General features: G+C 42.9%; 49 protein-coding genes, 1 tRNA gene and 1 pseudogene (1 of these 51 running past the window's edge). 23 read left to right on the forward strand and 28 right to left on the reverse strand.

The window, feature by feature from the left end; genetic code table 11:
• From DFP82_RS04570 to tatA, 5 genes are all read left to right on the forward strand, one after another.
• On the forward strand, window positions 1–213 hold a 213-nt coding region (locus tag DFP82_RS04570), incomplete at its 5' end, for a copper resistance protein B (protein ID WP_146221325.1).
• Between the two features lie 27 nt (window positions 214–240).
• Entirely contained in the window at window positions 241–726 is a 486-nt protein-coding gene (locus DFP82_RS04575; RefSeq protein ID WP_110922566.1) for a DUF305 domain-containing protein, read from the forward strand.
• Window positions 727–855: 129 nt separating this feature from the next.
• Window positions 856–1,035 carry a hypothetical protein gene (locus tag DFP82_RS04580; protein WP_110922567.1) on the forward strand — a complete coding sequence of 60 codons (180 nt, stop codon included), beginning with the start codon at window positions 856–858 and terminating at the stop codon, window positions 1,033–1,035.
• Between the two features lie 115 nt (window positions 1,036–1,150).
• On the forward strand, window positions 1,151–3,781 hold the full coding sequence (locus DFP82_RS04585) for a copper-transporting P-type ATPase (protein WP_110922568.1): 2,631 nt from the start codon (window positions 1,151–1,153) through the stop codon (window positions 3,779–3,781).
• A gap of 80 nt (window positions 3,782–3,861) precedes the next feature.
• Window positions 3,862–4,146 (forward strand): Sec-independent protein translocase subunit TatA, encoded by a 285-nt coding sequence (tatA, locus tag DFP82_RS04590; RefSeq protein WP_110922569.1) that lies wholly within the window; start codon window positions 3,862–3,864, stop codon window positions 4,144–4,146.
• A gap of 431 nt (window positions 4,147–4,577) precedes the next feature.
• On the opposite strand, the gene DFP82_RS04595 is transcribed toward tatA, so the two are convergent.
• Window positions 4,578–6,227 carry a BCCT family transporter gene (locus DFP82_RS04595; protein WP_110922570.1) on the reverse strand — a complete coding sequence of 550 codons (1,650 nt, stop codon included), beginning with the start codon at window positions 6,225–6,227 and terminating at the stop codon, window positions 4,578–4,580.
• 326 nt (window positions 6,228–6,553) lie between these two features.
• On the opposite strand from DFP82_RS04595, the gene DFP82_RS04600 reads away from it, so the two are divergent.
• The 6 genes from DFP82_RS04600 to DFP82_RS04625 all read left to right on the forward strand — a co-directional run bounded on the left by DFP82_RS04600 (window position 6,554) and on the right by DFP82_RS04625 (window position 13,477).
• Window positions 6,554–7,747 (forward strand): aromatic ring-hydroxylating oxygenase subunit alpha, encoded by a 1,194-nt coding sequence (locus DFP82_RS04600; RefSeq protein WP_110922571.1) that lies wholly within the window; start codon window positions 6,554–6,556, stop codon window positions 7,745–7,747.
• 1 nt (window position 7,748) lies between these two features.
• Complete coding sequence (locus tag DFP82_RS04605) at window positions 7,749–9,179, forward strand: aldehyde dehydrogenase family protein (protein ID WP_110922572.1); 1,431 nt, start codon at window positions 7,749–7,751, stop codon at window positions 9,177–9,179.
• Window positions 9,180–9,205: 26 nt separating this feature from the next.
• Window positions 9,206–10,561, forward strand: coding sequence for an FAD-dependent oxidoreductase (locus tag DFP82_RS04610; RefSeq protein WP_110922573.1), 1,356 nt, complete (start codon window positions 9,206–9,208; stop codon window positions 10,559–10,561).
• Between the two features lie 10 nt (window positions 10,562–10,571).
• Entirely contained in the window at window positions 10,572–11,888 is a 1,317-nt protein-coding gene (locus DFP82_RS04615) for an NAD(P)/FAD-dependent oxidoreductase (RefSeq protein ID WP_110922574.1), read from the forward strand.
• A 19-nt stretch (window positions 11,889–11,907) separates the two neighbouring features.
• On the forward strand, window positions 11,908–12,258 hold the full coding sequence (locus DFP82_RS04620) for a cupin domain-containing protein (protein ID WP_110922575.1): 351 nt from the start codon (window positions 11,908–11,910) through the stop codon (window positions 12,256–12,258).
• Between the two features lie 295 nt (window positions 12,259–12,553).
• Window positions 12,554–13,477 carry a LysR substrate-binding domain-containing protein gene (locus DFP82_RS04625; RefSeq protein ID WP_110922576.1) on the forward strand — a complete coding sequence of 308 codons (924 nt, stop codon included), beginning with the start codon at window positions 12,554–12,556 and terminating at the stop codon, window positions 13,475–13,477.
• Between the two features lie 96 nt (window positions 13,478–13,573).
• Here DFP82_RS04625 and DFP82_RS04630 read toward each other — a convergent pair whose 3' ends face one another.
• The 5 genes from DFP82_RS04630 to DFP82_RS14935 form a co-directional block, all read right to left on the reverse strand.
• The gene (locus DFP82_RS04630; RefSeq protein WP_181416242.1) at window positions 13,574–16,927 is read right to left on the reverse strand and encodes a tyrosine-type recombinase/integrase; all 3,354 of its coding nucleotides are present in this window, start codon (window positions 16,925–16,927) and stop codon (window positions 13,574–13,576) included.
• On the reverse strand, window positions 16,914–19,448 hold the full coding sequence (locus DFP82_RS04635) for a site-specific integrase (protein ID WP_110922578.1): 2,535 nt from the start codon (window positions 19,446–19,448) through the stop codon (window positions 16,914–16,916). The genes DFP82_RS04630 and DFP82_RS04635 overlap by 14 nt, the downstream gene beginning before the upstream one ends.
• Window positions 19,445–19,954: a hypothetical protein gene (locus DFP82_RS04640; protein ID WP_110922579.1), complete on the reverse strand. Its 510-nt coding sequence runs from the start codon at window positions 19,952–19,954 to the stop codon at window positions 19,445–19,447. Before DFP82_RS04640 ends, DFP82_RS04635 begins: the two co-directional genes overlap by 4 nt.
• A 959-nt stretch (window positions 19,955–20,913) precedes the next feature.
• Window positions 20,914–21,867 (reverse strand): IS3 family transposase, encoded by a 954-nt coding sequence (locus DFP82_RS04645; protein WP_425450589.1) that lies wholly within the window; start codon window positions 21,865–21,867, stop codon window positions 20,914–20,916.
• Window positions 21,792–22,103, reverse strand: a complete 312-nt coding sequence (locus tag DFP82_RS14935) for a transposase (protein ID WP_425450588.1) — start codon at window positions 22,101–22,103, stop codon at window positions 21,792–21,794. Before DFP82_RS14935 ends, DFP82_RS04645 begins: the two co-directional genes overlap by 76 nt.
• Before the next feature lie 172 nt (window positions 22,104–22,275).
• On the opposite strand from DFP82_RS14935, the pseudogene DFP82_RS14795 reads away from it, so the two are divergent.
• Window positions 22,276–22,449: pseudogene (locus DFP82_RS14795) on the forward strand (integrase core domain-containing protein); the annotation flags it as partial.
• A 365-nt stretch (window positions 22,450–22,814) separates the two neighbouring features.
• Here the strand turns inward: DFP82_RS14795 and DFP82_RS04660 are convergent.
• Genes DFP82_RS04660 through DFP82_RS04675 form a run of 4 tightly spaced genes read right to left on the reverse strand, consistent with a single transcriptional unit; the run spans window position 22,815 to window position 24,862 of the window.
• A complete protein-coding gene (locus DFP82_RS04660) occupies window positions 22,815–23,135 on the reverse strand; it encodes a hypothetical protein (protein WP_110922582.1) in 321 nt (106 codons plus the stop codon).
• 10 nt (window positions 23,136–23,145) lie between these two features.
• Window positions 23,146–23,436: a hypothetical protein gene (locus DFP82_RS04665; protein WP_110922583.1), complete on the reverse strand. Its 291-nt coding sequence runs from the start codon at window positions 23,434–23,436 to the stop codon at window positions 23,146–23,148.
• On the reverse strand, window positions 23,433–24,635 hold the full coding sequence (locus DFP82_RS04670) for a site-specific integrase (protein WP_110922584.1): 1,203 nt from the start codon (window positions 24,633–24,635) through the stop codon (window positions 23,433–23,435). The genes DFP82_RS04665 and DFP82_RS04670 overlap by 4 nt, the downstream gene beginning before the upstream one ends.
• A gap of 11 nt (window positions 24,636–24,646) precedes the next feature.
• The gene (locus tag DFP82_RS04675) at window positions 24,647–24,862 is read right to left on the reverse strand and encodes a hypothetical protein (protein WP_045447035.1); all 216 of its coding nucleotides are present in this window, start codon (window positions 24,860–24,862) and stop codon (window positions 24,647–24,649) included.
• 150 nt (window positions 24,863–25,012) lie between these two features.
• On the opposite strand from DFP82_RS04675, the gene DFP82_RS04680 reads away from it, so the two are divergent.
• Window positions 25,013–25,237, forward strand: a complete 225-nt coding sequence (locus tag DFP82_RS04680) for a helix-turn-helix domain-containing protein (RefSeq protein WP_110922585.1) — start codon at window positions 25,013–25,015, stop codon at window positions 25,235–25,237.
• Between the two features lie 241 nt (window positions 25,238–25,478).
• On the opposite strand, the gene DFP82_RS04685 is transcribed toward DFP82_RS04680, so the two are convergent.
• Window positions 25,479–25,555, reverse strand: a tRNA-Val gene (locus tag DFP82_RS04685).
• Between the two features lie 311 nt (window positions 25,556–25,866).
• Between DFP82_RS04685 and DFP82_RS04690 the strand changes: the two genes are divergently transcribed.
• Window positions 25,867–26,844 (forward strand): glutathione S-transferase family protein, encoded by a 978-nt coding sequence (locus tag DFP82_RS04690; protein WP_110922586.1) that lies wholly within the window; start codon window positions 25,867–25,869, stop codon window positions 26,842–26,844.
• 91 nt (window positions 26,845–26,935) lie between these two features.
• Here DFP82_RS04690 and hemB read toward each other — a convergent pair whose 3' ends face one another.
• From hemB to DFP82_RS04715, 5 genes are all read right to left on the reverse strand, one after another.
• Window positions 26,936–27,943, reverse strand: coding sequence for a porphobilinogen synthase (gene hemB, locus DFP82_RS04695; protein ID WP_110922587.1), 1,008 nt, complete (start codon window positions 27,941–27,943; stop codon window positions 26,936–26,938).
• Window positions 27,944–28,237: 294 nt separating this feature from the next.
• Window positions 28,238–30,052, reverse strand: a complete 1,815-nt coding sequence (locus DFP82_RS04700) for an efflux transporter outer membrane subunit (RefSeq protein ID WP_245905641.1) — start codon at window positions 30,050–30,052, stop codon at window positions 28,238–28,240.
• Window positions 30,049–33,297, reverse strand: coding sequence for an efflux RND transporter permease subunit (locus DFP82_RS04705; protein ID WP_110922588.1), 3,249 nt, complete (start codon window positions 33,295–33,297; stop codon window positions 30,049–30,051). The genes DFP82_RS04700 and DFP82_RS04705 overlap by 4 nt, the downstream gene beginning before the upstream one ends.
• 35 nt (window positions 33,298–33,332) lie before the next feature.
• Window positions 33,333–34,730 (reverse strand): efflux RND transporter periplasmic adaptor subunit, encoded by a 1,398-nt coding sequence (locus tag DFP82_RS04710; protein WP_110922589.1) that lies wholly within the window; start codon window positions 34,728–34,730, stop codon window positions 33,333–33,335.
• A gap of 746 nt (window positions 34,731–35,476) precedes the next feature.
• Window positions 35,477–36,502, reverse strand: coding sequence for a polyprenyl synthetase family protein (locus tag DFP82_RS04715; RefSeq protein WP_110922590.1), 1,026 nt, complete (start codon window positions 36,500–36,502; stop codon window positions 35,477–35,479).
• Between the two features lie 827 nt (window positions 36,503–37,329).
• Here DFP82_RS04715 and rplU point away from each other — a divergent pair.
• The 3 genes from rplU to lolA all read left to right on the forward strand — a co-directional run bounded on the left by rplU (window position 37,330) and on the right by lolA (window position 39,064).
• Window positions 37,330–37,641: a 50S ribosomal protein L21 gene (rplU, locus tag DFP82_RS04720; protein ID WP_110922591.1), complete on the forward strand. Its 312-nt coding sequence runs from the start codon at window positions 37,330–37,332 to the stop codon at window positions 37,639–37,641.
• Between the two features lie 91 nt (window positions 37,642–37,732).
• Window positions 37,733–37,990 carry a 50S ribosomal protein L27 gene (rpmA, locus tag DFP82_RS04725; protein ID WP_021813611.1) on the forward strand — a complete coding sequence of 86 codons (258 nt, stop codon included), beginning with the start codon at window positions 37,733–37,735 and terminating at the stop codon, window positions 37,988–37,990.
• 390 nt (window positions 37,991–38,380) lie between these two features.
• A complete protein-coding gene (lolA, locus tag DFP82_RS04730; RefSeq protein ID WP_110922592.1) occupies window positions 38,381–39,064 on the forward strand; it encodes an outer membrane lipoprotein periplasmic chaperone LolA in 684 nt (227 codons plus the stop codon).
• 138 nt (window positions 39,065–39,202) lie between these two features.
• On the opposite strand, the gene scpB is transcribed toward lolA, so the two are convergent.
• The 8 genes from scpB to mrdA all read right to left on the reverse strand — a co-directional run bounded on the left by scpB (window position 39,203) and on the right by mrdA (window position 47,535).
• Window positions 39,203–39,850 (reverse strand): SMC-Scp complex subunit ScpB, encoded by a 648-nt coding sequence (gene scpB / locus DFP82_RS04735; protein ID WP_110922593.1) that lies wholly within the window; start codon window positions 39,848–39,850, stop codon window positions 39,203–39,205.
• A 153-nt stretch (window positions 39,851–40,003) separates the two neighbouring features.
• Window positions 40,004–40,843 carry a segregation and condensation protein A gene (locus DFP82_RS04740; RefSeq protein ID WP_110922594.1) on the reverse strand — a complete coding sequence of 280 codons (840 nt, stop codon included), beginning with the start codon at window positions 40,841–40,843 and terminating at the stop codon, window positions 40,004–40,006.
• 28 nt (window positions 40,844–40,871) lie between these two features.
• Window positions 40,872–41,957, reverse strand: coding sequence for a tryptophan--tRNA ligase (locus DFP82_RS04745; RefSeq protein WP_110922595.1), 1,086 nt, complete (start codon window positions 41,955–41,957; stop codon window positions 40,872–40,874).
• 124 nt (window positions 41,958–42,081) lie between these two features.
• A complete protein-coding gene (locus DFP82_RS04750) occupies window positions 42,082–43,173 on the reverse strand; it encodes an LpxL/LpxP family acyltransferase (RefSeq protein ID WP_110922596.1) in 1,092 nt (363 codons plus the stop codon).
• Window positions 43,174–43,762: 589 nt separating this feature from the next.
• Window positions 43,763–44,149 (reverse strand): 30S ribosomal protein S9, encoded by a 387-nt coding sequence (rpsI, locus tag DFP82_RS04755; RefSeq protein WP_110922597.1) that lies wholly within the window; start codon window positions 44,147–44,149, stop codon window positions 43,763–43,765.
• A 10-nt stretch (window positions 44,150–44,159) separates the two neighbouring features.
• Complete coding sequence (rplM, locus tag DFP82_RS04760; RefSeq protein ID WP_010199223.1) at window positions 44,160–44,588, reverse strand: 50S ribosomal protein L13; 429 nt, start codon at window positions 44,586–44,588, stop codon at window positions 44,160–44,162.
• Window positions 44,589–44,841: 253 nt separating this feature from the next.
• A complete protein-coding gene (gene rsmD / locus DFP82_RS04765; protein ID WP_110922598.1) occupies window positions 44,842–45,531 on the reverse strand; it encodes a 16S rRNA (guanine(966)-N(2))-methyltransferase RsmD in 690 nt (229 codons plus the stop codon).
• A 24-nt stretch (window positions 45,532–45,555) separates the two neighbouring features.
• Window positions 45,556–47,535 (reverse strand): penicillin-binding protein 2, encoded by a 1,980-nt coding sequence (gene mrdA, locus DFP82_RS04770; protein ID WP_110922599.1) that lies wholly within the window; start codon window positions 47,533–47,535, stop codon window positions 45,556–45,558.
• Between the two features lie 480 nt (window positions 47,536–48,015).
• Between mrdA and DFP82_RS04775 the strand changes: the two genes are divergently transcribed.
• The 6 genes from DFP82_RS04775 (at window position 48,016) to adk (ending at window position 54,983) form a co-directional block, all read left to right on the forward strand.
• Window positions 48,016–49,347 carry a DUF445 domain-containing protein gene (locus DFP82_RS04775; RefSeq protein ID WP_110922600.1) on the forward strand — a complete coding sequence of 444 codons (1,332 nt, stop codon included), beginning with the start codon at window positions 48,016–48,018 and terminating at the stop codon, window positions 49,345–49,347.
• Window positions 49,348–49,580: 233 nt separating this feature from the next.
• Entirely contained in the window at window positions 49,581–51,611 is a 2,031-nt protein-coding gene (locus DFP82_RS04780; protein ID WP_110922601.1) for a heme lyase CcmF/NrfE family subunit, read from the forward strand.
• Window positions 51,611–52,270, forward strand: a complete 660-nt coding sequence (locus DFP82_RS04785) for a DsbE family thiol:disulfide interchange protein (protein ID WP_110922602.1) — start codon at window positions 51,611–51,613, stop codon at window positions 52,268–52,270. The genes DFP82_RS04780 and DFP82_RS04785 overlap by 1 nt, the downstream gene beginning before the upstream one ends.
• Window positions 52,271–52,335: 65 nt before the next feature.
• Complete coding sequence (locus DFP82_RS04790) at window positions 52,336–52,830, forward strand: cytochrome c-type biogenesis protein (protein WP_245905654.1); 495 nt, start codon at window positions 52,336–52,338, stop codon at window positions 52,828–52,830.
• Entirely contained in the window at window positions 52,827–54,107 is a 1,281-nt protein-coding gene (ccmI, locus tag DFP82_RS04795; RefSeq protein WP_110922604.1) for a c-type cytochrome biogenesis protein CcmI, read from the forward strand. The genes DFP82_RS04790 and ccmI overlap by 4 nt, the downstream gene beginning before the upstream one ends.
• A 219-nt stretch (window positions 54,108–54,326) precedes the next feature.
• A complete protein-coding gene (adk, locus tag DFP82_RS04800; RefSeq protein ID WP_110922605.1) occupies window positions 54,327–54,983 on the forward strand; it encodes an adenylate kinase in 657 nt (218 codons plus the stop codon).
• 234 nt (window positions 54,984–55,217) lie between these two features.
• Here adk and secB read toward each other — a convergent pair whose 3' ends face one another.
• The 4 genes from secB to rsgA form a co-directional block, all read right to left on the reverse strand.
• Window positions 55,218–55,670 (reverse strand): protein-export chaperone SecB, encoded by a 453-nt coding sequence (gene secB / locus DFP82_RS04805; protein ID WP_110922606.1) that lies wholly within the window; start codon window positions 55,668–55,670, stop codon window positions 55,218–55,220.
• Window positions 55,671–55,853: 183 nt separating this feature from the next.
• Window positions 55,854–56,117, reverse strand: a complete 264-nt coding sequence (gene grxC / locus DFP82_RS04810) for a glutaredoxin 3 (RefSeq protein WP_110922607.1) — start codon at window positions 56,115–56,117, stop codon at window positions 55,854–55,856.
• Window positions 56,118–56,390: 273 nt separating this feature from the next.
• Window positions 56,391–56,846, reverse strand: coding sequence for a rhodanese-like domain-containing protein (locus tag DFP82_RS04815; RefSeq protein WP_110922608.1), 456 nt, complete (start codon window positions 56,844–56,846; stop codon window positions 56,391–56,393).
• A 142-nt stretch (window positions 56,847–56,988) separates the two neighbouring features.
• Window positions 56,989–57,671 carry the 3' portion of a ribosome small subunit-dependent GTPase A gene (gene rsgA / locus DFP82_RS04820; protein WP_110922609.1) on the reverse strand. The gene runs 421 nt beyond the window's last position, so the window shows 683 of its 1,104 coding nt (coding positions 422–1,104); the start codon falls outside the window, past its right edge — the gene reads right to left on this strand; it ends in the stop codon at window positions 56,989–56,991.

Below are 57,671 nucleotides of genomic sequence, written 5' to 3' on the forward strand. Positions count from 1 at the left end.
AGTAAAGATGACCATGATAATGACATTACCAAAGGCTTTAATGAGATGGAAGCTGAGGTTAGGCTGACTTATGAGACGTTTAGTCGCCAGCTAGCACCTTATGTAGGCTTTAGTTATGAGACAGCGCTTGGCAAGGCTCGTGGTCAACGACGTCAAGAAGATGAATCGGTTGATAGCAGTAGTTTGACTGCGGGGGTCAAATTCTGGTTCTAATATTATTAAAATAATAGGAGATATACTATGAATACTTCAGATCAAAGCACCATGAATCATCAACAGGGCATGAACCCGTATGTAAAGTTCACCCTGATGATTGTGACGTCTACGATTGTGATGTACATCATGATGTATTTCAATACTTATGAATGGGATCATATTTATTTTAGTGAAACCCGAGCTTATATGGCGCTCTACATGGGTGCTGGTATGGCAGTGGTCATGTTGGCATTTATGACCAATATGTATAAGAAGACCAAGGTCAATTTGATGGTCTATGGTCTAAGCGTATTAATGTTTGCCGTCGGTATTTGGGGCGTTAGATCACAAGCAACTGTGGATCAGGTCGATTGGATGCAAGCGATGATACCGCATCACTCGATTGCTATTCTCACCAGTAGTCGTGCTGATATTGAAGATCCGCGTGTACAGCAGCTTGCTGACGATATTATAAAAGCACAAAAACGTGAAATTGATGAAATGAAACAGTTAATTGATGAGTTGGAATAAACAGTCACAAATTCTGAGCACTCTGTATTAGGTATCATTAAGTAAGTAGCCTATTGAAAGGTATATGTTCACACGCCAGTACTATATCATTACTTATACTAAGGAAATAACAAGTAAGGAGTACTCATCATGATTATTATGATGCACGGTATGATGAGCGGGCCTATGGATGGCCTCATGAATGGATCGATGATGCACGAGATGAGCTGGGGGATGATGGTTCTATGTTTAGTATTTGCCCTACTGTTTTTGGCCATATTGATATTAATTATTATGTCGCTACTCAAACACCTGCGTAAACCAGATTGAGTCTTATTCTTAGATAAGTTATTAAGCGTATAAAGTAAGAGTAGAGACAACGGCTATCAGCGGTTGATATGACTGAATCAGAATATTTACTTATGGTCTTCAAGGAGTAGTTTTTATGAAACATGTGGCCAAGCAAGCGCATATCAAAAGCGGTAAATACGACAAAGTGCCAGAGGGCTACAGCGGAACTGTTTATACCTGTCCGATGCATCCAGAGGTGAAAGACGTTACAGATAGCGGCTGTCCCATATGCAAAATGTCTCTTAAACCTGAAGACACTGTTGTCGAGATGGTAGCAATGAAAGATGACCATACAAGCTGTCATAGTCCGTCAAATACCGAGGCCCATCCTACTAAAGAAAGTAAGTACGACAAAGTACCGGAAAATTATAGCGGTACCGTTTATACCTGCCCTATGCATCCCGAAGTGAGAGATGTGGAAAAAAGCGATTGCCCAATATGCGGTATGTTTCTCAAACCTGAGGGCGAGGTTACTGATTCAAATGATAATGAAGACAGTCATGCACACCGTCATGGAAAGGATACTGACCGTACTAAGGTAAACTCTATAAAAGGCGGCAAGTACGATAAAGTGCCAGCTGGCTACAGCGGAACCGTTTATACCTGTCCCATGCATCCCGAAGTCAGAGATATTGAGAATAGTGGTTGTCCCATATGTGGTATGGCACTTGAATCAGAGACTGTTGCTATTGGTGAAGAGGATACCTCAGAGCTCGATGACATGACTCGGCGTTTTTGGATTTGTACCGTGCTGACCGTCCCTTTGTTTTTGTATGCAATGAGCGATATGGTAGGTATAAATTTAGACAGCTTCATTCAAGGCGGTCAGGGTGATATCGCTGGGCAGATTGCTCAGTGGATACAGTTGGCGCTTGCGGTACCAGTAGTATTATGGGGAGCAGCACCTTTCTTCGTGCGAGGTTGGCAATCCATAAAAAGTCGCAACCTAAATATGTTTACCCTAATTGCGATAGGTGTAGGCACAGCATTTGGTTTCAGTCTGATAGCAACCTTTATTCCGGGCATTTTCCCAGACAGTTTTAGGGATGCATCCGGTCGAGTCGGTGTTTATTATGAAGCAGCAGCAGTTGTCACGACGTTAGTACTACTAGGTCAGGTGCTAGAGCTTAAAGCCCGAAGCCAGACTTCTGGCGCAATTCGTGCTCTTCTTGAGTTGGCACCACCAAATGCAAGGCGGGTAGATGAGCAAGGCGTTGAGACAGAAGTCTCCCTTGACGAAGTTATCAGTGGCGACAAATTACGGGTTAAGCCAGGAGAGAAACTCCCTGTAGATGGTATTGTGCTTGAAGGCAGTAGCAGTATCGATGAGTCGATGGTAACGGGGGAACCTATTCCGGTTTCTAAAGCAAAAGGCGATACGGTTACTGGTGGCACGGTAAACGGCACGGGAACCCTACTGATTGAAGCGGTTGACGTGGGTGATGACACGGTACTGTCCAAGATCGTCAAAATGGTTGCTGAAGCCCAGCGCAGTCGCGCACCAATACAGAAACTGGTGGATAAAGTGGCTGGGTGGTTTGTGCCAACTGTCCTTATCTGCTCTATCATAACTTTTATCGTCTGGGCTATTTTCGGACCTGCGCCTGCCATGGCCTTTGCGCTGGTCAACGCTATTGCAGTGTTAATCATCGCTTGCCCTTGTGCGTTAGGACTCGCCACGCCTATGTCGATTATGGTCGGTACCGGAAAGGGTGCTCAGAATGGTGTGCTTATCAAAAACGCTGAAGCGTTAGAGAGCATGGAAAAAGTCGATACCATCGTTGTCGATAAAACGGGAACATTAACCGCAGGCAAACCAGAGCTCACTGCTATCGAAGCACTTGGTGGCTTAGATGAAAATGAACTGCTTATACTTGTCGCTGCGGTAGAGACTGCCAGCGAGCATCCTTTGGCAGAAGCTATCGTTAAAGCTGCGCAAGAAAAATCTCTTGATATTGCTAAAGCCAGTGATTTTAGCTCAACCACTGGCGAAGGCGCGCAGGCACTGGTCAATGGCAAGCAAGTCGCTGTAGGCAACTCAAAATTCATGCAACGTCTTGATAGCTTTGACAGTACGCTTTCAGAACGTGCTGATAAGCGGAGAAAAGACGGCGAAACGGTAATGTTTGTAGCAGTAAACGGCCAAGCTGCTGGTTTAATATCAGTCGCTGATCCGATCAAGCCGAGTACTAGCGAAGCGATATCTTTACTGCATCAGGCTGGACTAAAGGTGGTCATGCTAACAGGTGACAACGAAATAACTGCTAGAGCCGTTGCCAGTAAGTTAAATATTGATGAGGTACATGCTGACGTCTCTCCAGAAGACAAAAACCGTATTATCAAAGATCTACAAAATAGCGGCAAGGTCGTGGCTATGGCGGGTGACGGTATTAACGATGCTCCCGCTCTTGCACAGGCTAACGTTGGCATTGCCATGGGCACAGGAACAGATGTGGCTATGGAGAGTGCTGGCATCACGCTAGTGAAGGGTGATCTGATGGGAATTGTCAGAGCCCATAAACTGAGTCATTCTACGATGCAAAATATCAGACAAAACCTGTTTTTTGCGTTTATCTACAATGCGCTTGGTATACCGCTTGCGGCAGGCGTTCTGTATCCATTCTTTGGGCTGTTGCTCAGTCCAATGATAGCGGCCGCTGCGATGAGTCTGTCTTCAGTATCTGTTATTGGCAATGCGCTGAGATTGCGTCGCTTGAAACTGTAATTTTTGTACGGTAAAGAGGGTCTTAAAGCACACATACACATACTGGTCTTATCAAGACTTTAAAATATAAGGATCACGTTATGGGCAGTTTTTCTATTACACATTGGCTGATTTTATTAGTAGTGGTGGTGGTCGTATTTGGCACTACTAAGCTTAAAAATGCTGGCAAAGATTTAGGCGGTGCAGTAAAGGGTTTTAAAGAAGCAGTCAAAGATGAAGAAACTTCGCGTGCTCGCAATAATCGTTCACTTGACCATGAAAATAGTACACCAGTTTCAAACAATGGTTCAAATACACAGGTAGGGGCTCAGGCTGATGATACAGAAATCAGTCCTGTCACCACTGATGATCAGCAAAAAGTATAAAGGCTGCATCTTGTTCCCGTAACGGATTTTATGTTAAGTAGATTTTAGATAGAGAAGTCAGTTCTCACTGCTTTCATTTAGGTATGTTACAAAGGAACTAATCCATTGATTTGTCTGACACTTGGCATAGGTATAGAGTTAATGTTAATAACAGACAAAAAATCATCGATACCTTTTCTGGCACGAAAAATACCTACTTAACTGTTCTTAAACCACTGATAACCACTTGGAAAGATACGTCGCCATATGAGTTATGGCTAAAAGACTCTGATGATAATTCAATCGAAATATATGTATGTCTAACAGATACAAAGTTTTTAACAAACCCCATAAAATGAGCAGTCAAAGTGGTGGAGCATAGAACTATATAAGTTACTCGTCAAAAAATAGAAACTCCTAAGAGTTTCTATTTTAATAAGGTAAAGCAAATTTTATTGTGCGGCTTTTGGCAGATCTTGATCCACAGTTTTAACGTTTGAATTAAGAGCATTATAAGTCTCTATGCTGTCTGCTTCTTTGTTTAAGCTCTTATATAGAGTGATACACATAATGAAAAGAAAGATTGAAATCGGGAAGCCGGCAATAATAGAGGCTGTTTGCATGGCTTTTAGGCCGCCAGCATAGAGTAATCCACCAGCAATAATGGCGATTAATACCCCCCAAACAACCCGCATTTTTTTAGGGGAAGTCTGAGCCCCCTCTGCATCAAGAAAGCATAAAACGTAGGTTCCACTATCAGCGGAAGTGATTAGGAACGTGGCAAGTAAGATACAAGCTAGAATACTTAATACCTGTCCGATTGTGTCGCCACCCACGCTATCAAACATAGTAAATAAAGCAAAGGTGGTGTCTACCTGGACAGCTTCAACGATAGGTCCACCAGTAAAAGCTTCTTGAGCAGGTAGGCCTGATTCAACCAATGCTGCCGCTTGCGTTTCATAAACGTGGCGAGCATCTTGCTCAGCTTTTAGGGCAGAGCCACCTACGACTGACATCCAGATTGCTGTGATTAAAGTTGGTACGAGTAGTACGCCACCAATTAATTCACGAATAGTACGTCCCTTTGAGATGCGGGCGACAAACATACCAACAAAAGGTGCCCAGGTCATCCACCACGGCCAATAATAAGCCGTCCACCAGTTCTGCCAACCTGAGTCTTTTTGTGCATCACTCCATAAACTCATACCTATGATGTTTTGAGTATAGTTGCCAGTGGTTTCGAGCAGCGTATGTAGGATATAGCGAGTTGGGCCGATAACCATGAGGATGACAATCAAAGAGAGTGCTAATAGCATGTTTAGGTTAGATAAGTACTTCATTCCTTTGTTGACGCCTGTTACTGCAGAATAAGTCGCAATCGTACATAGCACACCCAATAGAAGAAGCTGATTAGATAGACTGTTGTCGATACCAAACACTTGGCTCAAGCCAGTATTGATTTGGAGAGCACTCATACCAAGAGATTGAGCAATACCAAATGCTGTAATGACGATAGTAAAAATATCAATCGTGTGTCCAATGGGTCCGTAAATACGGTCTCCAATGACTGGATAAAGTATGGAGCGTAAGCTGAAAGGTAATCCTTTTCGATAGCTAAAATAAGCCAATGCTAATGCTGTAATACAGAATATTGCCCACGGATGTAACCCCCAGTGAAAGAAGGTGAGCTGCATGGCCATACTCGCCGACTCATCACTCAAGTCGGCAGCAAAAGGATTACTCATATAGTGATAGATAGGTTCGGCCGCAGACCAAAAAACTAGACCAACCCCCATACCACCAGAAAACAGCATGGATATCCAACTGATAAAGCTGAACTCTGGTTTCTCATCGTCTTTACCTAAGCGTATATGCCCAAGACGGCTGAACATCACGAAAAAGAGAAAGCCGACAACACTCGTCATCAAAAAAACATAGAACCACTTAAAATTTTGCAATAACATGGTTGAAAAACTTTCAAATACCACACCTGCCTGTTCTGCTTGGAGCGCACAGAACAATACGAAAGCAATAACCAACACTTTTGAGACAACCGTTATGGTTGGATTTAATCCTTTAAAAATGCCTGATGTAGCTAGCATGATCACTCCTTGAATACGTTACGACAGCTAGATTTCCGTAGCCAGCTGCGTGTTTGGGTCATTCAGAGTAGTGCTATGTGCCCATACCTTTCAACCTATTTATTATCATAAATGCATGAGTTTTATTAATAGAAAACAATTGTAGGTATTAAATACAGAGCCTTTCTATAAAATACATGACAAAAACTCATGAATATCTAGCAGAAAAGTCGTTTGTCAAACTCCGCAATGTCTAGCAGAATCTTCATCAAGCAGTACACATTACTCATGAATGGCTACAGCCAACGCAAGGAAGTATGCGTCATTTTATTATATGGAGATTCAGCATGAACCAAACTAACCACAATCGCATCTCAATCCAACAAGTAGATAGTGTTTTGCACCCCATCACTGAAGCAAGTGGTATGCCTAATACTGCCTATGTCAGCGAAGAGTATTTCAATTTTGAGCGCGATAACATCTTAAGCAAAACTTGGGTATGTGTCGGGTTTGCCTCTGACCTTATTAAAAACGGCTACATCAAACCTGTCGGATTTATGGGATTGCCATTATTGATGATGCGTAATCGTGAAGGTAGGGTACAAGTGTTTCATAACGTTTGTAGTCATCGCGGTATGAAATTGGTTCATGAAGAAGGCGTGGTACAGGGTGTGATTCGCTGTCAGTATCATTCTTGGAGCTACGATTTAGACGGAAACTTAAAAGGAACGCCGCACGTAGGCGGTATAGGTAAACACAAAGATGAGCGTTTTAAATGCGAAGACCATGGTCTACGTGCATTACGTTCTAGTGTTTGGATGGATATGGTCTTTGTCAACATATCAGGGGATGCCGTACCGTTTGAAGATCATATCGCTCCTTTGTTAGAGCGTTGGAAGCCGTTTTGGGGAGAGAATGGTGTCGATCAAATCCACCGTGTGGATATGAGTGAAGGTTTAGAGATTGAGGTAGACAGTAACTGGAAGTTAACGGTCGAAAACTACTGTGAAGCCTATCATTTGCCTTGGGTGCATCCAGCGTTGAACACGTACTCAAAGCTAGAAGACCATTACAACATTATGTTTGAAGACCGTTTTGCAGGACAAGGTAGCTATAAATACAACTTGTCTGATACCCAAGGTACTCATTTACCTAAGTTTCCAAGCTGGCCAGAAGATAAGTTGCGTCATGCTGAATATGTGGCTCTGTTTCCAAACGTACTGTTGGGCATTCAGGCAGACCATGTATTTGCAATGATGATTGATCCTATCAGTGCCGAAAAAACAACTGAAAAGCTCCGCTTGTACTTTGTCAGTGATGAATCTGCTAAAGACATTTATGCAGCTTGTCGTACAGCGACGCTAGAGTCTTGGCGTGTGGTGTTTAGTGAAGACATTACGGCGGTCGAAGGTCTACAAAAGGGTCGTCATTCTCCAGGGTTTGGTGGCGGTGTGTTTTCACCCGAGATGGACTTACCAACACATTTCTTCCAAAAATGGCTAGCCACACAAGCTAAAGCTGCACTAGAAAAGGAGGTATAAGATGCAACATTACCTTAATTATATCAATGGTGAATGGAAAGACTCACACTGTCAACTGACTGTGATGAACCCCGCTACTGGTGCACCCTATGCCACTGTTGCTCAAGCAAGTATCGAGGATGCTGATCTAGCAATGGCTGGAGCAAGGCATTGTGTGAGCCAAGGGTTGCTTACCGATATACGCCCAGCGCAGCGTCTTACTTGGATGCTCAAGGCAGCTGAGGAAATTCGTAAAATTACGGAAGAGGCCGCTTTAGTACTGTGCTCAGAAAATGGTAAAAACTTGGATACGGCTCGTGATGAGTTCATCGAAGCAGCCCGTTACTTTGAGTATTACGCTGGCATCGCAGACAAAATTGAAGGGATATCTGTGCCATTGGGCAAAGACTACATCAATTTTACTCAATACGAGCCAATGGGTATATCAGTACAAATTGTCCCTTGGAATTTCCCTGTATCAATTTGCGCACGTTCTTTGGCACCAGCTTTAGCCGCTGGTAATGCAGTGGTTGTAAAATCTCCTGAGGTTTCGCCCATCGCTATGACATTGCTATTTGAAGCGATCGAAAAAGCTGGTTTTCCAAAAGGCGCGGTGAACTTACTTTGCGGCAAAGGCTCAGAGGTTGGCTCGCACTTAGTGAAGCATTCGGAAACCAATCAAATTGTATTTACAGGTTCAGTACCAACTGGGCAACGCATATTGATAGATGCTGCTGAACGCGCAACGCCTTCAGTGATGGAGCTGGGAGGAAAGTCTGCTGCCATCGCACTAGCAGATGTGGATCTAGACACGTTATTGAGCAGTGTAAAGGTCGGTATTTTCTATAACTCTGGGCAAGTATGCTCAGCGATGTCACGGCTACTGGTACATCGCAGCCGTTATGACGAAGTAAAAAATGCAGTCGTTGATTTGGCACAGAGCTTAAGTATCGGAGTAGGTGAAGATAACCCTGATCTAACGCCTGTAGTATCCAAGAATCAACAGCAGCAGATTCTAAAAATGATTGAGTCTGCTCGTAAAGAGGGCGCATGTATTTTGACAGGTGGTAGTGCACCTGACTTAGATGGTTATTTTGTATCGCCAACGATCATCGAAGCTAGCCATGAGATGAGTATCACGCAGCAAGAAGTCTTTGGACCTGTCTTAGTGATAATGCCATTTGATGAAGAAGAGCAAGCGATTGAAATGGCCAATGGGACAGAGTTTGGTTTAGTGGCTGGGGTGTTTGGCGAAGGGTTAAGTCAGACGTTACGGGTGGCAAACAAACTGGTTGCTGGGCAGATATTCATTAATGAGTGGTTTGCAGGCGGGGTTGAGACACCTTTTGGCGGCGTAGGATTATCAGGTTTTGGTCGAGAAAAAGGGCAGGAAGCCATCTATAGTTATGTTCAGACGCGCAATATTGGTATTCGTTTGAGACACAACAAGTAGTCACAGAGTAAAAGGGAGTAGGCACAATGAAAAAATGGTTATGTATTGTCTGTGGTTGGGTTTATGACGAGGCGAAAGGCTGGCCTGCTGACGGAATCGCACCTGGCACAAGATGGGAAGACATTCCAGAAGATTGGTTGTGCCCTGACTGCCAAGTGACAAAAGCTGATTTTGAGATGCTCGATATTACCGACGACGAAGAGGAAAGTATTGGCAACGCTATCGTTGATAATACTATTGAACCAGTCGTTATTATCGGAAGTGGTCATGCAGGCTACCAGTTGGCGTCAGCATTGCGTAGCCAGTCTCCAGATTTGTCTATTACCTTATTCACCGCCGATGATGGATCGGTATACAGTAAACCTGCATTATCTAATGCTCTCGCCCTAGGTAAAAGCTGTGATGATCTAGTGAGAGAATCTGCACTTAGCTGGGAGCGACGATTAGATATTCGTGTATACGCACACACTCGTATCAACAAAATTGATCGTTCACAAAAAAGACTCTACACCACAATAGGTGAATATATTTACGGACGCTTAGTATTAGCGACTGGCGCGACGCCAATCATCATTCCGGTAGAAGGTGAGCAGTCCGCTCTATTCAGTGTGAATGATCTAGCAGATTACAAACAGTTTCGTTCTAACTTAACCGATAAAAAGCATATCACTATTTTAGGTGATGGCTTGATTGGTTGTGAGTTTGCTAATGATCTGGCAGCACATGGTATGGCTGTCACAGTGGTAGGGTTGGGCAAATGGCCTATGGAGCGACTAATTCCGCAACAGTTGGGTAGTGGGTTGCAGCAAGCGTTGAGCGGAATTGGTGTGGAATGGAAGCTGGAGAATAGTATCCGCTCTGTTCAATCACTCGGTGATCGTTATCAGTTGGCGCTACAAGATGGGCAATGTATAGAGACAGACTTGGTACTCAGTGCAGTTGGCTTAAGACCAAATATTGCATTGGCTCAAACAGCAGGTTTGATAACAGGCCGAGGTATCCAGACTGATTTAAATCACCAGAGTAGTGACCCTGCAATATATGCATTAGGGGATTGCGCTGAGGTGGATGGTGAATGGGCACCTTATATTAACCCTATTAATCAGGCGCTACCTGCTTTGGTAAACAGCTTATTAGGGAAGCCGACACCAGCATCATTGAAAGCGACGCCCATTATCGTAAAGACACCTGTTTTACCGCTGAGTATATTGCCAGGGATTGGTGCTGGGGACTGGAGAGTTGAGCAGTATGGGCAAGATCTGGCTGCAGGTTTTTATGATAAGGCAGGTAATCTAACAGGCTTTGCACTGCTTGGTACGACATTGCAAAGCCAGCGCAATCAATGGCTTGAAAAAATCACGCTCAATAAAACGGCAGCTTGAGGAAATAATAATGGTTAATTTACCGAACGATGACAAAAGCTGTGGTTGGTATTCCGTATTACCCACGCCAGAACCTGCCAAAAAACTGGTTGGAACACAAAAAGCTGATTATGCGATTATTGGTGCAGGCTTTGCTGGCCTAGCAGCTGCAAGACGATTGGCTGAGCTGAAACCAGAGGCGCGTATTATATTGGTAGATGCGCAGCGTGTGGCAGAAGGGGCTTCAGGGCGTAACTCAGGCTTTGTGATAGATTTACCACATAAGTTTTCATTGGAACACCCGGATCCTGAGCTTAAGAAAAAGCTATTACACCTAAATAGAACCGCTATATCTCAGTTGCAAGGATTGGTCGAACAGCACAACATCGATTGTCAGTGGTCGGCGGTAGGTAAGTACCAAGGCGCAGTTGGCGAACGTGGTGAGGAGCACCTAAGTCATTTTGAGCATTTGATGAAAAATCTAGGGGAGCCTTATCACTGGGTAGAAAAAGCAGAGCTCAGTAGCGTTCTTGGAACCAATTATTATAGCCGTGCTATTTTTACGCCTGGCTCTTACCTCATGCAGCCTGCCGCTTTAGTACAAGGAATGGGTAACAATCTACCTGAGAATGTAGAACTGTTTGAAGAATCACCAATTACAGACATACAAAAATTAAATGGTAATTGGGTACTGACCAGTAATAAAGGAACAGTGATTACACCTAAGTTATTACTGGGCACCAGTATCTTTACACGAGAATTTGGCTATCTAAAAAATCGTTTATTACCCGTGATGACTTTTGCCAGTTGGACTCGTCCGTTAACTGATGAAGAAATGAAGATATACAAAGGTGACTTAAACTGGGGATTAACACCAGCTGACCATGCTGGCACGACATTACGCATGACTGCGGATCGCCGCATCCTTATTCGTAATACCTACAAACATGTACCAAAGTACGGCAAAAGCATCAGTGATGAGACACGCCAATGGGTTCAGACGGATCATCGAAAAGCATTCTTAGCCCGTTATCCTGAGCTGGCAGGTGTGCCTTTAACCCATACATGGGGAGGTGTTTATGCCATCTCACGTAATTTTACGAACTTCTTTGGTGAGTTAGAAGATGGCGTGTATGCCAGCGCGTGTGACAACGGTGTTGGCGCGGCGTGGGGAACCATTTCTGGAACGCTACTCGCAGATCTGGTGGTAGGAGCAGATTCCCAAGATTTGCGTGATATTCAATATGTGACTGATATGCCAAGCTTAAACCCACCAGAACCGTTTTTAGGACTGGGGGTCAAGTTTCGCATCAATCTTGCAAAATGGCAAAGTCGCAGTGAACTATAGCAACCACTAGGAGACGATCATGAGTGAAGTAAGATTAATTGACAGTAAGAACCTCGAATTTAGTGTACGTGGCGACTCTCCAGGCATGGCTTATGTGGCTAGGGCATTAACGCCTGATGTTTCTCAAAATATGGGAGTAGGTTTTGCTCGCTGGGAAGGTGCGGAGGTCTCATGGCAAGTACTCTACGATGAGATTGTCTTTGTGATAGAAGGCTGTTTTGAGTTAACGGCTAATGGTCAAAAGTACGAAGTGCGTCCAGGACAGATGCTTTGGATTCCTGAAGGAACAGAGCTTATATACGGTGGTCATGCCTTATTTGGCTATGTTGTGCATCCTGGTAACTGGAAAGAAATCCATGGATTGACATAAATATGATATTTAGGCATTAGACCCTTTAAGTCTTATGATTTAAAGGGTTTTCTGTTTTTACATATAATGGTAAATATTAGTTTTAAATATTATATAACACTGTCCGAATGGCAGTAGTCAAATTTCTTATACCTTGATTATCTATATTTTGAAACTGCTAAATTCCTCGATCATTTTTCCATGATTTCTAGTGATATACTCTAGCTTTCAATGATTTCAGTTTACTATCTAATCTAAGGACTAGGTTAGATAAAATAGCATCCGCTATTATGCAAATGACAAGCTAGGAGCGTCGATGAAAATCAAGCCATTACCACCGATGAATAGTCTCATCATGTTTGAAGTAGCTGCTCGCTACCAGAGCTTTACCCTAGCTGCTGATGAGCTAAACGTCACGCAAGGAGCGGTCAGTCGTCAGATACGTCAGTTAGAAGAGTATCTTGGCAAAGAGTTGTTTATTCGAGCAAATCGTAAGATCTCTTTATCGCCTACTGGATTGCAGTATTATCAAAGCATTTATGGTGCACTTATTAATATTGCCCAAGCAACCGGAGAAATCAAAAAATGGCGCGGTGAAAATCAAGTCACAGTAGCCACCACACATGCTATGGCAGCACTTTGGCTGTTGCCTAAGGTTGCACGATTTCAGCAAGAAGAAGGTATAGACCTGAGAATACTAGCAACTGATAATGTTGTGGATTTACATAGTATGGACTGCGACTTGGCTTTGTTTTACTGTCGGGTACCACCTGCAGGAATGGAGGTGACCCCTCTATTTCCAGAAGAAGTCTTCCCTGTCTGTAGTCCAGATTATTTGGTACAGTTTAATAATGATAGATCGCTAGAGAAAATATTTGGTGGTACTTTACTAAATCTTGATGAAGCACGAATAGACTGGATGACTTGGCCTGAGTGGTTTAGTGAAGTAGGTTATCCTACTATCACGCCTAAAAACAAAGTCCATATCAATAATTACACGATGTTGCTTCAGGCTGCAATCAATGGTCAAGGTATTGCTCTGGCGTGGGGCTCACTTGTAGATGACTATCTGAAAAGTGGCGCTCTAGTGCGCCCAGTGGATACCGTTTTACGTACTGCAGAAAATTTTTATATGTTGGAGCCTTTAGGTCGACATAATACATCAATGAGTGTAACCAAATTCCGGAAATGGTTACTACAACAGCTCCCAGAGATTGTAGGAACAGGAAGCCTAAATTAAAGACTAACTATTCTGTAGTATCAAGATTGTCTTTGATTGTATGAACTACAAACATGTCAACAATTTAGCTAAAAAATATGTCGCTCAACGTGAATATCACTCATTATCTATGAGTGATATTTTTTCATCTGTAATCAGCATCATATGTACAAAAAACCGTAGTAGCGGCGAGTATTGCCATTTATTCGTTTGCTCTCTATGGTCTTGACTAGCAATACCGATATGGAGAGCATTTTTCGACTCATTAGATTGCTGCTTGATGTTACGGGAATCGGTAGATGACATAGTTTTCATCAATAAAGCTTTGTTGCTACTCACCAGCCAATGTTTCAAAGGCAGTAGTTTCTCAGCGATACCAATGAACCGCTGCAACTCTTTCTCATCTCCTTTTCTAAATGGTAGGTATGCTCTACTACTAGACAGTTTTTTACTACATATCTCAATAAACCAAGTCCAGTCAGCCTCTGATTTTTCTCGTAGACGATAGGCATTACTTAACAAAGGTGACAGCAATCTTAAATCACTTTGGTATTGAATGTTCAGTGGACTTAAGACAGTAGTTTCTGAGTCTATGAGCTTTACAAAACGAGGTTTACCGTGTTTGGTAGTGATGTTGGCAACCTCGCTCGCACGTTCTATTAGAACCTTTGCATCGTCAATGGAAATATTTGCTAACTGGGCTGCTTTACTTAAAGGTGTCTTTTTATCATAGGTCTGTAGTAGCAGCTGTACTCGGTTTAGACCATAACGACCAAACAATTCATCAGTGGCTGGCGTATTGGTACTCAAGAGAAGTTGCTTATTACAGCTTTCGATCGTAAATTTCGGTGACTTGCGTTTGCCTTCTATAATATTTTTAAATAACAGCGTACGTATACTAGGCATATTGATCATACCTTTATCATTAATGTCAGCATTATCATTGATCTTTCTTTCGCTAATTTTAGTAAATTTGGTAAGGTTGAGTAGTGTTTGTTTAGGCAGTTTTATATTAGAGACGCTTAACGCATAAGTAGCCATCAGAGTAGCAAAGTGATTGTAATACTCAAAGCTACGCTCAGGCGATAAGTGCCCCATAATACCTGATAGAGCATACCAGCGATCTTGTCCCTTGATATGCTCCCCGAGTAGGCCTTCTTTTATACGCAGTACGTCGCTTTCGTCATAATCGGTGAGAGCTTCTACGAGATCTAAATGGCCTACTAGCGCTAAAGATAGGTTGCTCACTGCCGTATGCCTAAACCCATGAAAGGTATGCTCTGTCACGTTATCATCTACCGATATGTCTTTTAAGACTCGTTTGAGTAACTGCAACGGAACATGGTCATCAATAGGGCGCTGATCTGATGATAAGGTAAAGATAAATTTGTTTGAACTGTCGCCAATATTACTCTGCACAAAGTTGATAAAAAAATTCAGCTCATTAGGTTTGAGGAGAGCAAATAAGGGAACGCGGCGAATACTACTTTGAGTCTTGGTTGGACGATAGCTATTGGGCCTTATTACCACTGATGGTACAGCTGTTTTTAAGCCTTCGATGTCATTATACTTAAGTCCCAACAGCTCTTTTTTGCGCATGCCAGTACGATAGACTAAGATAAATAGAAGCGCGAACATCTCCTGCTCCAATATATCTACAGAACCCAGTATCTGCGTAATAATGGCGTGATATGCTTGCGGTGATATCAGCTCCGCACGTACACGTCGGCCATTTTTGGACTGTTGGAAGTTCACGGAGGGAAGGTTGTATTTGCTCTTGGCAAAGTTGTGCATACTCTTCAATAAATTGGCAGAGTATCCAATGTCAGTATTGTTTCGTACGACAGCTTTGTACTCTAAAATATCTTCATAAAGTTCCTCAAACTCTTCCTCTGACCAAATATCAAGCGGCTGAGCCGTTGTGAAATACAACCACTCATAGCCTATGGTTCTGATATATTTCAAAATAGACTCATTACTAAGTGATTTTGACTCTTTTCGATTGAGTAAACTTAGCACCCAATCTAATAAAATTTTTTCACTTAAGTCATCGTATTGCTCATAGCGTTTTTGTACTCTTTCGATAAGGGTATACGTCGTTTGACTGAGTTTTTTCTTCTTCTGTTTTTTATCCATTTTGAAGTCTTTAGTCAGATTCATAATTAAATCAGACTTTCTAACCTCTATCTTTTTGGTAGAACTACTACTAGATGCCTCGTTTTGATTAACAGAGTTTTTGCTGATAGACAGCGTCAAAACATGTTCTAGATCATACGGCTCCTCTTTGTACTGATATTTTTGGTTCAAAAACCGACCAAAGTCCTGTGTACTCAGTCCAGCAGTATTATGCATACCTCGCAGCACCCCAACTGAAGCATGATCAATATCAGCGTCCTCCAGCTCCTCCCAGTAGTAACTGGCGTAATATAAAAACCTTGAAAAGGGAAGTGGTTTAATACCCAAAGGCTTGATCACGTCAGACAAAGCCGCGGCTAAGTATTGTTTTATCTTATCTTCTGACAGCTTGGCAATGATAGGCTCAAACTCTACTTGACTACTTTTTGCATGATAACGCAGCAGCCAACACTGACTGACCATATCTACAACGATTTGCTTGGTGTTATAAAGCTTGTCACTTTCTTCTTCTCGCTCGTTACCAAAGCGCTTTTGTACAAAGCGCGGTGAGATTACTATCCTTTCTTTAATGAATGGCTGATACTCTTTGGCGAGCAATGAGATAAGCCACCCTTGAAGCATTTGTACCTCGTTAATGCCGCCATATACAATCCCTGAGAATATCAGCCAGCCTATGATTTTCTCTTGGCTGTAATCGGTTGTTTGCTCCCAATTATGCTTTACTGCGTTAATAATTTTGACCAGCGCCTTACCGTCTTTTAACCAAGCTGTATTTGTAATTAGTGGGTTGATTTTAGTAGGCTGTGGCGCGATCATCTTAGGATAGTGATGCTCAGCAAGCATATAGTGCTTATTTTGATAGTCAACGAACTTAACGACGACTTGCCAGACATGTTTGAGTGTTCTAGATGACTCATAAGCTTTTGCAATTTTGTTTTCAATGATTGACTGAAACTCATCAAATCCCTCTTGAGACAATGGTTTCAATTGCTTATAAAGCGCTCCCTGAAATTGGCTTAAAGGTTGACTCCAAGATAGCCATGACATATCAAAATAATCGCTAGAGCTTGGCAAAAATGAAAAGATGCGCTCATCGGGCCAAAGCGCTTGTTGGTAATATTTATTGAAAGACTTTATGAATCCAATCCTTCCAGGATGAATCCTTTTTAATGACTCCCACTCGGTCTGTAAATCGGCGAGTAGCTGTATCTCACGTGCCCTTAGCGTGTCACTATCTTTGAGTATAGATGGGTAAGGCACGTAGCGCTTTTTTCTACCATCAAACTTTGCTAAGTCATCAATAATTTTTGGCAGCTGTATTTCATTTATTAGCATGGTCAACCTCTGCAGTGCTTGTGCCAACATGATTTGAATTAGGGTAATGGTTGATTGTGATATCTGATAACCCAAGCTGTGCTGCGATCTTTTCAAACACGGACGCTACACGCTTAATATCTGCTTTACTACTTGATGAAAAGCGCCCCAATACTTCTTGACGAGCTTTTTCATGACCAATAACCGTGTTAATCAGCGATAAGGAAACGCCAAGCTTTTCAAGCTGCGTACGAACAAAGTGGCGTGTCCAATAGGGATTGGCGTCAATGATGTGCTTGGTCATATGATAAGCATCGCCACGCTTAATGTCTTTAAGAGTAGGGGAATTAGCAGTAGGAGCTCGCTCATACAACAGCTTTAATAGTGCTTCATCATTACCCAAACGGATATTGTCAATGATAGCGCTGATGTCATGATGACCTTGGTGCTTTGCCTGATAATTAATCAAATACGCTCTATAGTCTGTTAGATGGCGTATAAGTGTGGGGCATAGAGGAATGAGACGATCACTTTTGACCTTCTTAACAGGCTTGTCATTGATAAGCAGCCAACCCATATCAAGATCGATATCGTACATCTTGCCAAGACCGTTGTTTGGTCGCACGCCGGTTAAAAGGCAAAAGACAAACCATACAAAAATACTGGTTCTGTTAAAGTGCTCCTCATCGTTTGAACTTTGATCGGTCCAGTACTTCATCTCATTTATGATGTCGCAAACTGTTTCAATCTTCAACGCAAACCCTGACCCCACTGTATATTTGCGCCAAGCGGTGATATAAGTCAGGTCAAAATTACTATTGCTATTAAATATGTTCAGTGCTGATTTATAGTGAGCCATAAGTGCTTCGCTGGTGTGGCTACTATAGTACATCGCAGGAGCATGGGACGCAGGCGTGCGACAGATGATATCGGCGATATGTGCATGACAATCAGGTGTATAACGAGAGAGCACGACATGTAGTGCAGTCTCTATACGATTGACGGACAGGTACGGCAATCCAAGGCTGCTACGTAAGGTGGCAAGATAAGCCGTAAAATCTTCTTTTAATGGCAACTCGCAAGCAAGTAAATCATCTATAAGCCACGATGGCAGTGGAACTTTGATGGTATCAAAAGTATTTTCATAATCCTTTTCGGGCAGTGTTTGGCTTGTGGACCTTTCGGTAATACCTAAGCTGTGTTCGATGTAATACTTTTTACCTTTAATTTTGAAAATATTAGGATGACCGATATAGCCGGGTATTATTAAGGACTTAACTGGCAGTCCAGTAATCATAGATAACAGTAAAATACCCGCACAGGTTTTATCAGTCTCTGTTTCTGGTAAGGTGTTGGCGTCTTGGTTGAGCGCAGCAAATAACGCTTGGTAGCCGGCAAGGGAGAGTAAGCGCGTGTTAGAGTTAAGCGCGAGATTGCGCTGAGACATATAGTTTTGCTGTAGCGATAAATCTATAGTTTGGAGCGGTATAGAGTGTTTGATTAACGGGTTTGGATATTCGCCATAGCTGACATAGGGTGCCTCATAGTGGTCAATACGCTCTTCAAAGCTGGTGGTTAACCCTTCATGGCTTTCAGTATTAGCTTCTAAAAATGCAAGATCTATGGCGATAGCGCTGTGTTCTATATCATCACGTGTGTTACCCCATGTATCATTGCTAGGCGTGGTATTCCAGTTGTGACTCGTTGCAGTAGAGTCTAAGGGCAATCTCGATGTGTTATCTGCTAAGTTGATGGTTATAATTTTAATATGTTTAGGCGGCTTCTTATACTTAGGTCTAGGCTTGCGTGACGTATGCGCATTTTTATAGGCGGTCGTTATTTTTTCTATTTGGCTCAGTTTATCTTTTGCCACTTTCTTTTCTTCGGCATGAGTAGCTTGCTTATCATTTAACAATTCATATGCACTTTTTTGCTGCTCTAATAGAACAGTGAAAATGGTGCATATGCTTTCCACACTCATGGTCATTTGAGGTAGATCGGGTAGTTCACGCCAAATCCATGTTCGTCTGGAAGATCCTGAAAACTGAGCCTGTTTGAATTGCATCAGTATATTTTTGGTTTGCTTTTTTGGCCAGTGCTGCGTCAGCAGTACGCTTGTGTGCATTGCTATGGCTAGCCAAATTAACCGTTTTTGTAGGTCGTCATGCTGATGTTCATTGATAGAATGCTGCATGAGAATGAGCAATTGCAGGATGAGGGGGTTTTTTGCTAATTCTGATCGACTAATAGTCATAGAAAGCCGAGGGACTGGCCTTCTTTGTAATACCTGTAATATTAATCTTAGTAGATTTTGAGGATTATCATCTGGCTGTCTATAGCTATTGTGTACTGCTAAAGTGATCTCAGATATGGCAGTCGATACTGCTTCTGGATATATGAAATTTTGGTCATTATCAATTTTTTCAATGATTTCTGTTAATGCTTGCGCATCAAGCCATTCTAGTTCTTCATGAGCATTCTCAGCATTCTCAGCATTCTCAGCATTCTCAGCATTCTCAGCATTCTCAGCATTCTCAGTCATAAAATACCCTCAGAAGATCGCTTGTAATAAGTTTGCTCGCTTATATTTATAAGCCGACAAAATGTAGTAATAGCAAAAATATTTTTGCCAAATAATTTTTGGTTTATCTCTGGATCCAAGATCTTGTTTAGTTGCGAGTAAACAAGCCTGATATCTATTGTCTTGTTATGTTGAGCAATGAGATTGATAAGCTCGTAAAAACTGATGTCAAAATTAAACTGATTCTTTGATATATATTTCACGGCTACTTCTTTTCTTAATACATCAAAATCAATATAAGGGCTTTTTACTGTATGAAATAGCTCAAAGTTGTTCAGCAAGAACCACTTTTTATCCTCTTTTATAAAGCGGGTAAGTTTCGAGCAAGCATTACTTTGCTCAAGTTCAATAGTCTTGCTGTCAAGCAGCGGTCTAATATGGCAGGTATAAATATCAAATAAACCAACGATTTCTGGATATACAAGCACATTGAGTGTTTGTAGCTTAGCAATCGATAGTGGTTTCATATATTTCTCACTGAGATATCGAGTTGATGGTTTGGTCGTTATATCCTGTGTATTGACCTCCACTAATAATTTACGAGGATTAGTAAACAATTGAAAGCTAATTTGTGAGGTTTTGAGACAAAAACTTAAATTAAGCGACAGATAATGACGTCTTGCTACGATTCTGAGCTTTTGTAGACAATCTATGATGATCTTATCTGAAGTATTTTAGGAGTCTAGCTAGAGTTTGTAGGTGTATGAATGAATAGGATGACTAGAAAAGTAGTTTAGGGTGATAGCTTCGGGATGGAAAATGGAGACAAAGTGGAGTACTACTTGAAGAGTAGAGAGTAGATGTCGGGTATAGATTGATACGTACGTAAATAGCTATCTGGTAGGCAGTATAAATGCCACTTCGAGTAGAACTTTATGATGAAGACGTACAGCCTGCTCATATGTTTAAAACAGATAATATTGTTTGTAGGTATGCCGCTTACAGAATTCAAAAGCAGATGTGATTTATACGATGATGGCTGCCCTGGTGTTTGAAGAATGAATGCTATGTATTTGACTTACTAATAGAGTAAGACGTTTTGAAGTCATAGCTATCTTAGACCTCTTGCGTAAGTCATCGCTAGCCCTTTTTAACTCTTCAGTTCAAATCAATGAACTGGTACTTTTACAAGAGGTCTATTGTTGTTAATGAAATCATAGTGCGAACTATTATTTTTACCAAACTTTACTTCAGTTTTAACATACATTTTTATTGCTAGAATGTTACCAATCAGTTATATTCAAGCAGTCAAATCATTTCAAGCAAATGTCAGATACTGTTGGTTAGTGATTGTTTTTTCTGCTGGCTAGGTAGTTACTGAATTTTTAGATAGGAATTTATGATGATTTTACTGAATAAGATGTTTTTTGGTTTGGCTTTGATTACTATTACTATAGCATTCTGCGAATGCCTATGTAGTGGTCAACTAATTTAGGACACCTGATAAGAGGTTTTGATTAAAGTAACGTCTTTCTTTTTCAGCCGGCGATAAATAATTATTGAAGCTGTGCGGTCTCACCGTTTGGTAGTAGCCCCAGATATAATCGCTAATAGCACTTGATGCTTCAGCTATATCCTCATAGCCACCCTTTGGCATCCATTCTGTCTTAAAGCTTCTAAAGAAGCGCTCAGTGGGTGCGTTGTCCCAACAATTACCACGACGGCTCATACTTTGTTTCATACCCTCACAATCAGCTATCGCGTCAGCGAATTTCTCACTGGTGTAGTGCGACCCTTGGTCAGAATGAAACAGCACACCGCTTGGTTTAAGTCTAGTGTGATACGCCATCTGTAGCGCTGAGCTAGTTAAGAGACTGTTGGGAGAGTCAGAGACACTAAAGCCAACCACACGTCGAGCAAACAGGTCTAGAACAACCGCTAAGTAACACCAGCCACCTTTGATACGAACATACGTCACATCACCTGTCCAAACTTGATTAGGCGCATTTGGGCTAAATCTGCGGTCTAATATATTGTCATGGGTTCTATGCGCTTGATCAGCGTGCTTGTACTTGTGAGACTTAAGCTGACAACTGACCAAACCCATTTGCTTCATAAGCTTAGCGGCTAAGTAGCGCGTCAACCTAATGCGATGCTCATTCCACAGCATGGCGATAATGGTGCGAGTGCCTGCTGACTGCTTTGATTCGTTGAATACCTGACGTATCAAAGCTTTGAGTTTGACACGCTCAATATCAATGGGCTTAGTCTGTTTGCCGTAGTAGTAGGTGCTTCTCACTATACTAAATAGACGACACAACTGGCTTTTATTTAGGCGTTTGTCTTGCTCTACAAGCTTACTTATCAGTAGTAGCTTTTGAGACTGTCTGATGCCAGTAGAGCTGAAGCCTTTTTTAAGATGTCGCGCTCCATGGTCAATTGCTTAACTTGTTTGCGAAGCGCCTGTAGCTCTCGTTGTTCATCGGTGAGTGCCAAACCTTGAGTTGGCGTAACCCCTTGCTGCTCTTTTTTATACTTGCGTACCCAGTTATCTAGAGTAGAAGCTCCAATCCCTAACGATTCTGCCACTTCTGTAATCTTACGCTTATGGTCAACCACTAAGCTGACGGCTTCTAACTTGAATTCTCGGGTATATTCTCTGCGTTTGGTAGTCATACTGGTTATCCTCTTTGGGGGAGTATAACCGCTTATGCGCTGTCCAATTTTATTATGCCACTACATGGCCCAGTGGCACGGTTATCTTAAGCAAATCCTTGTAGATAATGGCAGTGAGTTTACATCCAGTGTGTTTGCTGATTGGGCAGCGGCTCATAATATCTTTGTTGATTATATTGAACGGTTTAATCGCAGTTATCGTAACGAGGTTTTAGATTGCTACCTTTTTAATAATTTGAATGAGGTCAATCAACTGACTGAAGATTGGATCAAGGTATATAACACTGAAAGACCACATGATTCACTTAATGATATGACACCTGTTGAGTATAGACAGGTGGCTTAATTATTCTATGATAATGTTGTGTTAAAAATGGGGTATTTACACCTAGTTCTCCAAAATTAGCAAAGTCACGCTTTTCTCCGAGGCTACCATCTTCGTTGATATCAAATTGCGTGATTTTATTACCAAATAGCTCGTTAAGGTACAAAAAAGAAATATCTTGATGATGTAGAGTCTTTAGGACTAGATGCTTACGGGGTCTATGATAAGGCTAAAGAAGCTAGCGTAGTCTGTACAGTGTAATCTTATAAAAGTTCTAGTTAAAATATAGCTGAACTGATTAAACTGAAAAAGCCCCAACTTATGAGCTGAGGCTTTTTTTATTTTTCTGATTCAAATCTAGCAGATACTCCTCACTATCTAAAGCTCTACCTACCTAAGACAAGCTGTCCACCAGAAAAGCTGATACACCCATCACAAAACCAAAAATCTAAACGTCTTGCATAAGGTACATCTGCTGGGACATCTAATTGATAAGGACGACCACAGTACTCACAGTGTATGTCATCTAAATAAACCTGACATTTTGCAAGCGTAGCAAATAATGCATCAATCTCCGTGTGGTGGTCATAACAAAGCAATTCTAAATGCGCTATATAATCACTAGGGGACACATAGGACCAATATTTATGGCACAAACGCTTTTCTGCACCCCCTAGAGCTAAATCAAAGACGAAGTTCATACTCATAATATCCTCCTTAGTACCCATAGCCAGTGTGTGGTAGTAGCTCATAAAGCGTACTCTCTAGCTGACCACGCATCTCATCAGGTACATAGTCAGGATTGGTATCTAGGCGCTTCTGTACCCATACCCGCATTGCCATATGATTATCAAAGCAGCTATCCACATTTAAGAAACGAGCCAAACCACTACCTGACTGAATACAGAGCTCACAAATGAGGTAGTTACCTATATTGTTTGCGTCATTACTGACATAGCCACTAGGTTTAAACGTCGCATGCAGCTTATCGTAATCAATGATTTTCATTGTGACGTCTCCTTGGCAGTAGATACCTGAGTAATCTGACTGCGATTGACCAATGCTTCAAATGCACTACCATCCTGCCGAGTCATATTCGGTACGTAACGGCTATACGTATTAAACAGCATCTTGGTCGTAGAGTGTCCCATTTGGCTGGCTATCCACTCAGGACTTTCGCCAGCAGCTAGCCATAGCGTTGCTGCGGTATGACGGCTCTGATAGGCATTACGCTTCTTGAGACCTAAAATCTTAAGAGTAGGGTGCCAAACACGCTTATTCACGTTGTTATAATCAAGTGGTTCACCAGTATGTGCGCAAAACACATAATCAGAGCGTCCATAAGTAATCGTTTGCTGTTCTTTTAGAGCATCATAGACCCAAGGTGACATTTGAATTGCACGGTAAGACTCCTGAGTCTTAGGAGGAACAATTTTGCCTTTAACATAAGCTTGTTTGATCACAATCTCACGTCGATCAAAGTCAATGTTCTCCCACGTCAACCCATCAATCTCACTCGTACGCATCCCTGTGAAAAAACGTACCAGATAATAATTGCGATAGTCTGCTCTCACACCATTAATAAACGTCCAAACCTCATTCAGTGTGAATGGTTGAATATCCGTTTTAGGCTGCTTGAGCGCATTGATATCGTAATAAGGGCTGTCAAACTGATAGCGTTTAGCCGCTTCTTTTAGTATCATACCTAAAGGTACCATGATCGAATTGATGCGTGCCGCTGACAGATGTTTGTTAGATTTTCCGTACGTTACTTTGGCGAGCGATGAACGGAAGGCTAATACATCTGTCTTTTTTATGAGATGAATGGGCTTAGTCCCAAACTTAACAATCAAGTACATATCGATAATCTCCTTTATTTTGCGCTTATAAGTATCACGCCATTCAATTTCTTTTTCAGAAAACCATAATTTTGCAAACTGCTCAAAGGAAGGTGTATTCGTATTAATACATTCCTTGCGATCGTTCAACGCTACCATTTCTGCCGCTTTATCACTTTTTGGAAAGTACTTAGCGTAGTTGAATAAACCTAGGATGATTTCTGCTTCCATTTTCTCAATCACTTTTTCAAGCTTTTTGCGATTCGCTGGCGTGTCCGTCAGGTTTGTCGTCTCCCGACAGCGTATACCCATATAATAAAAATCGACGAATAGCATATTGCTACCTCTGCGGGTTCTAATACTAGCCATTCTATTTCTCCTTATTGTAGTGCCATGGCGTTGATACTACCGGCGATGCCAGTGCGCATATCTTTTTCAATCTCCTCCCAAATGTACAAAATCTTACGACCACCGAACGGGCGTATATAATGAATGCCTTCGATCAGCACACTATCCTTGAGCTCATTACGGATAGTACGAGGGTTATATTTGATGAGCTCAGAAAGCTCTTGGGTAGTTAGGTAGGTATGTGACATAATAAATTCCTTGTAAGCCAATTAAATAACTAGGTTGTTTTATCGAGATAACAAATAATTCTATAAAAGTAATTTGTTATTCGATAGAAGTACTTTACTAGTTATCGTTAGTCGATGCAAGTACTTTTTTAGTCTATTAAGGAATTATTAATGATTTTATGTAATTTACCAGTGCTACTAGCTGAACGTCGTATGAAGGTGGCAGATCTAATAAGAATGACAGGAATTAGCAAGTCGACAGTGCACAAGATCTATAACGAACAGACTTCAAGAATAGATTTTGACACTATGGATAAAATTTGTGAGGCACTAGATATTGAAGTAGGTGATTTATTTACTTATGTACCTAACGACTCGCTAGATAAAAAGAAGTAAATAAATATTGAGAGTGTTTTAGATAATTTAGGGTAGAGGTCGAAAGTGCGACTCTGAAAGAAAGGCAAAATAGAGAGCAGGCGCAACTTAGGCACAATTTAGGCACACACGTTTTTTGATGACGTTTGCGGAAAGTGAGAAAAGAGGAAATTTGCATCGACGTATAGTTTCCTTTTTCACTACAGCCCATATTTCACGGACAAAAAAAAGCCCCAATCGTGAGATTGGGGCTTTCTAAATTTGGTAGGCATAAGCAGACTCGAACTGCTGACCTCTACCATGTCAAGGTAGCGCTCTAACCAACTGAGCTATACGCCTATTTAGGTCATGCATTTTAGCAAGTTTTTCAAACTTTGCAAGCCTTTTCTATCAGAATATCGCCTTATTATTATTATATTTAGAAATGAGACATAGATTGACTAACTTAAAATGATTTTTATGTATTTTTACTAAATATTTAATTAAACTGGTTTAGTTTTTATTGTTAATTAAAGTGTGAAATCAAATGAAGAAGCATCTATAACTGATATGATATCTCTGGAAACGAGGTGATTATCATCATGATCATAAGTTGAAACCAATCATATTTCACAAAAGTTAAATAAAAGTCAGAGAAACCGGAGAATAAGATGGGTCTATTGGTAGATGGGCAATGGCAAGACAAATGGTATGACACAGAATCTAGCGGTGGGCGTTTTGAGCGTGAAGACGCAGGCTTTAGAAACTGGGTCACAGTAGATGGCAGCGCAGGACCATCAGGGGTAGGCGGTTTTAAAGCTGAGCCTAATCGCTATCATTTATATGTGTCTTTGGCCTGTCCTTGGGCGCACCGTACTTTGATTTATCGTAAGCTCAAAGGCTTAGAGAATATGATTTCACTGTCTGTCGTTCATCCGTTTATGGGTGAGAATGGTTGGACGTTTGCAGCGGGAGAAGGGGTTATTGCTGATCCATTGAACCATGCATCGAATGCCTATGAGATTTATATCGCGGCAAAACCAGACTATACAGGGCGCGTCACGGTGCCTATCTTATGGGATAAGAAAACCAATACCATCGTTAGCAATGAGTCGTCAGAAATTATTCGTATGTTTAATTCAGATTTCGACGAAGTTGGTGCTGTAGCGGGTGATTTTTTACCGACCGACTTATTAACAGAAATTGATGAGATTAATGACTTTGTCTATTCTGCGATAAATAATGGTGTATATAAAGCAGGATTTTCGACCACACAAGAGGCTTATGAAGAAGCCGTGACCGCACTATTCGACGCACTAGATACGTTAGAGGTACGCCTGTCAGGTAAGCGCTATTTGGTAGGCAATAGCATAACAGAGGCCGATTGGCGACTGTTTACGACTTTGGTGCGTTTTGATGCTGTGTATGTCGGGCATTTTAAATGTAATCTGCGTCGTATCGTGGATTACCCAAATCTGTGGGGATATCTGCGTGATTTATACCAAGTGCCAGGTATTGCAGAGACGGTAAATATGGTGCATATCAAGCAGCATTATTACACCAGTCATGCCAATATTAATCCTACGCGTATCATACCTGCTGGCCCAGTGATTGATTTTAATGAGCCACATGACCGTGCACGTCTATAGTTTTATTTATCAAAAAATATTCAAAAAAAGCCCCAACTGCTTAATAGTAGTTGGGGCTTTTTTTATGAGATGAAATACCGTTTATTTAACACTAAGCGTTGTTTAGCTGACGTGCTGCTTCTAGGGCAAAGTAAGTCAAGATACCATCAGCACCAGCGCGGCGGAAGCCAATCAGTGACTCTAAAATGACCGCGTCGCTCAACCAGCCGTTTTGAATGGCTGCCATGTGCATGGCGTATTCACCAGAGACTTGATAAGCAAAGGTTGGTACACCGAAAGTATTTTTAACTTCACGAATCAAATCTAAGTATGGCTGACCAGGTTTAATCATCACCATATCAGCACCTTCATTGATGTCCATGGCCACTTCATGCAACGCTTCTGCACGATTGCCAAAATCCATCTGATACTGTTTCTTATGTCCGCCTCTTAGGTTGCCAGCACTACCGACCGCATCACGGAATGGGCCATAATAAGAAGAGGCGTATTTAGCTGAGTAGGCCATGATAGCAGTATTGACAAAGCCTTCAGACTCTAGGGCATCGCGCATGGCTTTGATACGGCCATCCATCATATCGCTCGGCGAGATAATGTCAGCGCCAGCGCGTGCATGTACCAATACTTGCTTCACCAATACTTCGACGGTTGCATCATTGACCACATAACCGCTGTCATCGAGCAAACCATCTTGACCATGCGAAGTGTAAGGGTCTAAAGCAACGTCTGTCATGACCACCATTTCTGGTACGGCATCTTTCACCGCTTTTACCGTGCGTGCTGTCAGGGCATTTTCGTCATATGCTGATCTGCCATCTGGTGTCTTTAGTGAGTTGTCAATCACAGGGAAGATATCGATGGTCGTAACACCTTCTGCTAATAGCTCTTTGGCATATTTAATCAGTAGGTCAATAGATAGGCGCTCGACACCTGGCATGCTCGCAATCGTTTCGCGCTGATTTTCGCCTTCTAATACAAAGACGGGAGCGATGAAATGCTTAGGATGTAGTTCCACTTCACGAATCATCGCTCGCACGTTATCGTTATAACGTAGACGGCGCAAGCGAGTAGCAGGGTATTGGCGATTAAAAGTGTAAGTCATCATAATTCCTTATTTTAATTACAATCAGGGTTATTCGGATGTTAACTGCGTCAGGCTCTGTTAGATCTGCTCTATAAAGCAGTCCAATTTTTTATAGAATTCATGTAGGCAACAGTGTGTTCGATAAAATGTCACTACTATAACCAATAGTCACTACCGAAAGCAAAAAGCCCCACCAAGTCGGTAGGGCTGATTGTACGTATCGACTGTCAATGTGAGGATATCGTTACGTTACAAGATGATGATTGTATGATTTAAGGCCTAACAATCTTTGTAACGTGAACTGACTCTACACTATTTTTTAATTAAGCGTGTTTCTTCAGTGATCACACCTACGGCAGTATCTTTTTTACCATCATCGTTAACATCGACAACAGCAGTAGGGATAAAGGTAGTTGTTTCTACAGGTTGTGCCTGTTTGATTGCCACGGCTTCTTGCTGAGAAGCAACACGTGCTGAACCAGCCGCATCGATAGCCTTGGTCGCTTTTGCCTTATTGGTATTGGCAGCTACATTAGCGATTTGGGCTAAATTGGTATGTTGCGGCACAGGGATAGCAGTCGGTATGTCTAGATTGGAACCACCACCAAGTACTTGATACAACTCAATCTGGCTAATGATTTTTTGTAGCTCTAAATTCAAGATACCTTGCTGAGTTGAGAACAACGAGCGCTGTGCATCGAGAACGTCTAGATAGTTAGAGATACCAGCTTTGTAGCGAGCATTGGCAATCTGATACGTCTGATCAAAGTTATCCTGCAAGCGATACTGTGCGTCGAGCTGATCACCCAATGTGGCACGTGTCGCTAGTACATCTGATACTTCACGGAATGCCGTTTGGATAGAGTTCTCGTAGCTAGTCAGCGTTTGCTCACGTTCAATCTGCGCCACATCGTAATTGGCATCCAATCGACCAGCATCAAAGATAGGCACGCTAATGCTAGGGCCAAATGACCAGCCAACCGAGCCAGTATTAAATAAGTCGTTCAAGCTACCACTACTAACACCAATGCTACTGGCTAGACTGATAGACGGGAAGTAAGACGCACGCGCCACTTCGATATTGGCACCAGCGGCTTTTAGATTGTATTCCGCTTGCAGTACATCTGGGCGATAGCGTAGCAGCTCACTAGGTAGTCCAGCACTAAATATCTGCTGGTTAGTGATGTTGGTAACAGACGCGTTCGGAATAAGATTGCTAGGTATTGGTGCACCGACTAAGTACTGCAAAGCATTACGGGCTGTTAATACACTGCTCTGAGCACTTAGCATCGCAAGATTGGCGTCTTCTAATGAGGCGCTGGCTTGCAAAGAAGCAAGCTTGTCATCGATACCAGCTTCAAAGCGCTTGGTGGTAATGAATAGCGACTCTTTACGACTTTCATAAGTTTTAGAAGCCAGTTCAAGCTGTGCTAGGCTATAACTTAAGTTAGCGTAGCTTTGAGCAATATTACTGATTAGACTGATTTGAGTGGTATCTTTTGCGGCAGTGGTGGCCAAAAAGTTCTGTAAAGCCTGATCTTTTAGGCTTGAGATTTTACCCCAAAAATCCAGCTCGTAGTTTGCCAAGCCTAGATTGACGTTGTAGCTGCTACTAGGGTTACGATCCACGCTGTTTTGAGCGCTGCGAGAGTAACCACCGCTACCATCAATCGTTGGCAAATCACTAATATCAGTGATTCGATATTGCGCCCGTGCTTTTTCGATGGCTAGGCGTGCATTCTCAAAGTCTTTATTGTTTTGAAGACCGAGCGCAATCAAACTCTTTAAACGCTCATCGCTATAGAAGTTCTGCCAGCGTTGACTGGCGATACTTGCCTGATCAGCACTACTGACAGTTTCTTTGTCATACGCGCCATAGGCTTGCTGAACCGGAATATTAGGCTCAGCAAGTACAGGACGCATATCCGCTTTTGGTATAGTGTTACAGGCAGCCATGCTTATTGCTAAAGCGGTCAGGCCTATTAGACGACTGCCATTTCTGCGGGCGCTAGATAGTGATAAAGGGGTAGAGGTCATGGGGCGCTCATCTGTCGTTGCGCACGCGCTGGCAGTAATGCTGACTGCCGCGTGTGCTGAGTTTGAGGTAAAAAGTGAACGAAAACTCATTGTGTATTATCTCCTAAGTTCACAGGCTGATAACTCTTAGAGAGAGTCGGGCTTTGTGGATCACCGTTTGGCGTATGCGGCGTATTATCACCACCACCATCTCTGTCATTTGGCTTATTATCCTCATACTTATGAGGGAAGATGCTACGTATCCAAATATAGAACATTGGAATAAAGAATACACCTAATAATGTCGCACTGACGACCCCGCCAAGTACACTAGTACCGATCGCACTTTGGCTGCCAGAACCAGCGCCAGTGGCTAGGAATAGTGGTACAACCCCAAGTCCAAAGGCAAGCGATGTCATGATAATAGGGCGCAGACGTTGACGCGCTGCTGTCATCACTGACTCTTTGAGACTATAACCAGCTTCTTGATAGTCTCTCGCAAATTCGATAATTAGAATAGCATTCTTAGCAGATAGTCCGACTACGGTGAGCAGACCTACCTGCAAATAAACGTCGTTGGCGAAGCCACGCATCCATGTAAATACTACCGCTCCTAAAACACCAAGCGGAACGACCAATAGGACAGAGAATGGGATAGACCAGCTCTCATACAAGGCGGCTAAACATAAGAATACCACTAAGAGCGAGATTGCATATAGCAATGGAGCCTGAGCACCTGATTTTTGCTCTTCAAGTGACGTGCCTGTCCACTCATAACCGACGCCTTCCGGCAGATTGGTTATCATCGTCTCTACCGCAGCCATTGCTTCACCCGTACTGAGTCCAGCAGCAGCAGCACCCTGAATGTTCATAGAAGGGAAACTGTTGTAACGGGTCAGACGCGGAGAGCCTGACTGCCATTCACTGCTAGAGAACGCATCGAATGAAATCATATCGTTATTGTCATTACGTACGTACCACTTACCAAGATCGTCAGGGTTGGTACGACTACTCGGCTCGCCTTGTACATAAACGCTCTTAATACGACCACGGTCAACGAAGTCATTGATATAACTTGAGCCCCATGCAGTCGAGATAACGCTATTGATACTGGACATCGACAAGCCATATGCAGCGGCCTGTTCTTGATTGACATTGACCTTGAGCTGCTGTGCATCTTCTTGACCATTAGGACGTACACCAGAGACTTGGTCATTTTGAGCGGCCATGCCCAACAACATATTGCGGGCTTCGAGCAGCCCTTCATGACCGACGTTTCCGGTATCCTGTAGCATCAAGTCAAAACCACTGGCATTACCAAGTTCAGTAATAGCAGGCGGTACAATCGGGAATACTTGTGCCTCATTAATCTGAGTAAAGAAATACCCCATTGCCCGGCCAGCCACAGCTTGCGCGGTATTTTCATCACCTGGGCGGTCATCCCAATCTGACAAGCGTACAAACGCCAGACCCATGTTTTGGCCTGATCCGGCAAAACTAAAGCCTGCAACGGTAAAGACAGAGGCAATATTATCGGTTTCTTGAGTATCGTAATAGTTTCTAACTTTATCTAGTACGTCTTGTGTTTGATCGAGTGTAGAGCCAGATGGGAGCTGAACTAAGGTAAACATAATACCTTGATCTTCTTCTGGCAAAAACGAGCTAGGAATGCGTAAAAAGACCACCGTCATAATACCAATAATGGCAGCATAGCCAATTAAATATAACCATTTACGACCGAAGCTTTTACCCACGAAGCGCTCATAAGAGATGCTTGCTTTAGAGAAACTACGGTTAAACCAACCGAAGAAACCTTTTTGAGTGGCCATATTACTCTTGTCATGGCTCTTGCTACGTTTAAGCAAGGTCACACACAGGGCAGGGGTAAAGATAAGGGCAACTAAAGCCGATAGTACCATGCTAGTAATCAAGGTAATGGAGAACTGACGATAGATAGCACCAGTTGAACCGCTAAAGAACGCCATAGGTACAAATACTGCTGATAGAATCAGAGCAATACCGACAACAATCTTACTAATTTCACCCATTGATTGAATGGTAGCATCTTTGACAGAAATGTCAGGATCTTCTTCCATAATCCGTTCGACGTTCTCTACGACTACGATGGCATCATCGACCAGTAGTCCGATAGACAGTACCATCGCAAACATGGTCAGAACGTTAATACTAAAACCTGCGATATACAGCACACACAAGGTACCGAGAAGTACCACAGGTACAGCCAGTGTCGGGATAATCGTTGCACGCCAGTTCTGTAAGAAAATGAACATGACGATAAATACAAGCACAATAGCTTCGATGAGCGTATGTACTACTTGTTCAATAGACAACCGAACGAATGGTGTCGTGTCATAAGGAGTAACCGTGGTTAGGCCAGCAGGAAAGCTTTGTTCCAACTCAGCCATACGAGCACCAAGTGCTTCGCGCGTATCAAGTGCGTTAGCGCCACCTGCCAATGATATACCCATACCAGCGGCTTCTTGACCATTAAATAGTGAGTCAACACTGTAGTCTTGACTTCCAATCTCAACATCTGCCACATCGCTTAAGCGTACTTGCGCGCCTGAGGCATCCGTTTTCAATAGTATGTCTCTAAATTCATCAGGTGTCTGTAGGTAGCTTTGTACCGTTACCGTGGCGTTGATAACCTGTTGCTCAGTGTCAGCGGGCGCTTGACCTAACTGGCCTGCCGAGACTTGCGCGTTTTGCGCACTGACGGCAGTAATGACATCAGAAGGCATCAAGTTATAGCTACGTAAGCGTGCAGGGTCTAGCCAGATACGCATCGCGTAGGTAGAACCAAATACACGAACTTCACCAACACCTTCGACACGGCTGATCTGATCAACGATGTTTGAGTTAATGTAATCGGCGATATCACGGCGATCCATACTGCCATCTTCAGAGATGAATGCTTGCACCATCAAAAAACTGCTAGAGGATTTGTTGACCGTGACACCTTGACGCTGAACGGATTCAGGTAGTGAGCTTGTTGCCGCTTGAAGCTTGTTCTGTACCTGTACCTGAGCGGTATCAGAGTCAGTACCAGTCTCAAAGGTGAGCGTCACTGATGCGCTACCGTTTGACGAGCTGGTTGATGACATATACATCAAACCATCAAGACCTTTCATTTTTTGTTCGATGATCTGAACCACTGAGTCTTCGACGGTTTGCGCACTGGCACCAGGGTAATTTGTGCTAACTGTAACAGTCGGCGGTGCAATACGTGGGTACTGTTCGATCGGTAGATTAATGACCGATATCACCCCGATGAGCATGACTAAGATAGCCAATACCCATGCAAAAATAGGGCGATTAATAAAAAAACGTGACATAGTATATCCCTAAGTCTTCCTATCTTTGAATGGAATTAGTTAGCTGCATCTTCCGCAGGTTTCTTGGCCGTGTTGCTCTCAGCAGGTTTCTTAGTTTCTGCTGCTTGCTGCGGTGTTTTGGCCGAAGTACTAGCAGGCGCACTATTTCCAGTTGATGCTGGTGTAGCGTTTTCTACAGGTTTGGCAACGACTTCTTGATCAGGCTTAACTTTTGAGCCACCTATGACGACCAGTTTTTCACCTTCTTTGAGACCGTCAGTTACTACCCAATTACCGTTATAAGTACCATTGACTGTGACAGGGCGTACTTTGATTTTATTGCTTTCATCAACGATATAAACCTGAGTTTCACCTTTGACAGAGCGTGTGACAGCACTTTGTGGTACCAGTACCGCATTGTTGATCACACTTTGTGTCAAGCGCGCGCTGACATACATGCCTGGTAGCAGAATACTGTTACTATTTGGGAAGATTGCACGTAGGGTGACAGCACCTGTTGATTCATCAACTTGTGCTTCTGATAATGCAAGCTCACCACGTACTGGATAAACAGAACCGTCCTCTAATACTAGCTCAACACTATTTAGCCCTGATTGTGCTTTACCTTCAGCAAGTTGTTTCTTTAACTTAAGTAGCTCAGATGAAGATTGACTGATATCGACATAGATAGGATCTAGGCGTGAGATGGTCACTAATGGGTCAGCTTGACTTGCGCTCACCAATGCTCCAGCGGTAACATTTGAGCGATCGCTACGACCTGAAATTGGTGCACGTACGATAGTGCGGCTAAGGTCTAGGCTGCTAGCATCAAAACTCGATTTTGCGGTTTGAATACCCGCTTTCGCACTTTCAATACCCGCTTTGGCTTGTCCGATAGCAGCGTTGGCACTTTGTACAGCAGCTTGTGCGGTACGAACTGAGGTGACTGCTTGATCATATTGTTGTTTGGAGATTGCATCAATTTCGACCAATCCATTCAATCGCTGTAAGTCTCCTTGTGCTTGAGCAAGCAAGGCTTTTTGGCTAACCAAATCAGCTTGTGCATTGACGCTATTGGCCACTGCTGTCTGATAATTGGCCTGCGCTTGTGCGATTGACGCTTTAGCACTGGTCACAGAAGACGTGTAGTTATCTGTATTGATACGATAAAGTGGTTGACCTTTTTTGACTGTACTTCCCTCACGGAACAGTATTTCGTCAATGACGCCATTAATCTGTGGACGGACGTTTGCAGCCTGATAGGCGGCAGTACGACCAGAAAAGGTTTGTACTTGTGGTACGGCTTCAAAGGTTACGGTCTGTACGTTGACGACGGAGGGTGGCATTTGCTGCTGTGCGGCATCCCCAGCGGCATCCTCGTTACTGTCACAGCCCACCAATACAGCTCCAGATAGTACAGCTGCTATTACAAGCGCAAGATAAGAGTGCTTCATCAATGTCCTCGTCAATAATATAATTGCGGTATAAATAAAAGAGTAATAATCAATAATAGTGTTCGAGATATTGTTATTTGTTCTATGACAACCAATGCTAAGCGTTATGAATAATATACATAGGCGTTATAATATTGATTGTTTAATAAATATAAAGATGGCTACTGGTACTAAATATATAATTAAATAGTTAGATTTAGCCAATAAACATAGTCCGCTATTATTAACTAAAGGGTTAACCCCACAGTCAAGCTAATAAAAACAGATATTCTGCAAAAGAAAGCCACATTTGTTCTCATGAACTGTACAAACATTGAAGGGGTAAGCATCACAAGAGATAACGTTTACCAAAGCGTAACGTTGTGACAGCGCAATATAGTGTTGTTTTTTTGTTATAGAGTCTATTTTTATATACGTATCTGAGATTGTGCTTAAGAAATGTTGCGCAGACAGCAAAAATGCGATTTTAGCAATACCTAAAAACATCTTTAACCTGAGCGAAGGTACATGGAGTATCAATCAAAGCCTCTTGATCAAAAATTATCCGACCGTCAAAACAATTCTTACACGATTATAGTACTGCGAGGATTTATAAAACTTAAAGAAAGGTAACGATTCAGCTGACATACTGATTTTTAAAGGAGCGAATTGTTAGGTTATTAGCTTCCCATGTACTAGGCTGCTAAAAATGCTACTCAAAAAGTAGCCGTCTTAATCAATCAATAATAAAGACGACTCACATTTAATTATACTAATCGAGCGCTAGCAAGTTCAGTCAATTGATATAAGCCTGTGCGATAGCGGTTGTCAGGTAGAGTATTAAGGGCGTCTTGAGCCAGTTTGGTTTCTTCCAACGCGCGCTGTTTGCAATAGTCTAGAGCGCCTGAACGACGTACCAATTCAATAAGTTGCTCAGCGTTTGGTGTCTTACCTGTCTGCACAGCAATACGCAGCTGCTCATAGCCTTCAGCGTCGCTATTTTTTAGCAGCTCAAGCGCTTTAATGGTTGGTAGAGTAGGCTTGCCTTCAGCAAGATCATCGCCTAGGTTTTTTCCCATCACTTCACTATCGCCACTATAGTCGAGCACATCATCGATAATCTGAAAGGCGTTGCCAAAGTGCTGACCAAAATCACCCAATGCCTGCATATATTCTGTCTTGTCTTGCAAGATAGCCGCCCCTTGTGTGGCCATCATAAACAGACGCGAGGTTTTGCCATCGATAATGCGCAAGTAGTCATCTTCTGTAGCGGCAGGGTTATGCTGATGCTGTAACTGCAACACTTCACCTTCAGCAATATCACAAGTCCCATCTGAAAAAACTTGCAACAATGGCAAGCTTTGAAAGCCGACCAATAAGTTGAAGGCTCGGGCAATCAGATAGTCGCCGACCAGTACGGCTGTGGCATTATCCCATGTGGCATTGGCGGTTGGCTTGCCACGACGCTGACCTGACTCATCAATGACATCATCATGAACGAGCGTAGCGGTGTGCAGCATCTCGGTGATTGCTGCTAAATGCATGGCTTTTTCTGATGGATTGTCATTGAACATGCGTGCACACAACAACGTAATCAGCGGGCGCATACGTTTACCGCCAGCATTAATCACATGTTGCGAGACGCTCATTACCAATTGAACTTTGGAATTAAGACTACCGAATACTTGCTTGTCCATGATTTCAAAATCATCAGCCACGATACTTTGGATATCAGCATAGTTAGGTGTTGATTGAGCCATTGAATCTGTATTATTTGAAGGGGTAATGGTCATAATAAATAGTCATATTAATAGGAGTAGAAAGAGTTTTTAGCCTTGATGCCTTTTAACCTTAAGCCTATAGCAGGTAAGGCGTTTTTCTATAATAGCATAGCTGTCTCTCTAAATTGTTGGTTAAAGTATTTAGAGAGCAGCACGATTATCTTGTATACCACACCTATTGCAGGTAGTTATTGGCATAAAATATTAAAATCAATTTAAATGATAACTCTGTAACTCTGCTGTGTTTTTATAGGCAGGCATGAGTGATAAAGGGCTATAAGTAACTGATTATATAAGTTATAATAACGGCTGTTAGGCATAAACTGTTATTCATTATTTTTATACTGGCTGTTTTTTATTGAGTAGTATCTTAGATACGTTCACAATCAACAGCTTATATAGTAATAACGGATACGGTTATTAGGGTCTGTTGAACATTCAAATGTGGTGCTGGCGGTCACTATTTTTTAGACAATATGCAGTGAAATTTTTGATGCCTAGTCATTCTAGGTTAGACAATTTCGCCATATATTGGCAAAAAATAGTACTGCCCCAAAGGGCTGATGCTAAAATCCCCCCAAACGTTGTTACAAGCCTAGCTAAGGTCTCGACATTATCGTCGACTTGCGCCTAGTTTGGTGAAATTTTAGCGATCAGCAGCCCTAATATTTGAATGTTCAACAGACCCTAGTGTAACCACCTTACAAAAACAAGAGGCGCGGCTTGCTTTTATGAGCAAAAAGCCGTAAAATCTTGCCTTTAATTTTTCCCTGTCGTGTTCGTCGTAAAAGCGTTGGTATAACATCAGCCACGGCACACGGGTTAAACGGAGTCATACAATGTACGCAGTAATCAAAACTGGTGGTAAACAGCACCGTGTAGTCGTCGATGAATTGCTTAAAGTTGAACTACTAAAAGCAGAAAAAGGCGAAACAATCAAATTTGAAGACGTGTTAATGGTTGTTGACGGCGATAACGTCAAAATCGGTCAGCCTGTCGTTGAAGGCGCTAGCGTAGAAGTTGAAGTTGTTGAGCATGGTCGCGGCGAAAAAATCCGTATCATCAAGCACAACCGTCGTAAGCATTATCACAAAGAACAAGGTCACCGCCAATGGTACACCTTGTTAAAAATCAAAGCCATTAATGCCTAATTACCCATTTAGCAATTATTGCTAAATAGCGCACTAAATGCTTAAGAGTTATCGCATCAGCGGTAAGTCAAATTAACAAGGAGATTTTCTCATGGCACATAAAAAAGCTGCCGGTTCGAGCCGTAACGGTCGTGATTCAAACCCAAAAATGCTAGGCGTAAAAATCTTTGGTGGCCAAGCTATCACAGCTGGTAACATCATCGTTCGTCAACGTGGTACAGAATTCCACGCAGGCGAAGGCGTTGGCATGGGTCGTGACCATACTTTATTTGCACTGAATGACGGTGTTGTAAAGTTTGCGACCAAAGGCAAATTTAACCGTCGTTATGTGACGGTTGAAAACGCATAATTATCTATTTAGGTCGTTTTATTCTTTGAGTAAAATGATCGGATAATTAAAAAAGCTCCTATTGCCTTATGGTAGTAGGGGCTTTTTTTACGTGTATTCATTCTTATTGAAGCTTGCCAGAAGTAGTGAAAAATAATAAGAAAAACGGCTCATACTATTTAATAGTGTATAGCCAATGCGGTTACAAGCGTGTATGGCAGCCGTAGTAATGATTGCAAATCATGACTAGGCGCGCAATAAAAAAACTGGCACACTGTTGTCATTGTTTATGGGCACCAATTTTATATTGGTCAGATAAGCACTTATAGAAAACAAAAAATTTAATGAGATGTTTTACTTTTAAGCGACTATTTTTTAAAAGCTACTATGCTTTTTTAGAGAGGATTTATAATGACTTTATCAATGAACAAATCAATCAAACAAAAAATGATGAACGGTGCTTTAGCGGGTGTATTAATGACATCGCTTGGCGTAGCAGCTCCTATGATTGCGATGACTCAATCGGCAACGGCAGCCCCTGCAGATAACTTGACCGCTGCTAAGCGTTTGAACACGCTTTTGACCAACACTAAGAGTATGACAGCCAACTTTACCCAAACGACTAAAGGGGCAAACAGCGGTACGTTTAGTGGCTCTATGAGCGTTCAACGTCCGAATAACTTCCGTTGGGAAACAAAATCGCCATCACAGCAGATAATTGTTGCCAATGGTAGCTCAATGTGGGTTTATGACAAAGATTTGGAGCAAGCGACCAAGCAAAACGTCGATAGCCAAGTAGGTAACACTCCAGCACTATTGCTATCAGGTGATCCGAGCAAAATTGATCAGAACTTCAAAATCACTCAGCCATATTCTAATAAAAACTACTATGTGCTCTATCCAAAATCAGATAGTGCTAGCTTCAAGAGCTTATCAATGAGCTTTAGCGGTGGTAAGCCAGTGATGATGGTATTAAACGACAGCCTTGGTCAGACCACATCGATTAAGTTCAGTAATATCAAACTGAATCCAAGCATCAGTAGCAGTCAATTCAAATTCACACCACCAGCAGGTGTTGATGTTATCAATCAATAACCATCAATCACGACGCTGTAGTTAGTGATTCAATAAAAAAGGACAAATCTTAAGTGATTTGTCCTTTTTTGTGGCAGTGAGTAGGGCTGTAAGACTGTATCTTTACAACGATATTGTGCGTTGAGTATATTCAAAGATTTAAGACATGGCTTTGATAGCATTCATATCTGGCATCGGTGGTAATTCATCTAAATCACTCAATCCAAAGGCATCTAAAAACTGCGGTGTGGTGTGTAGCAATGCAGGACGACCTAACGTATCTTTATAACCGTCTTCCTTGACCCAGCCTTTATCAAAGAGCTGCCTAAGTATGTTGCTCGATAGCGTCACACCGCGTACATACTCTATGTCACTACGGGTGACGGGTTGTTTGTAAGCAATGACACTTAACGTCTCTAGTAACGCTTGGCTGAGGCGTTCCTGACGTTGTGGAAAGACGGTCTGAATGAGGGCGCTGTAGTTATCTGCTATTTGTAATCGATAGCCACTAGCGGTCTCGTGTAAGCTAAGTACACCCGTGTCCAATCGTGTTTGTAATAATGCGAGCGCTTGTTTTAGCTCTTTGGTAGACAAATTCAGATGCTTCTTTAATACATTAGCGGTCAGCGGCGTTTCTGAAGCATGTAATAGTACTTCGATATCTTTGCTGATACTTTCAAATCTTTGCAGCTGATCATCAGGTAGTGAGGAGCGTTCAGCTGCTGATATCGATTGTTGTGTCTTATCGTTTAGTGTTATGTAATTTGGTACTGTGTCATTTAGTGTTATGTCGTCAATATCTACCATCGAGAGTATGCTCTTTTATAAGTATTGTATTTTTAATATAGGGCAGGTTAAATATAGTCGGTTCAATAGCATCTAGATAAAAGGAAGGCGAGTGAAAGTACGACAAGTAGCAGACTAACACCGTATCCAGTTTATAGAGGATCGATTATATGGCTAAGCTAGCCACTGCAAGGTCAATAGCCCAATATGTGAGTCGTTTTCAGAACCACTATCAGCAATGGGATTGCTTGCTGCATCAACATTCACCACACCGACCAATTGCCGTTTTATTAGCTCTAATACCGCGACAAAACTGACCACCACACCTATCTTGCCTTGTGCTTTGTCCAATAACTCATAAAAAGAGCGTGCACCATCCGTACTGAGCTGCCGACTGATACTCGCAATACGATCAGCAAGTGGTACGGCATCGACTTTAATATTGTGCATCTGATAGTCGGGCTGTAGTTGCATCTTAAATAAACTATCAATCAACAAATTTGGTGAGTAGTTTGGCAGTTCGGTATTCATGATTTCTTGACTGGGCATACTCACCATGGCCAGAAAAACATCGCGCTCAAGACGAACCAAATTGTCTAGGCGTTGACTGGCTACCTTAATCTGAGCGTAGGCTTCAAGACGTTCAATCAACTCTGCCTTTGGGTCGCGCTCATCGGTAGGTGCTTCTGGTTTAGGCAGTAATAGCTCTGTTTTGATGGCGATTAACGTCGATGCCATCAGTAGATAGTCACCTGCCAATTCAAAATGCTCAGTATCTAACTCACCAATGTATGCCAAATACTGCTCAGTGATGGGCAGTATTGGCATCTGGGTCAGATCAACATTGTTCTTTTTGACCAAATACAACAGAAAATCCAATGGTCCAGCAAACTGCTCTAGCCAAATGGCAAAGGCTTGCGGTGGTACATATAAATCTTCTGGTAAATGTTGTACTGGCGTCTGATAAATACGCAACGACATATCATGAGCGTTGGCAAAGGATACTGGTATCATTTCTGGTACATGGTCTGTCTTCAATGGATTACTTAAGCTTGGCAAGTGGACGAATACCAATGGCACGGCGAGTCTTGTCTAGTTGCTTACGGCTATGACGACGTGCTTTTTCTGCGCCCATTTGCAAGATTTCTTCAAGCTCTTTCGGATTGGCCATCAGTTCTTGATAACGCTCGCGGAATGGGGCAATTTCGTCATTTATTTTTTCAAACAAGGCTTTTTTTGCATCTCCCCAACCAATACCAGCTGCAAACTTCTCACGCATGTCAGCAATTTCTTCAGGCGTCGCAAACGCTTTATAAATCTCAAAGATAGCTGAATCATCAGGATCTTTTGGCTCTTCAGGCAGCTGAGAGTTGGTGACGATTTTCATGATGGCTTTGTGCATCTGTTTTTCTGCGCTGACTTGCGGATTAGCATCACCGAACAGAGGAATGGTGTTGCCATAACTCTTGCTCATCTTACGGCCATCAAGACCCGTCAATAACGGGATATTGTCATCGACGACTGCTGACGGTAGCGTAAAGAGGGTTTTGTAACGATGATTGAATGTACCAGCAATATCACGTGCCATTTCAATATGCTGAATTTGATCACGGCCAACAGGAACATGAGTAGCATTGAACATCAATATATCAGCTGCCATGAGCACAGGATAGCCGAACAGCCCCATATTGATACCTTGATCAGGATCGACGTCCTCTTTGTCCATATTGATATCGACAGCTGCTTTATAAGCGTGAGCACGGTTCATTAGCCCTTTGGCACATGAGCAGTTCAATACCCAAGCCAGCTCTGGAATTTCAGGCACGTCTGACTGACGATAAAACGTCACACGCTCCGGGTCTAGACCACAGGCAATCCAAGTCGCGGCAATCGCTTTGGTTGACTCATGAATGATAGCGGGGTCGTAACAGCCAATAATGCCGTGGTAATCTGCCAAAAAGAAAAATGCTTCATCGTCACTGTTTTGAATAGCTTGGATGGCTGGACGAATCGCACCAACGTAGTTACCCAAATGTAGAGTGCCAGTCGGTTTAATACCAGTCAAAACGCGCTTTACAGCTGCTGTTTCGGAAGAGGTTTGGTTGTTAGATGTACTATTACTAGTCATAGGAAATCCGTTATTTCGTTTATCAAATTATTATAAATGCGTTGTTATTTATGAGTCGATCATAGTGAAAGTATTGACCACAAAGTATAACAAATTTTTCGACCATTTTTCTTTGGAATAACGGCTACTTGTAGATATCCGTGCGACCTGTCGGCCCATGTTTAAAGCGCCGATGAAACCACATCCATTGGGTAGGATCGATACGAATGAGTCCTTCTAAGACTTCATTAACCTGAGTAGCGTCAGCAACTTCATCATTACTCGGATAGTTACTTAACTCAGGCGTAATCGTTAGGTGATAATGCGGACGTTTACCCTTTGGTAAATTGTCCGGTGTTTGACGATAAGTATGTAGCGCCATTAGTGCGGGTGGATGTGTCTTGTCGCCCAATTTAGCCATGCGTCTTGAGGCAGTAATAGTGGCCGCTGGTACACCGAAAAATGGTGCCATCACGCCTTGTTTAAGACCATAGTCTTGATCAGGCGAGTACCAAATAACATGTTTTTCCTTGATAGAGCTGACAAAACTACGCATGTCTCTACTCGCTATTTGCTTACCAAGAATGGTACTGCGCCCATTATAAACAAACCAATCTAACAGGGCATTGTTCTGAGGTCGATACATACCATCCATTGGAAAAAACTGCGTACATAACATACCACCTAGATCAAGCATCGTGTAGTGGGCGCCGAGTAAAATAACAGGGCGTCCTTCTTTTTGTGCGTTAACTAAATGCTGTAAGCCTGAGATAGAAACCGTGCGAGTAAAGACATTGGGGCGAAACCAAGCGCATAGGGTTTCAAATACCCCAATACCCTGATTGACGAAGACTTGCTTGGCCATCAGTTCACGTTCAACTTCTGGCTTTTCTGGAAAGGCCAGCTTGAGGTTAATCAGGGTATCCCGCCTGCGTGAGCCTGCTATTTTATAGAGCAAAACACCCAGTTTACGACCTAGCCAAAACTGATAGCGCAATGGTAAGTAAATCAGTGGCAACACCAAAGCGAGCAATAACCAGATACCCCAGTATTTAGGCGATAAAAACTGCCATTGAAAGGGTTTCTTATCGGCTTGCGCTGTACGCTTATGGGTCTGCGTAATCGTCGGCGTACCAGCAGGGAGTGCTGGTGACTTAGCCGACGGCTGTATGCTCGGTGAAGGCATGCTGTCTTTGGAAGAGTGTTTACTGGGATCGTATTGTTCGGGCGCTTTCATAATATCCTTTTGCAGCACTTTTATGGCATCGGGTTATAGCATTTTATAGCATTGTCGCTATTGATGAAAAGTTATTATGATAATGGGGTAGTGGTAGCGGGTTTACAAGTTGCTCTTTGGCAAAGTAACTCTATAAAAATACTATGAATTGGCATATCTATAAAATACGAAAGATAACGCTCTATCTAGGGTCTGTTGAACATTCAAATATTAGGGCTGCTGATTGCTAAAATTGCACCAAATTAGGCGCAAGCCGACGATAATGTCGAGACCTTAACTAGGATTGCAACAACGTTTGGGGTGATTTTAGCATCAGCCTTTCAGGGCAGTACTATTTTCTGCCAATATATGGCGCAATTGTTTAACCTAGAATGACTAGGCGTCAAAAATTTCACTGCATATTGTCTAAAAAATAGTGACTGCCAGCACCACATTTGAATGTTCAACAGACCCTAATCAATAGCCACAAAAAAACCTTACAAGCTGCGAACAGCTTGTAAGGTTTTGCAAATCTACTCTTTCATTTAATGCGAATACTGCCGCTCTGAGATAAAGACAACAGTCGCAAAAAAATAAGAAATAGCTTTGATTAACGTTTTGAGAATTGTGGACGTTTACGTGCTTTACGTAGACCCAATTTCTTACGTTCAACTTGACGTGAGTCACGAGTAACAAAGCCAGCTGCTTTTAGAGCAGGTTTCAAAGCTTCGTCAGCTTCGATTAGTGCACGAGTGATGCCGTGGCGGATTGCGCCAGCTTGACCACTAATACCACCGCCTGCAACAGTTACATATAAGTCATATGCGTTAGCAGAGTCTAGTAGTTCTAATGGTTGACGTACTACCATGCGTGAAGTTTCACGGCTGAAGTATTCGTCAAGTGGCTTGCCGTTAACGACAATGCTACCAGTACCTTTTGATAAAAAGACACGAGCAGTAGAAGTCTTACGACGACCAGTTCCGTAATTGCGTTCCATAAGTGTATCCTTAGATGTCTAGTGCTTTAGGTTGCTGTGCTTCATGTGGATGTTCAGTACCCGCATATAGTTTCAGCTTCTTGATCATCGCATAGCCAAGAGGGCCTTTTGGAAGCATACCCTTAACTGCTTTGTGTAGAACATCTTCAGGCTTATGTGCAAGCAATTTACTGAAGTTAGTTTCTTTGATACCACCTGGGTAGCCACTGTGACGATAGTATTTTTTATCTTGCGCTTTTTTACCCGTTACCGTGATTTTGTCAGCATTGATGACAACAATAAAGTCACCAGTATCAACGTGCGGCGTAAAAGAAGGCTTATGCTTGCCACGTAAGCGAGTAGCAATTTGAGTGGCTAAGCGACCAAGGGTTTTGCCGTCAGCATCTACGACATACCAGTCATGGGTCACTTCAGCTGGTTTTGCACTAAGTGTTTTCATGATAAAACCTTAAAATTAGAATTCGTTGAGAGTTTAGCTGGGAACGGGGCTCTCAAAAAACAGACTGCACATTATAAGCAGTAGAGCCTACGCTTGCAAGCTGCATTAGGGTTTATTTTTGCCTTATATACATTTAACTGCAGCGTTTGGCCAGTTTTAAGCGGTTTTAGACATTTTTAGTGGGTATTAAGTGATTTATCAAACATGACAAATGACATAACCGTCAATGTTACGTTTGGTAATCACCGTGCAATTATGACGATGATAGCCGATAAAGTCCAGCGACAACTTGTCCAACTTTGGTTTGTTTCAAGCATTCAAACGCCACAACCTCTAGGTTTGTCTGCTCTTGAGCAGTTAAATTATTATTTAAAGTATTTGCCAATTGCTGCAGTTGACTCTCTAAATCTCTGTCAGCTTCCAAATAAATGAGCGTGTCAGTATCAATTAATGATTGAGTAATTAGGGCTGTCAAAATTGGTTGCCACAGATCCTGAGCATAAGGCGGGTCAATGAACACGATATCAAAAGTTTGTGGGACGATTTGCTGCTGTATTAAGACTTTTTCTGCTGTTCCAGTGATGATTTTGTGGCTGTCAGCATCAATACGTAGCTGTAAAGCGCTTTGGCGTAGCATATCGCTTTGCGCATTATTTATTTCAATGAAAGTGCAATGTGCAGCGCCACGAGACAGCGCTTCAAAGCCTAATACGCCACTCCCTGCGCAGCTATCCAGTACATAAGCCCCATGAATATCAGCCAGTAGCCAATTAAACAATGTCTCGCGTAAGCGGTCAGGCGTTGGTCGTAAACCCTCTGCGTCGATAAAGCCCACAGTGCGGCGTTTAAATTGGCCACCAATGATACGCACATCGCCACCAATAGCGGCCTTTTTTGTCTTGTGGTTTTTCTTAGTATCGCGGCTACTCATAGACTTTTTCATGATATTTTCTCGCTGACCGTTTTTTTATTCAGGCGTTGCTGCTTCAGTTTCAGTTTCAGTTTGCTCTTTTAGAGCCTGCTCTTCTTTATCACGCAAGGCATCACGCAGTGCTTTATCGAATGCTTTTTGACGTTTGATGGCTTTCAACTCATCAGCTGTTGGCGGTAGTATAGGATTGGTTTTGCGTTGTAATACCCAGTAATCGAATAAGGCGCGACCGATAGGCGCAGCGACTTTACTACCACCACCACCATTTTCGACCAATACGGCAAGGGCAATCTGAGGGTCTTCTACTGGCGCAAAGCCATTGAACCAAGCATGATCCCAATAGCGTTTGTCTATGGCGGACTTGTCATAACGTTTACCTTGCGCAATCGATTTCACCTGCGCCGTACCAGTTTTACCGGCGATGCGATAGCGCGGTGTGTAGATACCTCGCCCAGTACCGCTTTTGATCGTGGCTTCCATCGCGTCATGCATGCGTAACCAGTCAGAGGGCTTGCCATTGTAGTCAATCTTACCATCTGGTTTGGTGATAACTTTGACCTCTGCTGCACCATCGCTATTTTTTAATAAGTGCGGCGTAATATGATAGCCCTTATTCGCCGTCATGGCTGTGGCGTTGGCAACTTGTAGAGGGGTGGCTAGAAAATACCCTTGACCGATACTGACTGAAATGGTCTCACCTGGTAACCAGCGTCTATCATAAGTGTCTTTTTTCCATTTTGGCGATGGCATGATGCCTGCTCTTTCATTAGGCAAGTCAATGCCTGTTTGCTGACCAAACCCAAAGCGTGTCATCCAATCGTGTAGGCGCTGAATACCCATTTCATAGGCCAGTTTGTAGTAATACGTATCCACCGACATCATGATTGATTTTTTGAGGTCTACTGATCCGTGTCCACCGCGCTTCCAGTCGCGGAATCGATGTGAGTCTCCCGGCAGGCTAAAATAACCGGGGTCATAAATAGTGGTTTCCCAATTACGCAAGCCATAATGGATACCGCCCAGACCTTCAAAGGGCTTAATAGTCGAAGCAGGCGGGTACATACCTTGTAACGCACGATTGTACAATGGCTGATCAAGGTCGTCGCGCAAATCACCATAGTCTCTAAAGGAGATACCTGAGATAAAAGGGTTGGGGTCATAGCTTGGGTTACTGACAAAAGCCAATACGTCACCATTTTTTGGATCGATTGCGACAATCGCGCCGCGACGGCCATCTAGCTGCTGTTGGGCGATCGTTTGTAAGCCATAGTCCAAGCTCAATGTAATGTCGTTACCCGCTATAGGCGGCTTGGTATCTAACTGACGGACAATATTGCCAAGGGCATCCGTTTCGACTGATTGATAGCCCGGCTGCCCAAGCAAGATGTCTTCATAGTAATCTTCGATACCAATCTTGCCGATAAGATCGGTACCAGCATAGCGTTCTTTATCAATACGTTTGCTTTCTTTGTCATTGATACGACCGACATAGCCAATGACGTGTGCAAATAGCTTGTCATAAGGGTAAGAGCGCGTTAACTTACTTTGAATGCTGACACCACGAAAAAAGGGCTTACGTTCACTAAACTGTGCCAGTTGTGCATCAGTCACATCGATTTTGATCGTGACAGGGTCATTCTTGCTTTTGCTCAGGCGTGCCAAAATATCAGTGATGTCTTTTTCTGTCAGATCAAAAATAGGCGCGAGTAGCTGTAATGTACGCTCTGGATTTTCGACTTCGTTAGGGCTTAGCATTGCGGTAAATACAGGTTGATTATCCGCGAGTATGACCCCGTTACGATCGTAAATATAGCCGCGGCTAGGCGGTGCAGATATTAGCTTGATTCGATTGTTGTCAGCTTGCGTTGTGTACTTGTCATGGGCATAGACTTGCAGGTAGCCATAACGCATTATCAGGCCGCCTAAGCCAATGAATATTAAAAACCCAAAGACAATGATACGGTTGGTAAAAATTCGATTGACCTGATCGGTGTTGGGAGTTATCGGTTTATTCATATAAAGTCAGAGCCCAAACGGTCAGTAAGTCAATTAAAGAGAAATAAGATAGGCGGGGTCGTTAACCAAAGTGCGGTGAGCAAAAAGGATAATACAAAGAATTTCAAACACATAAGCGATATGGTTGGAAATGATGACATATACAATCTGTCTATAGATATTCGTTGTCACTTAATCACAAATTATAACAGAACAAACGCGAGGACGCAGTACTTCGCTGCTGGTTTTGTCTTTATTATTGCTACATCAATGATAGCTTATATTTCTGCGTTTGCCGTCTGATGTGAATGATAAAACGTGTCATGTCTGGTCACAACTTGGCTAGGGTCTACGTGTGCTAATGGATAGCAAGTATGCTAAAATCAGGCGGTTTATTTTATAGTCATTATTATGGGTAGAGCGTGTGTTTGTGCAGCGTTCTAATGTGCTAACGGTATGTTATTAGCAACGACAATCAACCTGTCAGGGACAAGATAAGTCATGGACACAACTTCATTGTGGCAGGCGATAGCTGAGCACCCAGAGTTCTTTGCCATGCTAACCATTCCGCCGGTAACGGCATTCGTTACTTGGATACATGTGTGGATGGCGCTCAAAATGCTGTTTTATCCGGTTAAGTTTTGGGGTATTCGTATTCCTAACTTTCCGTTTTTTGGGTTGCCGGGTATTGGCTGGCAAGGTATCGTGCCACGCAAAGCTGGCAAGATATCAGGTGTCATCGTCGATCAGACGCTGTCAAAACTGGGCTCACTTGATGAGTTCTTTCAGGCGATGGAACCTGAGCAGATGGCCGTCTTTATCACTGATACAGTCGATAAAAATCTTGAAGCATTGATTGATGAAATTATGCTGGATCATTCGCCTGCGCTGTGGGGCAATCTGCCTTATGCGTTAAAGCGTCGCGTCTATGCCCAAGCACACCAAGAGCTGCCCAATATTATGCAGTCGTTGGTGACAGACTTGACCCATAATGTCGAAGACTTGGTTGATATGCGTAAGATGATCGTCAACACGATGGAGGGTGATCGTCGGTTGATGGTTAATATGTTTTTAAAGGTAGGCCAAAAAGAGATCGATTTTATTTGGCATATCAGTGCCTTGATTGGTTTGATTTTCGGTCTTATTCAAATGTTCATATTTTTGGTAGTGCCGCAGCATTGGACAGTGCCGTTTTTTGCCGCAATTTGGGGCTTTCTCACCAATTGGATCGCTATTTGGATGGTGTTCAATCCGGTCGAGCCACACTTTATCCCCTATGTTAAGTTTTTTACTGTAAAGAGCCATTTCCCATTTATAAAACCACAGATACCGCGTATTGATCGATACCGTCTACAAGGTGGCTTTATGAAACGTCAAGAGGAAGTCTCTGAGGTTTTTGCTGAGATTGTGGTAAAGGATTTGGTCACGCTTGAAAACATCATGAATGAGATGATGTATGGCGACCGTGCTGTGCAAACGCGCGAGCTGATGAAGTCCCATCTATATAAAGTGCTAGAGTCGCCGGTGATTAGTACGACGTTGCGCGTGGGATTGGGTCGCCGTGAGTATGGTCAGTTAAAAAACACGATTATAGATAAGTCGATTGTCGCAACGATGGTGCCACTGCGTGATCCTGAGCTGAATGAGAGCCGAGCGAGTAAGATATTTGGGCTGTTTCGTGATCGTATTCGTGCATTGACGCCAAATGAGTTTCAAAATCTATTGCGTCCCGCTTTTCGTGAAGACGAAATGACGCTGATTGTATTGGGTGGTCTGACGGGATTTTTGGCTGGTTGGCTGCACCTTATTTTGGTGTTTTTTCCATCGACTTAGCCAGATATTAAATTTTATGCGCTTTATACACATCGCATACAGAGTGGATACAAAAACGTGACAAGTTGGCGCTAATGTACCATGCTGTAAGCGTCTCAAGCTGCAAGGGCTAGTGACGCTCACCATCGCACTCATAAATATAGCAGTCACAAATACTGAATGCTTATAACGTCTTAACATTCTAATCCCTCAAATAAACTATGACCGTATCAAGGTAAACAAGGTTAGACCGTATGTTAATCACAGAATTGGGTTATTTTGCCTTGCTCGCCGCCTTTATGTTGGCGATTTTGCAGGTAGTATTACCGACCATCGGTATTATGCGCGACCACGTTGCATGGCAGCGTCTAGCGCCAAGTTTGGCATGGGCACAGTTTGCTGCAATGATTACCTCATTTGCCGCGCTGATGGCAGGCTTTTATTACAATGACTTTAGCCTCGTCTATGTCACTCAACATTCTAATACTCTGTTGCCTTGGTACTATAAGTTATCAGCAACGTGGGGCGGACACGAGGGTTCATTGCTGCTTTGGATGACCATTATGGCCACTTGGTGTGCGCTGGTCTCTTATTTCAGCCGTGGTCTACCATTGTCTATGCGTGCGCGAGTATTGGTGATCTTAGCTGGCGTGCAGATGATGATGCTAGCGATGCTTATCTTTACCTCATCGCCGTTTGACCGTACATTGCCTAATTTACCTGTTGATGGTGCGGATCTAAATCCTGTACTACAAGATTTTGGTTTGATTATTCATCCACCGATGCTTTATATGGGCTATGTGGGCTTAGTCGTGCCATTTGCTTTTTGTATGGCGGCATTGTGGGAAGGCCGTTTAGATGCGGTATGGACACGCTGGTCGCGTCCATGGGCACTAGCTGCTTGGGGCTTTTTGACAGTTGGTATCGCACTAGGCTCATGGTGGGCTTACTATGAGCTTGGCTGGGGTGGTTGGTGGTTCTGGGATCCAGTAGAGAATGCGTCACTGATGCCATGGCTAGCAGGTACAGCATTGCTACATTCGCTTGCTGTTACCGAAAAACGCGGTGTGTTCAAAGCATGGACTATCATGCTGGCGATTTTTGCCTTTGCACTCAGTTTACTGGGCACATTCCTGGTACGCTCAGGCGTGATTACCTCCGTGCATTCGTTTGCCGCTGATCCAACTCGTGGTCTTGTCATCTTGGTGATTCTTGGTGTGATTATCGGTGGTGGCCTATTGATGTTTGCTGTACGCGGCTGGCGCTTGACGGTCGAAAGTCAGTATCAGTTAGTTTCACGTGAGTCGTTCTTAGTTATTAATAACGTCATTCTTTTGATTTCGACGTTGGTCGTACTGCTCGGCACGCTATATCCTATTATTGCTGATTCCTTCAATTTAGGACAAGTCTCTGTCGGCCCTCCGTATTTTAATGCGCTATTTGTCCCATTAACTTGGTTGATATTAGTCGCGATGGGTATGGGCTCCAATATTCGCTGGAAAAAAGACAGCCGTCCGCTATTGGGCGCCGGCATGGTGATTGCGGCGAGTAGTGTTGTATTGGCAGCAGTTATTGCATATTTCACTAGCCCGTCTGCGATGCTCAACATTGGCGTCACGTTGGCAGTCAGTTTTTGGGTGCTGTTCTGGATGGTGGTGGATTTCAAAGACAAAACCAAAAATGCCCCGAGTTTCTTTAAGGGATTACGTCAATTACGTCTGAGCTATTGGGGTCAACAGACCGCTCACGTCGGTGTGATTGTGGCGGTTATTGGTATTGCCTTTACCAGCACGTTGAGTATCGAGCGGGATGTCGCGCTTGGACCAAATGACAGCGTTCATGTCCAAGGTTATGACTTTACCGTTAAAGGCTTTAGTGAAGTAAAAGGCAGTAACTTTGATGCGACACAAGCTGAAGTTGAGATAACCAAAGACGGTCAGGCTGTGACCACACTATATCCTGACAAACGTAACTACATCATCAGCATGATGCCAATGACAGAAGCGGCTATTGATGCGAGTCTAATGCGTGATGTCTACGTAGCACTTGGTGAACCTATCGCAGAAGATAGTAACGAATGGGCCTTCCGTATCTACGTCAAACCGCTTATCCGTTGGATATGGCTTGGTGCTTTGATTATGGCATTTGGTGCGCTGCTCAGCATGCTAGATCACCGTTATCGCATTAAGAAAGCCAAGACGCCTGCGCAAATTGCGGCAAGCAAATCAGGCTTTACGACAGTGGCCGATTTGGATTCACCAGCAATAAAGATGGGGGATAAGTAATGAGTACATCAAACCATTCCTCTGACCCAAGTCCGAAAAAAGACAAGGCAAGCAACACAAAAACCATGAACAAAAAACAGCTTAAATTATGGTTTGTTATTCCGTTAATTGTATTCCTCGGTTTTGTCGTCATGTTATACATGCGCTTGGGTAAACCAACGGATATTGTTACCAATACGGCACTTGAGCGCCCAGTACCAACGTTTGAGCTACCGCTGCTATCAGATACTAGCCGCATCATGACCAATGAGAATTTACCTGATAAGCCCTTTCTAATGAATATTTGGGGCTCTTGGTGTCCAACTTGTATCATTGAACACCCGTTTTTAATGCAATTAGAAGAGCGCGGTGTCAATTTGGTCGGTGTCAATTATAAAGACGATATTGGCGATGCGTTAGGGTACTTAAACCGAGGTGGTGATCCGTTCTCGATGTCCATTCAGGATTTGTCTGGTCAGTTTGCATTGGACTTGGGTTTGACGGGTGCGCCTGAGACTTTCATCGTCGATGGTGAGGGTATTATTCGTCAGCATATTATTGGTGAGATCAATGAAAGCAATTGGCAAAGTCGTATCACGCCTTGTTTGATGGTACTCAATGAAGCCAATGATAAAAACATCAGTCCAGAGCTGAGTCAGGTTCAGGAGGCGTGTCAATGATCGCTTATCAAATAAAGAAGGCGACGCTACAGTTAGCAGGCTTTATCATTGCTTGTCTCTTAAGTATGAGCAGTTATGCTGCAATTGAGGTCTATGACTTTGATTCTCCGCAGCAAGAAGCTCAGTATCGTGGTCTCATTGAAGAGTTTCGGTGCCCCAAATGTCAAAACCAAAACTTAGCAGGCTCTGATGCACCAATTGCTCAAGACTTAAAGCAAAAAACGTATGATCTGATAAAAGATGGTCGTAGTGATGGTGAGATTCGCGCTTATATGCAGGAGCGTTATGGCGACTTTATTAGTTATAAGCCGCCCGTACGTCCATCAACGTGGATTTTATGGTTTTTTCCGCCATTATTGCTCATCATTTTGGTCGCAGGTTGGTTCTGGCAAAGCAAGCGGCGCCAGCTTGTGGCTAGCGGAGAGAGTGGGGTGACAGTAAATAATACTGCTACGGCGCTATCTGCTGCCGAAAAAGCTGAACTTGATCGCTTGTTATCACGTGCTGATAGCGATGATAAGAAAGATCATGACATCACAAGTCTCGAGGACAAAAAATGACCATATTCTCTACTGTGGGCTTATTTATTGCTCTAAGCTTACTTACAGCCTTAATACTTGCTGTGATTACTATAATACCGTGGTTAAGATCGCCTCGTTCACAAGAAAAACAAGTAGACAATCAGCTATTAGATATCAACGTTGCGGTGTTCCGCGAGCGTTTAGCAGAATTAAAAACCGATAAAGATAGTGGCACTATTGACGACAGTCACTATGAGAATCAAAAGCTTGAGCTTGAGCGTCAGCTGTTAGATGCTCAGCGTGAAGTCGCACCGATGGTCACACCTGGCGTTAAGAGCCGCCTGATTATTATCGTTTGGGTTCCTGTATTGTCGGCTCTGGCGTATGTTATGGTCGGTGATCGTACCCCTGTGTTTGAGCTGTGGGCAGCCGAAGACAAAGTCAGCCAAGTTGCTGATGACTTACTGACTGGTAAGATTGATCAGCCACCAGCTTGGGCGATCGAAGATGGTCAGCAGCTCATTAGTGCTATGCAGACCAATGTCTATCGTCATGCCGATGATCCTAATCGCTGGATGCGCCTATCGGAGCTTTTCTTATCATTAGAAGCGACCGATTCGGCACTAGAGGCTTTGTCACGTGCTTACCGCTTAACACCAGACAATGAAGAAATCGCGACTACCTACGCACAGATTAGCTTTTTTGCTAATAAAGGCCAGTTAGATTCTAATACTCGCCGAGTGCTAGAAGGCGTATTGATCAAAAATCCAGCGCATGAAGGCGCGCAAATGCTCATGGCAATGGGTGAGGCACGCAGTAGTAATTTTGACCAAGCACAAGGCTGGATTAGACGTCTACGCGAGAGTATTTCTGCCAAGCCTGGCGACCATACCCAAGCGCTATCGAGTTTGGATGAGTTAAGTGCCAGTGTGAGTGCTCAGAAGCAGCAAGCATCTGAAGGCGTCGAAGTCACCGTGAAAGTGAATGCAAGTCTATTGCCGTTGGTTAAGGCTGACGATGTACTGTTTGTGGCGATACGTGATGTGAAAGGTGGTCCACCATTTGCAGCCAAGCGGTTACCAATTAGCGTCATTAAACAAGGTGAAGCCAATATTAGCCTAAGTGATTTGGATGCTATGATGCCTGAACGTACTTTGAAGTCTGCTCGAGACGAGAAGGTTCAGTTAGCAGTCATCGCACGCATCAGTCATAGCGGTACTGCTAGTGCTGAATCAGGTGACTTGTCAGGCAATCCAGTCGTGATTGGTGCTGAACAAACTGAGGTTAATGTAGACATCAATCAGCAAATCCCTTAGCTGGTTATCTGTTGCTGTCAGCACCTATGACATAAGCGCTGTTGTCCAATACAGCAGCGTGCAACAGCATTATATGAACAGGTAAGTCATCGCAACTTATCACCCCAAATAATTAAAATACTTGAGCTTTGCAGGGCCACGAGGTAAGGTAGCCTTGCAAACAACCAATCCCAACGTTGTATTAGTCCCAAAATCCTATTTATTAAGGAGAAACGTGTAATGATGCGTATTATTTTGCTAGGTCCACCAGGCGCCGGTAAAGGTACCCAAGCCCAGTTCATTTCGAAAGAATATGATATCCCGCAAATCTCAACTGGCGATATGCTGCGTGCAGCAATCAAAGAGGGTAGCGAACTTGGCAAAAAAGCCAAAGACATCATGAATGCGGGTGGCTTGGTTTCTGATGACCTTATCATTAACCTAGTGAAAGAACGTATCGCTAAGCCTGATTGTGTCAACGGTTGTATCTTTGATGGTTTCCCACGTACGATTCCACAAGCTCAAGCGCTTGCAGATGCTGACGTTGCGATCAACCATGTGGTTGAAATCAGCGTTCCTGATGATGAAATCGTCAACCGTCTGTCTGGTCGCCGCCAGCATCCAGGCTCAGGTCGCGTTTATCACGTCCATCACAATCCACCTAAGCAAGACGGTCTTGATGATGTGACTGGCGAAGCGTTAATTCAGCGCGAAGATGATAAAGAATCTACGATTCGTGATCGCCTAGCGACTTATCATGAGCAGACATCTGCACTTGTTGGTTTTTATCAAGATAAAGCTAGCAAAGGTGCTGATGCACCTAAGTATGATAAGTTTGATGGTACTCAAGGTATCGATGATGTCAAGCAACAAATTTTGTCTGCACTAAAAGGCTAATTATCAATTTTAGCTAATTGATATAGTCATTAAAGACCCTGTTTAATAGCAGGGTCTTTTTATGGCTAATGATCTTGTATCTGATGGTTTTATATCTTACGAATCTATTTTTCGTAATGGCTTGTTCATTTAGAATTAAAAAGCACCCACAAAAAAACCGCTTACTCATCATAAGTAAACGGCCTTTTTATCAAAATATGCGACTGATAAAGCTCGCATATTTCTGATTAAAGCTTAGGCATTACCTTCAGCACCAACTTGTGCTTGCTGCTGGCTTTGTGCGTAAGCTTGATCAAAGTTAACTGGTGCTAGCAATAACTGCGGGAAACTACCACGTGTCACGATGTCACTGATGACTTCACGAGCGTATGGGAATAGCACGTTAGGGCAGTATGCACCCAGGATTTGACCGATTTGGTCTTCTGGAATGTCTTTTAATAAGAAAATACCCGCTTGATGAACTTCAGCGATAAAGGCTGCTTCATCAGCATTTTTAGCCGTAACGCTCACGGTCAAAATGATTTGATAATGATCATCATCAAGCTTTTCAGCATTGCTAGATAGGTTGATATCAAGCTCTGGGTTCCACTCTTTGGTGAATACACCAGCGCCTGGCACTTCAAGTGACATGTCTTTTACATAGATGCGTTCTAGTGCCAATTGCGGTTGTGCTTGTTCGTCAGCCATGGTAATTCCTCTAAAATTGAATCAAATAATTGGGAAAATGGTCATTTTAATCAAAGTTCATTGTAATATAAATCGAGACTGAATCTCGACATTTTTATCAATACTTTTTATTACTAGTCTTGAACCTACCTCTTTCTCTCTATCTTTGTATAAGCAGAGGTGGGTTCAAAAATAGACAGCAGATTAACCCGCTAATAGCTCGTCAAGTTTGCCTTGTTGGTTCATTTGATTGAGCTCATCGAAGCCACCGACAAAGGTATCACCAACGAAGATTTGTGGCACCGTGCGATAGTTATTGGTTTTTTTCATCAATGCTTGGCGCTCTTCGCTACTGATGTCGTGCATGCCAATCTCTTCATAAGCAACGCCTTTAGTTTTTAGCAATTGTTTGGCGTTTGAGCAGTATGGGCAGATAGGGGTCGTGTAGACTTTAACAGATACGGTCATGATGAATCCTTATTTATTGGTTTAGAAGGTAAACGTTTTATTGTAATCCGATACCAGTGCATAAATTGATATATAAAAATATATTTGGTGATGCTCATTATTAAAGTGGGGATGAGCATATCAAATTCAAGATGCTGGAGCATAAAAGCGCTGAGGGTAGCATAAATGCCACAAACAAAAAAACACCTATCGATAAGGTGTCTTTTTTTGAGCGTATCAATCAGATATTAATTGATGCCCACTGAGCATTTTTCTAAATAGTCATAAGATTTGCTATTTATGCAAACTCGGCTTGGCTTTGCCTTTGTTCTTTGGCTTGACATCTTTTACACCAACCAACGGCATGCCAGCACCTTGCCAACCACCAACACCACCTTCTAAACGGTAGACGTCATCTTTACCGATCATCTGAATCGCAGCGCCTGCTTGCACACCCATGTCACAGATAATAATGACGGGTTGCTCAATGGCACGAATTTCTTCTATGCGGTCTTTGAGATCAGTGAAAGGTATATTGCGGCTGCCTTGGATATAACCTGACTCAAACTTCTTTTTGGCACGAATATCGATCAGCTGCGCATTTTGCGAGTTAACCATCATACCAAGGGTATTAGGCGATATTTTTCTGCCGCTACGTTTGTTTTCAATAGCAAAAAATAGCACGGCAAGTACGGCCAATATACCAAATAAAAACGGGTGGTTGCCCACAAAATCCAGCGCACGATCCAAACCATACCTCCAAAAAATAAGTGTTCTGTTAAGCCGAGAAGCCAGCCCAACGATATTGAACAAGGCGCTATTATACCGATTAGACCATCCATAGTAAACGTGTGATGGTCAACCTAGTAATGAACGATTAATAAGGCAGCGATTAATAAGGTTTAGTATCAGCCTCTTCTCTAAGGGTCACGAGGTTTTCGACACGGCGCTGTAACACCTCACCATCAGCCACGGCTTGCCATAGTGCGCAACCTTTGCTGTTGTGAGTATGACGACAGTCACGGAACTGACAGTAGCCTGCTAGTGGTGCAAGCTCAACGAAGCCCGAGATAATGTCATCTGGACTCAAATGCCAAATACCATACTCACGGATACCAGGCGTATCGACGATGCCACCTTGAGTCAAGTCATCTGGATTAAACGGTAATAAGCGGCTGGTGGTGGTGGTATGCTGACCGAGCTTCGAGTTCTCAGAGATGATGTTTACCACTTGACCAGATTCTGGCAGCAGCGCATTGATTAAACTGCTTTTACCAACACCAGACTGTCCCGCAAAGATAACCAGTTTTTTGTCTATGTAGCGTTTTAGCTCGTCTAGTCCTTCTTGCTCATCACTGTCAGCGACGTTTTCAGGGCAATCTACTGAGGTTAAGACGCTCTCATAACCAAGTGCTGCATATTGTGCCAATAACTCATTGGTATCGACGCCGTTTTCTTGCGCCAGTAAATCGGCTTTATTAAGCACCAATAATGGTTTTACGTCAGCAAGATGACAAACCACTAGGTAGCGATCAATCAGTGTGGGTGCAGCAGCAGGCAGTGGTGCAAAGACAA

This window comes from Psychrobacter fozii (assembly GCF_003217155.1).
In the GTDB taxonomy this organism is placed as follows: Bacteria; Pseudomonadota; Gammaproteobacteria; order Pseudomonadales; family Moraxellaceae; genus Psychrobacter; species Psychrobacter fozii.

Excerpts from the sequence above, each read along its gene's own strand:
- DFP82_RS04750 (WP_110922596.1), bottom strand. The coding sequence starts at position 43,173 with ATGAAAGCGCCCGAACAATACGATCCCAGTAAACACTCTTCCAAAGAC.
- DFP82_RS04575 (WP_110922566.1), top strand. The coding sequence starts at position 241 with ATGAATACTTCAGATCAAAGCACCATGAATCATCAACAGGGCATGAAC.
- DFP82_RS04610 (WP_110922573.1), top strand. The coding sequence starts at position 9,206 with ATGAAAAAATGGTTATGTATTGTCTGTGGTTGGGTTTATGACGAGGCG.
- scpB (WP_110922593.1), bottom strand. The coding sequence starts at position 39,850 with ATGGTAGATATTGACGACATAACACTAAATGACACAGTACCAAATTAC.
- DFP82_RS04665 (WP_110922583.1), bottom strand. The coding sequence starts at position 23,436 with ATGAAAATCATTGATTACGATAAGCTGCATGCGACGTTTAAACCTAGT.
- DFP82_RS04705 (WP_110922588.1), bottom strand. The coding sequence starts at position 33,297 with ATGTCACGTTTTTTTATTAATCGCCCTATTTTTGCATGGGTATTGGCT.
- DFP82_RS14935 (WP_425450588.1), bottom strand. The coding sequence starts at position 22,103 with ATGACTACCAAACGCAGAGAATATACCCGAGAATTCAAGTTAGAAGCC.
- rplM (WP_010199223.1), bottom strand. The coding sequence starts at position 44,588 with ATGAAAACACTTAGTGCAAAACCAGCTGAAGTGACCCATGACTGGTAT.
- ccmI (WP_110922604.1), top strand. The coding sequence starts at position 52,827 with ATGACCATATTCTCTACTGTGGGCTTATTTATTGCTCTAAGCTTACTT.
- DFP82_RS04595 (WP_110922570.1), bottom strand. The coding sequence starts at position 6,227 with ATGCTAGCTACATCAGGCATTTTTAAAGGATTAAATCCAACCATAACG.
- hemB (WP_110922587.1), bottom strand. The coding sequence starts at position 27,943 with ATGACTTACACTTTTAATCGCCAATACCCTGCTACTCGCTTGCGCCGT.
- DFP82_RS04640 (WP_110922579.1), bottom strand. The coding sequence starts at position 19,954 with ATGAAACCACTATCGATTGCTAAGCTACAAACACTCAATGTGCTTGTA.
- grxC (WP_110922607.1), bottom strand. The coding sequence starts at position 56,117 with ATGACCGTATCTGTTAAAGTCTACACGACCCCTATCTGCCCATACTGC.
- DFP82_RS04710 (WP_110922589.1), bottom strand. The coding sequence starts at position 34,730 with ATGAAGCACTCTTATCTTGCGCTTGTAATAGCAGCTGTACTATCTGGA.
- DFP82_RS04620 (WP_110922575.1), top strand. The coding sequence starts at position 11,908 with ATGAGTGAAGTAAGATTAATTGACAGTAAGAACCTCGAATTTAGTGTA.
- DFP82_RS04780 (WP_110922601.1), top strand. The coding sequence starts at position 49,581 with ATGTTAATCACAGAATTGGGTTATTTTGCCTTGCTCGCCGCCTTTATG.
- DFP82_RS04605 (WP_110922572.1), top strand. The coding sequence starts at position 7,749 with ATGCAACATTACCTTAATTATATCAATGGTGAATGGAAAGACTCACAC.
- DFP82_RS04635 (WP_110922578.1), bottom strand. The coding sequence starts at position 19,448 with ATGACTGAGAATGCTGAGAATGCTGAGAATGCTGAGAATGCTGAGAAT.
- DFP82_RS04715 (WP_110922590.1), bottom strand. The coding sequence starts at position 36,502 with ATGACCATTACCCCTTCAAATAATACAGATTCAATGGCTCAATCAACA.
- DFP82_RS04630 (WP_181416242.1), bottom strand. The coding sequence starts at position 16,927 with ATGCTAATAAATGAAATACAGCTGCCAAAAATTATTGATGACTTAGCA.
- tatA (WP_110922569.1), top strand. The coding sequence starts at position 3,862 with ATGGGCAGTTTTTCTATTACACATTGGCTGATTTTATTAGTAGTGGTG.
- rpmA (WP_021813611.1), top strand. The coding sequence starts at position 37,733 with ATGGCACATAAAAAAGCTGCCGGTTCGAGCCGTAACGGTCGTGATTCA.
- DFP82_RS04670 (WP_110922584.1), bottom strand. The coding sequence starts at position 24,635 with ATGGCTAGTATTAGAACCCGCAGAGGTAGCAATATGCTATTCGTCGAT.
- mrdA (WP_110922599.1), bottom strand. The coding sequence starts at position 47,535 with ATGAATAAACCGATAACTCCCAACACCGATCAGGTCAATCGAATTTTT.
- DFP82_RS04625 (WP_110922576.1), top strand. The coding sequence starts at position 12,554 with ATGAAAATCAAGCCATTACCACCGATGAATAGTCTCATCATGTTTGAA.
- DFP82_RS04580 (WP_110922567.1), top strand. The coding sequence starts at position 856 with ATGATTATTATGATGCACGGTATGATGAGCGGGCCTATGGATGGCCTC.
- DFP82_RS04600 (WP_110922571.1), top strand. The coding sequence starts at position 6,554 with ATGAACCAAACTAACCACAATCGCATCTCAATCCAACAAGTAGATAGT.
- DFP82_RS04785 (WP_110922602.1), top strand. The coding sequence starts at position 51,611 with ATGAGTACATCAAACCATTCCTCTGACCCAAGTCCGAAAAAAGACAAG.
- DFP82_RS04745 (WP_110922595.1), bottom strand. The coding sequence starts at position 41,957 with ATGACTAGTAATAGTACATCTAACAACCAAACCTCTTCCGAAACAGCA.
- rpsI (WP_110922597.1), bottom strand. The coding sequence starts at position 44,149 with ATGGAACGCAATTACGGAACTGGTCGTCGTAAGACTTCTACTGCTCGT.
- secB (WP_110922606.1), bottom strand. The coding sequence starts at position 55,670 with ATGGCTGACGAACAAGCACAACCGCAATTGGCACTAGAACGCATCTAT.
- DFP82_RS04775 (WP_110922600.1), top strand. The coding sequence starts at position 48,016 with ATGGACACAACTTCATTGTGGCAGGCGATAGCTGAGCACCCAGAGTTC.
- DFP82_RS04690 (WP_110922586.1), top strand. The coding sequence starts at position 25,867 with ATGGGTCTATTGGTAGATGGGCAATGGCAAGACAAATGGTATGACACA.
- DFP82_RS04680 (WP_110922585.1), top strand. The coding sequence starts at position 25,013 with ATGATTTTATGTAATTTACCAGTGCTACTAGCTGAACGTCGTATGAAG.
- rsmD (WP_110922598.1), bottom strand. The coding sequence starts at position 45,531 with ATGAAAAAGTCTATGAGTAGCCGCGATACTAAGAAAAACCACAAGACA.
- DFP82_RS04660 (WP_110922582.1), bottom strand. The coding sequence starts at position 23,135 with ATGAGTATGAACTTCGTCTTTGATTTAGCTCTAGGGGGTGCAGAAAAG.
- lolA (WP_110922592.1), top strand. The coding sequence starts at position 38,381 with ATGACTTTATCAATGAACAAATCAATCAAACAAAAAATGATGAACGGT.
- DFP82_RS04700 (WP_245905641.1), bottom strand. The coding sequence starts at position 30,052 with ATGAGTTTTCGTTCACTTTTTACCTCAAACTCAGCACACGCGGCAGTC.
- DFP82_RS04675 (WP_045447035.1), bottom strand. The coding sequence starts at position 24,862 with ATGTCACATACCTACCTAACTACCCAAGAGCTTTCTGAGCTCATCAAA.
- rplU (WP_110922591.1), top strand. The coding sequence starts at position 37,330 with ATGTACGCAGTAATCAAAACTGGTGGTAAACAGCACCGTGTAGTCGTC.
- DFP82_RS04585 (WP_110922568.1), top strand. The coding sequence starts at position 1,151 with ATGAAACATGTGGCCAAGCAAGCGCATATCAAAAGCGGTAAATACGAC.
- DFP82_RS04615 (WP_110922574.1), top strand. The coding sequence starts at position 10,572 with ATGGTTAATTTACCGAACGATGACAAAAGCTGTGGTTGGTATTCCGTA.
- DFP82_RS04740 (WP_110922594.1), bottom strand. The coding sequence starts at position 40,843 with ATGATACCAGTATCCTTTGCCAACGCTCATGATATGTCGTTGCGTATT.
- adk (WP_110922605.1), top strand. The coding sequence starts at position 54,327 with ATGATGCGTATTATTTTGCTAGGTCCACCAGGCGCCGGTAAAGGTACC.
- DFP82_RS04790 (WP_245905654.1), top strand. The coding sequence starts at position 52,336 with ATGAGCAGTTATGCTGCAATTGAGGTCTATGACTTTGATTCTCCGCAG.